The organism is Achromobacter sp. NPDC058515 (genome assembly GCF_042721735.1).
Classification (GTDB): Bacteria; Pseudomonadota; Gammaproteobacteria; order Burkholderiales; family Burkholderiaceae_B; genus Achromobacter.
Map to the genome: position 1 here is coordinate 156,174 of NZ_JBHXNI010000012.1, position 48,561 is coordinate 204,734.

At 64.6% G+C, this 48,561-nt stretch carries 45 protein-coding genes and 2 tRNA genes; 24 read left to right on the forward strand and 23 right to left on the reverse strand.

All coding sequences use genetic code 11. The features are described from left to right. Window positions 1-267: 267 nt before the first annotated feature. The 5 genes from ACFWP0_RS20655 to ACFWP0_RS20675 all read left to right on the forward strand — a co-directional run bounded on the left by ACFWP0_RS20655 (window position 268) and on the right by ACFWP0_RS20675 (window position 5,113). Window positions 268-2,187 (forward strand): FimV family protein, encoded by a 1,920-nt coding sequence (locus tag ACFWP0_RS20655; protein ID WP_377845155.1) that lies wholly within the window; start codon window positions 268-270, stop codon window positions 2,185-2,187. A gap of 3 nt (window positions 2,188-2,190) precedes the next feature. Then, on the forward strand, window positions 2,191-3,000 hold the full coding sequence (gene truA, locus ACFWP0_RS20660; RefSeq protein WP_377845156.1) for a tRNA pseudouridine(38-40) synthase TruA: 810 nt from the start codon (window positions 2,191-2,193) through the stop codon (window positions 2,998-3,000). Between the two features lie 54 nt (window positions 3,001-3,054). Beyond that, a complete protein-coding gene (locus ACFWP0_RS20665; RefSeq protein WP_377845158.1) occupies window positions 3,055-4,152 on the forward strand; it encodes a TRAP transporter substrate-binding protein in 1,098 nt (365 codons plus the stop codon). Window positions 4,153-4,217: 65 nt separating this feature from the next. Next, window positions 4,218-4,883 (forward strand): phosphoribosylanthranilate isomerase, encoded by a 666-nt coding sequence (locus ACFWP0_RS20670; protein WP_377845160.1) that lies wholly within the window; start codon window positions 4,218-4,220, stop codon window positions 4,881-4,883. Between the two features lie 153 nt (window positions 4,884-5,036). Further along, window positions 5,037-5,113: transfer RNA gene (locus ACFWP0_RS20675), tRNA-Val, on the forward strand. 222 nt (window positions 5,114-5,335) lie between these two features. Here ACFWP0_RS20675 and ACFWP0_RS20680 read toward each other — a convergent pair. Next, on the reverse strand, window positions 5,336-5,938 hold the full coding sequence (locus ACFWP0_RS20680) for a type VI secretion system-associated protein TagO (protein ID WP_377845162.1): 603 nt from the start codon (window positions 5,936-5,938) through the stop codon (window positions 5,336-5,338). A 311-nt stretch (window positions 5,939-6,249) separates the two neighbouring features. On the opposite strand from ACFWP0_RS20680, the gene ACFWP0_RS20685 reads away from it, so the two are divergent. Both ACFWP0_RS20685 and ACFWP0_RS20690 read left to right on the forward strand, forming a co-directional pair. Next, on the forward strand, window positions 6,250-6,963 hold the full coding sequence (locus tag ACFWP0_RS20685; protein ID WP_377845163.1) for a hypothetical protein: 714 nt from the start codon (window positions 6,250-6,252) through the stop codon (window positions 6,961-6,963). A gap of 65 nt (window positions 6,964-7,028) precedes the next feature. Continuing rightward, a complete protein-coding gene (locus ACFWP0_RS20690) occupies window positions 7,029-7,436 on the forward strand; it encodes a YbaN family protein (RefSeq protein ID WP_377845165.1) in 408 nt (135 codons plus the stop codon). Between the two features lie 25 nt (window positions 7,437-7,461). Here ACFWP0_RS20690 and ACFWP0_RS20695 read toward each other — a convergent pair whose 3' ends face one another. Genes ACFWP0_RS20695 through ACFWP0_RS20710 form a run of 4 tightly spaced genes read right to left on the reverse strand, consistent with a single transcriptional unit; the run spans window position 7,462 to window position 12,229 of the window. Then, on the reverse strand, window positions 7,462-9,246 hold the full coding sequence (locus ACFWP0_RS20695) for an IlvD/Edd family dehydratase (protein ID WP_377845167.1): 1,785 nt from the start codon (window positions 9,244-9,246) through the stop codon (window positions 7,462-7,464). A 57-nt stretch (window positions 9,247-9,303) separates the two neighbouring features. Continuing rightward, the gene (locus tag ACFWP0_RS20700) at window positions 9,304-10,320 is read right to left on the reverse strand and encodes a TRAP transporter substrate-binding protein (RefSeq protein ID WP_377845169.1); all 1,017 of its coding nucleotides are present in this window, start codon (window positions 10,318-10,320) and stop codon (window positions 9,304-9,306) included. A gap of 27 nt (window positions 10,321-10,347) precedes the next feature. After that, on the reverse strand, window positions 10,348-11,628 hold the full coding sequence (locus tag ACFWP0_RS20705) for a TRAP transporter large permease (RefSeq protein ID WP_377845171.1): 1,281 nt from the start codon (window positions 11,626-11,628) through the stop codon (window positions 10,348-10,350). Window positions 11,629-11,671: 43 nt separating this feature from the next. After that, complete coding sequence (locus ACFWP0_RS20710; RefSeq protein ID WP_377845172.1) at window positions 11,672-12,229, reverse strand: TRAP transporter small permease; 558 nt, start codon at window positions 12,227-12,229, stop codon at window positions 11,672-11,674. 134 nt (window positions 12,230-12,363) lie between these two features. Between ACFWP0_RS20710 and ACFWP0_RS20715 the strand changes: the two genes are divergently transcribed. Then, a complete protein-coding gene (locus ACFWP0_RS20715) occupies window positions 12,364-13,389 on the forward strand; it encodes a LacI family DNA-binding transcriptional regulator (protein ID WP_377845174.1) in 1,026 nt (341 codons plus the stop codon). Between the two features lie 22 nt (window positions 13,390-13,411). Here the strand turns inward: ACFWP0_RS20715 and ACFWP0_RS20720 are convergent, their stop codons facing one another. The 11 genes from ACFWP0_RS20720 to ACFWP0_RS20770 all read right to left on the reverse strand — a co-directional run bounded on the left by ACFWP0_RS20720 (window position 13,412) and on the right by ACFWP0_RS20770 (window position 25,374). Next, a complete protein-coding gene (locus ACFWP0_RS20720; protein WP_377845175.1) occupies window positions 13,412-14,302 on the reverse strand; it encodes a DMT family transporter in 891 nt (296 codons plus the stop codon). A 15-nt stretch (window positions 14,303-14,317) separates the two neighbouring features. Next, window positions 14,318-15,382: a histone deacetylase family protein gene (locus tag ACFWP0_RS20725; protein ID WP_377845177.1), complete on the reverse strand. Its 1,065-nt coding sequence runs from the start codon at window positions 15,380-15,382 to the stop codon at window positions 14,318-14,320. Window positions 15,383-15,398: 16 nt separating this feature from the next. Next, window positions 15,399-15,689 carry a cupin domain-containing protein gene (locus ACFWP0_RS20730; protein WP_377845178.1) on the reverse strand — a complete coding sequence of 97 codons (291 nt, stop codon included), beginning with the start codon at window positions 15,687-15,689 and terminating at the stop codon, window positions 15,399-15,401. Between the two features lie 40 nt (window positions 15,690-15,729). Further along, entirely contained in the window at window positions 15,730-17,361 is a 1,632-nt protein-coding gene (locus ACFWP0_RS20735; RefSeq protein ID WP_377845180.1) for an ABC transporter ATP-binding protein, read from the reverse strand. 9 nt (window positions 17,362-17,370) lie between these two features. After that, a complete protein-coding gene (locus ACFWP0_RS20740) occupies window positions 17,371-18,210 on the reverse strand; it encodes an ABC transporter permease (RefSeq protein WP_377845182.1) in 840 nt (279 codons plus the stop codon). Then, window positions 18,207-19,214, reverse strand: a complete 1,008-nt coding sequence (locus ACFWP0_RS20745) for an ABC transporter permease (protein ID WP_377845184.1) — start codon at window positions 19,212-19,214, stop codon at window positions 18,207-18,209. The genes ACFWP0_RS20740 and ACFWP0_RS20745 overlap by 4 nt, the downstream gene beginning before the upstream one ends. Window positions 19,215-19,315: 101 nt before the next feature. Then, window positions 19,316-20,890: an ABC transporter substrate-binding protein gene (locus ACFWP0_RS20750; protein WP_377845185.1), complete on the reverse strand. Its 1,575-nt coding sequence runs from the start codon at window positions 20,888-20,890 to the stop codon at window positions 19,316-19,318. Window positions 20,891-21,291: 401 nt separating this feature from the next. Continuing rightward, window positions 21,292-22,791 carry an aldehyde dehydrogenase gene (locus ACFWP0_RS20755; RefSeq protein WP_377845187.1) on the reverse strand — a complete coding sequence of 500 codons (1,500 nt, stop codon included), beginning with the start codon at window positions 22,789-22,791 and terminating at the stop codon, window positions 21,292-21,294. Between the two features lie 24 nt (window positions 22,792-22,815). Next, window positions 22,816-24,060 carry a Zn-dependent hydrolase gene (locus ACFWP0_RS20760; protein WP_377845189.1) on the reverse strand — a complete coding sequence of 415 codons (1,245 nt, stop codon included), beginning with the start codon at window positions 24,058-24,060 and terminating at the stop codon, window positions 22,816-22,818. Between the two features lie 71 nt (window positions 24,061-24,131). After that, entirely contained in the window at window positions 24,132-24,872 is a 741-nt protein-coding gene (locus tag ACFWP0_RS20765) for a FadR/GntR family transcriptional regulator (protein ID WP_377845190.1), read from the reverse strand. A 235-nt stretch (window positions 24,873-25,107) separates the two neighbouring features. Beyond that, window positions 25,108-25,374 carry a hypothetical protein gene (locus tag ACFWP0_RS20770; protein ID WP_377845192.1) on the reverse strand — a complete coding sequence of 89 codons (267 nt, stop codon included), beginning with the start codon at window positions 25,372-25,374 and terminating at the stop codon, window positions 25,108-25,110. Window positions 25,375-25,544: 170 nt separating this feature from the next. Between ACFWP0_RS20770 and hemN the strand changes: the two genes are divergently transcribed. Further along, window positions 25,545-26,975, forward strand: coding sequence for an oxygen-independent coproporphyrinogen III oxidase (hemN, locus tag ACFWP0_RS20775; RefSeq protein WP_377845193.1), 1,431 nt, complete (start codon window positions 25,545-25,547; stop codon window positions 26,973-26,975). 39 nt (window positions 26,976-27,014) lie between these two features. Here hemN and ACFWP0_RS20780 read toward each other — a convergent pair whose 3' ends face one another. After that, a complete protein-coding gene (locus ACFWP0_RS20780; RefSeq protein WP_377845195.1) occupies window positions 27,015-27,758 on the reverse strand; it encodes a response regulator in 744 nt (247 codons plus the stop codon). 539 nt (window positions 27,759-28,297) lie between these two features. Here ACFWP0_RS20780 and thrS point away from each other — a divergent pair. From thrS to ptsP, 6 genes are all read left to right on the forward strand, one after another. Then, window positions 28,298-30,250 (forward strand): threonine--tRNA ligase, encoded by a 1,953-nt coding sequence (thrS, locus tag ACFWP0_RS20785; RefSeq protein ID WP_377845196.1) that lies wholly within the window; start codon window positions 28,298-28,300, stop codon window positions 30,248-30,250. Window positions 30,251-30,270: 20 nt separating this feature from the next. Beyond that, on the forward strand, window positions 30,271-30,825 hold the full coding sequence (gene infC, locus ACFWP0_RS20790) for a translation initiation factor IF-3 (protein ID WP_081534364.1): 555 nt from the start codon (window positions 30,271-30,273) through the stop codon (window positions 30,823-30,825). Window positions 30,826-30,981: 156 nt separating this feature from the next. Continuing rightward, window positions 30,982-31,953, forward strand: coding sequence for a glutathione synthase (gshB, locus tag ACFWP0_RS20795; protein WP_377845198.1), 972 nt, complete (start codon window positions 30,982-30,984; stop codon window positions 31,951-31,953). A gap of 18 nt (window positions 31,954-31,971) precedes the next feature. Further along, complete coding sequence (locus ACFWP0_RS20800; RefSeq protein WP_377845199.1) at window positions 31,972-32,373, forward strand: PTS sugar transporter subunit IIA; 402 nt, start codon at window positions 31,972-31,974, stop codon at window positions 32,371-32,373. Window positions 32,374-32,481: 108 nt separating this feature from the next. Further along, window positions 32,482-32,751 (forward strand): HPr family phosphocarrier protein, encoded by a 270-nt coding sequence (locus ACFWP0_RS20805; RefSeq protein WP_006387993.1) that lies wholly within the window; start codon window positions 32,482-32,484, stop codon window positions 32,749-32,751. Beyond that, a complete protein-coding gene (ptsP, locus tag ACFWP0_RS20810; RefSeq protein WP_377845202.1) occupies window positions 32,687-34,564 on the forward strand; it encodes a phosphoenolpyruvate--protein phosphotransferase in 1,878 nt (625 codons plus the stop codon). The genes ACFWP0_RS20805 and ptsP overlap by 65 nt, the downstream gene beginning before the upstream one ends. Before the next feature lie 100 nt (window positions 34,565-34,664). On the opposite strand, the gene amt is transcribed toward ptsP, so the two are convergent. Next, the gene (gene amt, locus ACFWP0_RS20815) at window positions 34,665-35,903 is read right to left on the reverse strand and encodes an ammonium transporter (protein WP_377845203.1); all 1,239 of its coding nucleotides are present in this window, start codon (window positions 35,901-35,903) and stop codon (window positions 34,665-34,667) included. A gap of 28 nt (window positions 35,904-35,931) precedes the next feature. Further along, window positions 35,932-36,270, reverse strand: a complete 339-nt coding sequence (locus ACFWP0_RS20820; RefSeq protein WP_006218735.1) for a P-II family nitrogen regulator — start codon at window positions 36,268-36,270, stop codon at window positions 35,932-35,934. Window positions 36,271-36,988: 718 nt separating this feature from the next. Between ACFWP0_RS20820 and ACFWP0_RS20825 the strand changes: the two genes are divergently transcribed. The 9 genes from ACFWP0_RS20825 to ACFWP0_RS20865 all read left to right on the forward strand — a co-directional run bounded on the left by ACFWP0_RS20825 (window position 36,989) and on the right by ACFWP0_RS20865 (window position 44,489). Then, the gene (locus ACFWP0_RS20825; RefSeq protein WP_377845205.1) at window positions 36,989-37,240 is read left to right on the forward strand and encodes an accessory factor UbiK family protein; all 252 of its coding nucleotides are present in this window, start codon (window positions 36,989-36,991) and stop codon (window positions 37,238-37,240) included. Between the two features lie 126 nt (window positions 37,241-37,366). After that, window positions 37,367-38,896: a YifB family Mg chelatase-like AAA ATPase gene (locus tag ACFWP0_RS20830; protein ID WP_377845207.1), complete on the forward strand. Its 1,530-nt coding sequence runs from the start codon at window positions 37,367-37,369 to the stop codon at window positions 38,894-38,896. Window positions 38,897-39,241: 345 nt separating this feature from the next. Beyond that, the gene (rpmI, locus tag ACFWP0_RS20835) at window positions 39,242-39,439 is read left to right on the forward strand and encodes a 50S ribosomal protein L35 (protein ID WP_006218740.1); all 198 of its coding nucleotides are present in this window, start codon (window positions 39,242-39,244) and stop codon (window positions 39,437-39,439) included. 17 nt (window positions 39,440-39,456) lie between these two features. Continuing rightward, window positions 39,457-39,816 (forward strand): 50S ribosomal protein L20, encoded by a 360-nt coding sequence (gene rplT / locus ACFWP0_RS20840; RefSeq protein WP_006218741.1) that lies wholly within the window; start codon window positions 39,457-39,459, stop codon window positions 39,814-39,816. 77 nt (window positions 39,817-39,893) lie between these two features. After that, window positions 39,894-40,916: a phenylalanine--tRNA ligase subunit alpha gene (pheS, locus tag ACFWP0_RS20845; RefSeq protein ID WP_377845209.1), complete on the forward strand. Its 1,023-nt coding sequence runs from the start codon at window positions 39,894-39,896 to the stop codon at window positions 40,914-40,916. Between the two features lie 13 nt (window positions 40,917-40,929). Next, on the forward strand, window positions 40,930-43,347 hold the full coding sequence (gene pheT / locus ACFWP0_RS20850; protein ID WP_377845210.1) for a phenylalanine--tRNA ligase subunit beta: 2,418 nt from the start codon (window positions 40,930-40,932) through the stop codon (window positions 43,345-43,347). A 3-nt stretch (window positions 43,348-43,350) separates the two neighbouring features. Then, complete coding sequence (locus tag ACFWP0_RS20855; protein ID WP_377845212.1) at window positions 43,351-43,689, forward strand: integration host factor subunit alpha; 339 nt, start codon at window positions 43,351-43,353, stop codon at window positions 43,687-43,689. A gap of 58 nt (window positions 43,690-43,747) precedes the next feature. Beyond that, a complete protein-coding gene (locus ACFWP0_RS20860; RefSeq protein WP_377845213.1) occupies window positions 43,748-44,182 on the forward strand; it encodes a MerR family transcriptional regulator in 435 nt (144 codons plus the stop codon). A gap of 230 nt (window positions 44,183-44,412) precedes the next feature. Then, window positions 44,413-44,489, forward strand: a tRNA-Pro gene (locus ACFWP0_RS20865). 273 nt (window positions 44,490-44,762) lie between these two features. On the opposite strand, the gene ACFWP0_RS20870 is transcribed toward ACFWP0_RS20865, so the two are convergent. The 4 genes from ACFWP0_RS20870 to ACFWP0_RS20885 all read right to left on the reverse strand — a co-directional run bounded on the left by ACFWP0_RS20870 (window position 44,763) and on the right by ACFWP0_RS20885 (window position 47,773). Continuing rightward, window positions 44,763-45,476: a Crp/Fnr family transcriptional regulator gene (locus tag ACFWP0_RS20870; RefSeq protein ID WP_377845215.1), complete on the reverse strand. Its 714-nt coding sequence runs from the start codon at window positions 45,474-45,476 to the stop codon at window positions 44,763-44,765. A 156-nt stretch (window positions 45,477-45,632) separates the two neighbouring features. After that, window positions 45,633-46,943, reverse strand: a complete 1,311-nt coding sequence (locus tag ACFWP0_RS20875) for an MFS transporter (RefSeq protein ID WP_377845217.1) — start codon at window positions 46,941-46,943, stop codon at window positions 45,633-45,635. A gap of 101 nt (window positions 46,944-47,044) precedes the next feature. Continuing rightward, window positions 47,045-47,341 carry a hypothetical protein gene (locus tag ACFWP0_RS20880; protein WP_377845219.1) on the reverse strand — a complete coding sequence of 99 codons (297 nt, stop codon included), beginning with the start codon at window positions 47,339-47,341 and terminating at the stop codon, window positions 47,045-47,047. A gap of 267 nt (window positions 47,342-47,608) precedes the next feature. Beyond that, complete coding sequence (locus tag ACFWP0_RS20885) at window positions 47,609-47,773, reverse strand: Tn3 family transposase (protein WP_377845221.1); 165 nt, start codon at window positions 47,771-47,773, stop codon at window positions 47,609-47,611. Between the last annotated feature and the right edge of the window lie 788 nt (window positions 47,774-48,561).

Genomic DNA, 48,561 nt, shown 5'->3' on the forward strand with positions numbered 1-48,561 from the left:
GAAGCGTTATGCCGTTTCGGGCGGCGTGCTTCGCCGCGCGATCTTGCGGAACTGTCTGGCATGGGCACGTTGGGGTGCCTTTGTCGTTTAGGCAGCGCTGGGGTTGGCTGGCGAATGTGCCCGCCAGCCAACGCCCACGCCCCTTTCAGGTTTGTGAAATGCGCTTGATCCATTACACTTTTCGGGTGAATTGAGGCCTGTTCCCGCTGAAATTGGCGTGAATCGGCTCTAGCCCGTAATTCGACTACAAGAACGGAATTCCAGCTTATGACCCAGCGTTCGCGCCAAGTGAAGCATGCCCGCCGTTTGAAAGCCCTGCAGTGGGCAATTGCGCTGGCGATAGGCTCAAGCGTTTGCGGTTCGGCGCTGGCCATGCGCGTGGGACATTCGCGCGTCGTTTCCGTGCCGGGCGCGCCGCTGCAGGCTGTCGTGGGCCTGCAGGAACTGACGGCGGACGAGATCGCGTCGCTGAAAGTCTCCGTGGCGGATGAAGCCGCCTGGCAGCGCGCCGGAGTAAAGCCGCCCGCGCCCTTGGCCAGCATGGTGGTCCGTGTGGAAGACGGCATGGACGCCACGCGCAAGAATCTGCGCATCCGTTCCACGCAGCCGCCCGCAAGCGGCGCGGTGGACCTGTTGCTGGACATCAGTTCCAGCTCCGGACAACGGCAGGTGCAGGTCAGCATCCTGGTGCCGCTGCGCGGCACGGGCGCCGACGTGACGCCGTCCGCCGTGGGCGCGCCCGCTCGCCGGGCAGGCACGACGGGAACGGTCACCGTGAAGTCCGGCGACTACCTGTTCGCCATTGCCCAGCGCAACGCCGTGCCCAACGCATCGGTCTATCAGATGCTGGTGGCCCTGTGGCGGGAAAATCCCGAAGCGTTCATCCAGAACAACATGAATCTGGTGCGCACCGGGCAGAAGCTCAAGATACCGGATGCGGCCACCGTGCGCGCCGTGGACCCGGCCGAAGCGCGCCGCATCTTCAACGAACACAACGAAGCCTATGCCAAGTACCGCGCCCGGGCCGGCGCGGCGGCGGGGGCGAACCCGTCGGTGGTCAAGGGCCAGGACGCCGCATCGGGCACAGTCGCCCCGCCGGGCGGCAACGGCGTGGCCACCGCGTCGCCGCCGCAGGACCGGGTGCGCCTGTCCGCCGGCCAGGCGCAGGACGGCACGTCCGCGCAAGCCGATGCGCAGGCGGACGCCCGGACCTCCAGCGAGCGCGCCTTGGCGGACGCGCAGGGGCGCGTGAGCCAGCTCCAAAGCAATGTCGAGGAATTGAACAAGGCGGTGGCCCAGCAAGGCGCCGCCGCCGGATCGGGCACACCGGGCGCCGCAGGAGCGCCGGGCACTTCGGGGGCTGCAGGTGCTCCGGGTACGGCAGGCGCTCCGGGTGCGGCAGGTACGCCGGGTACAGCAGGCACTTCGGGCGCGGCAGGTACGCCGGGTGCAGCAGGCACTTCGGGCGCGGCAGGTACTCCGGGTGCTGCAGGCACTTCGGGCGCGGCAGGTACGCCGGGCGCGGCAGGCACGCCGGGTGCAGCAGGCACGCCGGGCGCGGCAGGTACGCCGGGCGCGGCAGGTACGCCGGGCGCGGCAGGTACGCCGGGCGCGGCAGGCACGCCGGGCGCGGCAGGTACGCCGGGTACGGCAGGCACTCCGGGCGCGGCAGGCACTCCGGGTGCGGCAGGTACGCCGGGTACAGCAGGCACTCCGGGCGCTGCAGGCGCTTCGGGCGCTGCCGGCACTCCGGGCGCTGCCGGCACTCCGGGTACGACAGGTACACCTGGTGCTGCGGGTACTCCGGGCGCAGCCGGCACTCCAGGCACGGCAGGCGCCCCGGGTGCTGCCGGAACGTCAGGCGCGACAGGCGCTTCCACGCCCGCCGCGACGGACAAGGCCGCCGGCACGCCGCCGGACAAGAACATCACGTCAGGCATGCCCAGCTGGCTTGCCGACAACTTGCTCGTGATCGTCACCGCCGTGCTGGCGCTGATCGCGTTCGCCATCGCCTGGCTGCTGCGCAGGGCCGGCACCCGGCGCGGGGACGATGACGAGGAAACCTACGCCTACAACGAGCCAGCGCTGGACACGGCGGCGCTGAACCGCAAGCTCGACACCATCAATCTCGACCTGGACGAACCGCCCACGGACGAACCGCGCCGGGTCGGCGGCCCACGGGTTTGAAGCATGTCTAGAGTTGCATTGGGGCTGGCGTATGACGGCTCCGCCTGGCAGGGTTGGCAGACACAGCCGCATCGGCAAACGGTGCAGGACACGCTGGAGTCCGCCTTGGGCAGTTTTTGTGGCGTCGCGGGCCCGGTGCCCACGATTTGCGCCGGCCGTACCGATACGGGCGTGCATGGCGCGATGCAGGTGGTGCATCTGGACACGGCGCTGGACCGGCGGATGGAGTCCTGGGTGCGGGGCGTCAACGCGTTCCTGCCGTCCAGCATCTCCGTGCAATGGGCGCAGCAGGTGTCCGACGAATTCCATGCGCGCTTTTCCGCCCGCGCGCGCACCTATGTATATTTGCTGTGGCGCGGCCGGGTGCGTCCGGCGCTGTGGGCGGGGCGGGCCGGCTGGTGTTTCCAGCCGCTGGACGTGGATGCCATGCGCGCGGCCGCGCAGGCCCTGGTCGGCGAACATGACTTCTCCAGCTTCCGTTCCTCGCAGTGCCAGGCCAAGCATCCGGTGCGCCACATGCATCGCCTGGATATCGAGGAGCGCGGCCCGTTCCTGGTGTTCACGCTGAAAGCGAATGCCTTCCTGCATCACATGGTGCGCAACATCATGGGCGCGCTATTGCAGATCGGGCAGGGCAGGGAGTCGGTGGACTGGATGGCGCAGCTTCTGTCGTGGCGCGACCGCAAGCTCGGCGCGCCCACGTTTTCGCCGGACGGCCTGTACCTGTCGTCGATTGATTATCCCGAATCGTTTGGCTTGGAAGAGCTCGACGGCGGTTCCTTGTTGCTGTCGCCATTTACTCAATCCTATTAGGAAAGCCGTCGCGCAGACTGCGGCGCCTTTCCGTGCCCCATGGAGGCCCTTGCCATGCAACGCCGCGCGTTTTTGAAGCAGACCGCCTTGGGCGCCGCAGCGGGCGGCGCTGCGTTGGCGGCCCCGGTTTTCGCGCAGGAAGCCCCTAACGTTGGATGGCGGCTGGCATCCAGTTTCCCGAATGAGTCGCCCACGCTGTTTGCGGGCGCCGAAGACGTCGCGCGCTATGTGGCCGAGGCGACGGACGGGCGTTTCAGCATCGAGATCTTTCCCGCCGGCGACCTGGTGCAGCCCGGCCAGGTGCTGGAAGCCGTGCAGCACCGCATCGTCGATTGCGGCCATACGGTATCGACCCGCTATTTCGACACCGACCCCGCTCTGTGCTTCGACGCGGGCGTGCCTTTTGGCCTGAACACCCGCCAGATGAACGCCTGGATGAGCCAGGGCGAAGGCCTGGCGCTCACGCGCGTCCTGTTCGACAAATACAACATCCTGAACTTGCCCTGCGGCTACACGGGCGCCCCGATGGGCGGCTGGTTCCGTGGCGAGGTCAAGACGGCGGATGATTTCCGCGGCCTCAAGGTCAAGGCCGGCGGCTTTGCCCGCCACGTGCTGTCGCGCCTGGGCGCCACGCCCGTCGAGGTGCCTGCGGCCGAGACGTACGCGGCGCTGGAACAGGGCATCGTGGACGCCGTCGCCTGGATCGGGCCCTATGACGACGAGCGCCTGGCGCTCTACAAGGTGGCGCGGAACTATTACTTTCCGGGGTGGTGGGCGGGCACCTTGCAGCTGTCGCTGTACGTGAACCAGGATGCCTACGACGAACTGCCCAAGTCCTATCAATCCGTCCTGGCGCTGGCCTGCAGCATGGCCACGAGCAACATGATCGCCAAGTACGACGCCGGCAATCCGGACGCGCTGCGCCGCCTGGTGTCGCACGGCGCGCAATTGAAGGCCTTTTCCAAGCCGATCCTGCAGGCCTGCCACGAGGCGTCCCTTGCCGCCTATAAGGAACTGAGCGCCAAGGATCCGATGTTCAAGAAGCTCTACGACAGCATGGCTGCGTTCCGGGACAAGCAGGTTCCGTGGTTCCGCGTGGCCGAGGGCAGCTACGACAATCTGGTGGCCACGCTGGGCCAGACGGGCGGGTAGAGGCGGGCGCGCGCCAGATATACTGGTTCATCAGGTCGCGCTGGGCGACATAAGTGAAGAGTGCCATGCGTACACGCATCAAGATTTGCGGATTGACCCGCGAGCAGGATATCGACGCCGCCGTCTCGGCCGGCGTGGATGCGATCGGTTTTGTCTTCTATCCCAAGAGCAGGCGTTGCCTGACGCCGACGCGCGCCGCGCAGCTGCGGCGCAGGGTGCCGGCGTTCGTCGACGTCGTCGCGCTGTTCGTGAATCCCGAGCAGGAAGAGGTGCAGGCAGTGCTGGATGAGGTAGGCCCGGAGCTGCTGCAATTCCATGGCGACGAGACCCCGCTGGACTGCGCGCGCTACGGGCACCGCTACCTGCGCGCCTTCCGAGCCGGCGCGCCCGGCCTGGAAACCGCTGAAAACCTGGCTTCCGCCTGCCGCGCGTACGGCGAAGCCGCGGGCTGGCTGTTCGACAGCTACAGCGCCGGCTATGGCGGCAGCGGACACGGTTTCGACTACGCCTTGCTGGATGAAGTCAGGGCGGATCCCATGTCCCGCCCCTTGATCCTGTCGGGCGGATTGAACGCCGAAAATGTGGGCCAGGCCGTGCAGTTGGTCCGGCCCTGGGCGGTCGATGTGAGCAGCGGCGTTGAGGTCGAGCAAGGAATAAAAAGTTCTGATAGAATCTCGTTCTTCGTTGCTGCGGCACATGACGCAGACACGAAATTGAAGGCGAAGGAATAGTGATTGCAGTGAAAACTGCAGAGTGCGGAAGTCGTTAGGCGGCGCTTTAAAAGCGAAGCCAGCAAACACTTCGGAACGCAATGAATGACGCAAAAAATCTTCCAAGACGATTTGCACAGTTCAAAAAAGCACTATATAATTCTTCTTCTTTGCAGGCGGTTAGCTCAGCTGGTTAGAGCGCCACGTTGACATCGTGGAGGTCGTTGGTTCGATTCCAATACCGCCTACCAAATTCCTGCAAAGTGGTGCCTCGCACCGCCTTAAAAGCCGCGTAAGTCTTAGACTTCGCGGCTTTTTGCTTTGGGCGCCGCCAAATGTGCAAAACGGCGCAAAACTCTGTGCAACGCGGCGAAAAACGGCGCCAAGAGATGCCACGCACTCGCCGAGATAATCCGGCATTGCATTAACCGGCGATGCTCTTCATGCCGCGCGCAGCTACCATTTACACGCAGCTACCATTTACACGCCGCGCGAATATCGCGAAGCGCGACATCTGCCCCGCTGGTGTCGAAAGTCGCCGTGATGGGGCTTTCGTTGTAGGGAGTCAGATTCGCTACGAATGTCTGGCTTTCCACCATTTGCTTGAGCAGCGCAACTGGCGACTTGGGAAAGAAGGCTGCCTGTTTGTCGGTCGACAGGCTCCAGTGGGCGGATTGAGCCTCCGCCTTGTCGACCCGATAAATGGTCTTGATCGAGTCTGATCCGAGAAAGCTGCTCCAGTTTATATACAGCTCGGTTTTGTTGTCGCGGCATCTTGCCGCCAGCATGATGGGATCCCCGTATTTTCCGCTGCCTGAGTCCGCTACCAGCATTGCGTAGTGGATCTCTCTGTCATTAAGCGGGTCCACATTCCTGGATGTTTTCCACTTTCCTGATCCCGAAGCCGTGGTGTTCCGGGTGGCAGGGGCAAGATTGCTCCTGGCTGCGAGCTGGTCGAAGCAGACGAGCCGGCTTACCGTGCTGGACATGGCGGCGCATGTGGCAATGTCATTATCTTCGACCGCATGCGCCAGAAGCGGCGTGCACAGGCCAGCGAGCAGAATGACGTTTCTCATTTGTTTACCGACGCTCCATTCGTTACCGGATCACGGGGAAAATTCACTGAGTTTCTGATCGCTGCAGATTAATGGAGCGGGGCTGGGCTTGGAATCAGACCCGTCTCAATGACATGCCGGAGTGGCTCTGATCGCCGCGGTGTATCGGTGGTCGCGCCCCTGAATCACACCACGGCGGTGGACGTCGCGATTTGACGAACGCGCCTTCAGATCAGACCCGCCCAGGCAGGCGGGCTTTTTATGGGCGACGCGCAGAATTCGCGCTACGGTATATTCCGGCCTTGTCTCCCCATATTTCAAAGACGCCGCCCATGCACGCAATCCTCAAGGCCCTTGTCCTGACCCAGCTGCTGTGGCTGGCCGGCTGCGCCGTCAAGGCGCCGGCGCCATCCCAGGCGCGGGCCGATGAGGCGCCGATGTATGGCGGCGTTGATCGGTCCGCCGCAGCCCAACTGAGGGCCAGCGACGAAAAGCTGGCGGCCGAGGCCGTTGCGGCCTTCGGTTCCGCGGTCAAGGCATCGCAGGCCTGGGTGGAGCAGGGCTACCGCTACTATCGGGCCGACCAGCTGGGCATGGCCATGCGGCGCTTCAATCAGGCGTGGCTGCTGAACCCCGACAATCCCGAGGTGTACGCAGGGTTTGCGGCGGTTTTGCACGATCAGCGCAAGTTTTGCCAGGCGATGAGCATGATGGACCGGGCGGTCAGCCTGAACCCGCCGTCGTTTCAGGGCATCTACGCCGACGCCGGCCGGATTGCGGCGCGTTGCGCGGCGGAAGACAAGACCTTGCCGCCCGAAGCGCGGGTAGCGGCGACGGCGCGTTCGGACGAGTGGTATCGCAAGGGCGAAGCCGTCGAGCCGGACAAGGGCTATCTCTACGCCTCCTGGGCGACCGCCTACTATTGGCGGGGCCAATACGGCGAGGCCTGGGCCATGGTGTTCAAGGCGCGCGCCGCCGGCGGCACGCCCAGCTCGAAGTTCGTGGAGATGCTGCGCGCCAAGATGCCGGAGCCGGCGTCCCCCTGAGCCGCCCCATGGGTCATCGCCTGCCGCCGACTTGACCGGGCATTTGCGATATCCTGCTGACCATCATGATGAGAGCACTTTGGCTATGCCTGGGTTGCCTGATGCTGGCATTGGGCGTCATAGGCGCGTTCCTGCCGGTGATGCCGACGACGATTTTTCTGATCCTGGCGGCGGCCTGCTTTTCCCGCTCTTCGCCGCGGCTGGAGAAATGGCTGCTCGACAGCCCGACCTACGGTCCCTCGCTGCGCGCCTGGCGCGAGCAGGGGGCGGTGTCGCGCAAGGGCAAGGCCTATGCCTGCGCGGGGATGACCGTGGGCTACCTGATATTTTTCTGGAGCGCGCATCCCTCGTTGCCGCTGAGCATCGGCGTGGGCGTCTTCTTTCTGGCCAGCGCGGCCTACGTCCTCAGCCGTCCGAGCCCGCGTCCTCCTGCGGCATCCGGGGATCCGGGCGAGGGATCTTCCAGCGAGTAGGCCGCCGCGCCGCCATCAGCGGCGCTCAATGCGAATGCCGCGGATCCCCGCGAGTTTCCACCACCCTCAGGTACAGCGTTGCCGGCTCCAGGCAGCCGCCGGTCGACAACTGGCCGACCAGTTGCCGGTACAGCTCCTGCCAGGGCGTCTGCGAGGCCGGCGCCTCATAGGGAGGATCCTGCCTGCGCCTTTCCATTTCAGCTTCGTCCACCAGCGCGATGACCGACCGCTGGTTCAGGTCGACGCGGATCTTGTCGCCGGTGCGCAGCAGCGCCAAGCCGCCTCCCACCGCGGCTTCTGGCGACATGTTCAGGATCGACGGGCTGGCCGACGTGCCGCTCTGGCGGCCATCGCCCAGGCAGGGCAGGGAGTCGATGCCGCGCTTGATCAGGTGGGAGGGGGGCGCCATGTTGACCACCTCGGCGCTGCCGGGATAGCCCACGGTGCCGGCGCCCCGGATCACGAGAATGCAGTGCTCGTCGATGTTGAGGGCAGGGTCTTCGATGCGCGCGTGATAGTCCTCGGGGCCTTCGAACACGATTGCGCGCGCTTCAAAGGCGTTTTCGGAGCCGGGCTCGGACAGATAGGCGCGGCGGAATGCCTCTCCCACGACCGACATCTTGATGATGGCGCTGTCGAAGAAGTTGCCCGACAGCACGATGAAGCCGGCGCGGTGCTTGAGCGGCGCATCGCAGCTGCGGATCACGTCCATGTTGTGGGTCTTGGAGGCGGCGGCGATGTCGCCGATGGTCTTGCCGGATACCGTCGGGCAATCGGGGTGCAGCCGGCCGGCCGCCAGCAGTTCATGCAGCACGGCCGGGACGCCGCCCGCGCGGTGAAAGCCTTCGCCCAGGTATTCGCCCGCCGGCACACAATTGACCAGCAGGGGCACGTCTTCCCCCAGCCGCTGCCAGTCGTCCAGGCTCAGGTCGATGCCGGCGTGGCGGGCCATGGCGATCAGGTGGGGCGGACAGTTGCTGGAAGCGCCCAGCGCCGAGGCCACGACGATGGCGTTCTCGAACGCCTGCCGGGTCAGGATATGGGAGGGGCGCAGGTCTTCGCGCACCATGTCGCAGATGCGCATGCCGGTGGCATAGGCCATCTGGCCGCGCTCGCGGTAGGGCGCGGGGATGCTGGCGCAGGTCGGCAGCGACATGCCCAGCGCTTCGGCCAGCGAATTCATCGACAGGGCCGTGCCCATGGTGTTGCAGTGGCCGATCGAGGGCGACGACGCGGTGGCCAGGGTCATGAAGCCTTCGTAATCCAGCTTGCCGGCGGCCATCAGGTTGCGCGCGTGCCAGATGACGGTGCCCGACCCCACGCGCTGGCCCTCATGCCAGCCGTCCAGCATCGGCCCGCCGGACAGGACGATGGCCGGGATGTCCACGGTGGCCGCGGCCATCAGGCAGGCGGGGGTGGTCTTGTCGCAGCCGGTGGTCAGGACCACGCCGTCCAGCGGATAGCCGTGCAGGATTTCCACCAGTCCCAGATAGGCAAGGTTGCGGTCCAGCGCGGCGGTGGGCCGCCGGCCCTGTTCGGCCAGCGGATGCACCGGGAATTCCATCGGTATGCCGCCCGCGTCCCGGATGCCCGCCTTGATGCGTTCGGCCAGCGCCAGGTGATGGCGGTTGCAGGGCGCCAGGTCGCTGCCGGTCTGGGCGATGCCGATGATAGGCCGCCCCGACTGCAGCTCCTGCCGCGTCAGGCCGTAGTTGAGATAGCGCTCGACGTAGATCGCCGTCATGTCGGCGTGCGAGGGGTCGTCGAACCATTTCTGGCTGCGCAGTTTGCGGGGAGGTATCTGGGACATGGCTGTCTCGCTTGCGTCGGTTGCTTACCGGCCCGGAGCGGGTCCGGGCCGCCAGGGCTAATTGCGCGCCTTCTGGATTTCGTCGTTGAGCTGCTTCACCAGTTCGGGGCCAAGCTCCTGCGTGTACTTGTCCACGACGGGCTGGACCTTCTGCCGCATGCGGGCGACTTCCTCGGGGGACACGGTGTTGATCTTCATGCCGTTCTGCTCAAGCGTGCCCATGGCCTTCTTGGAATCGGCGCGGCTGTCCTGCCGTTCGAAGTCCCGCGACGCGGCCGCCGCCTGGCGGATCAGCTTCTGTTCCTCGGGCGACAGGGTGTCCCACCACTTCTTGGAGGCCAGCACCACCCACGGCGTATAGACGTGGCGCGTGATGGTCAGGTAGGGCTGCACTTCGTAGAACTTGCTGCTCTGGATAGTGGTGATGGGGTTCTCCTGGCCGTCCACGGTGCGCGTTTCCAGCGCGGTGAAGAGTTCGGAGAACGGCATGGGGACGGCATTGGCGCCCAGGGTGTTGAAGACGCCCAGCGCGATCTGGTTCTGCATGACGCGCAGCTTGATGCCCTGCAGGTCTTCGGCGCGCGTGATCGGGCGCTTGGAGTTGGTCATGTTGCGAAAGCCGTTTTCCCAATAGACCAGGCCGACCAGCCCCTTGGCTTCCAGCTTCTTCAGCAGGTCCTGGCCAAGCTGTCCATCCAGCACGGCGTCGGCCTCTTTTTCGCTGTTAAAGAGGAAGGGCAGGTCGAACACGCCGAATTCCTTGACCATGCCGGCCAGCGGCGCGGTGGAGCCGACCATCATTTCCTGCGCGCCGCCGACCAGCGCGCTCTGCATCTGTTCGTCGGACCCCAGGTTGGCCGATCCGAAGGTTCTCATCTTGAGCTTGCCGCCGCTGACTTTCTCCAGTTCCTGGGCCAGGAAGCGGGCCGCGCGGCCCTGGACGCTTTCTTCGTTCAGGCCGTAGCCGAAACGGATCATGCGCGGCTTGACGTCCGCGGCCGCGGCCACGCCGGCGACGGCGCAGGACAGCACCGTCGCCAGGACAAGTATGCGGGTCTTGAAGTGCTTGATCATGGTGTTCTCCTTGGGGGTTTAGTGCCGCTAGTGCATCCAGCGTGCGGGTACGGTGATCAGTTCGGGAAAGATCACCAGCAGGACCAGCAGCAGCGTGTAGGCAACGACATAGCGCCACACCCCTCTGCAGATGGTTTCCATATTGATGCGGGCCACGCCGCAAACCACGTTGAGCACCGTGCCCACGGGGGGCGTCAGCAGCCCGACGCTGCCGACCATGACGAACATGACGCCGAAGTACACCGGGTCGATGCCGGCCTTCGTGACGACAGGCATGAGCACGGGCCCCAGGATCAGGATGGTGGGCGTCAGGTCCATGACCGTTCCCACCAGCGTCAGCAGGATCAGCAGCGCGAACATCAGCATCTTGGGCTGGTCCATCACCGGCTCGAGCAGCGCGATCAGGTCCTGCGGCATGTCGGCAAGCGTGATCATGTAGGACGAGACCATGGCGGCCGCCACCAGGAACATGACGACGGCGGTGGTGCGCGCGGCGTTGATGAAGAGCGGCGCCAGGTCGCGCAGGCCGATCTCGCGGTAGACGAACAGGCTGACCAGCAGCGCATAGACGGCGGCGACGACGGCCGCCTCGGTGGGGGTGAAGATGCCGCCGCGCAGGCCGCCGATGATGATGACGGGCAGCATCAGGGCCCAGAGCGAGCCGCGCAGCGCCTTCAGCCGGTTGCGCCAGGGCTCGCGCGGCGACGGCGCGATGCTGCCGTGCTTGCGGGCCACCCAGGCCCACACGGCGACCAGCGTCAGCCCCATCATCAGGCCCGGCGCGATGCCCGCGAAGAAAAGCTTGGTGATCGATACGTTGGTGGCGACCCCGAAGATGATGAACGAGATCGACGGCGGAATGATGGGGGCGATGATGCCGCCCGCCGCGATCAGCCCCGAGGCCTGGCCGGCGTCGTAGCCCTTGTCGCGCAGCATGGGGATCAGCAGCGAACCCAGCGCGGCGGCATCGGCCACGGCGGAGCCGGACAGGGAGGCCAGCAGCACGCTGGCGAAGATGGCCACATAGCCCAGACCGCCCTGGATATGGCCCACGAAGGTGTTGGCCAGGTGGACGATGCGCCGCGAAATGCCGCCGGCGTTCATCAGTTCGCCGGCCAGCATGAACAGCGGCACCGCCATCAGCGTGAAACTGTTGGCGCCCGACAGCATGTTCTGCGCCAGCAGCTGGGTGTCGTAGAAGTCCAGCTGGAACATCATGACGATTGCGCTGATGAGCAGCGCAAACGCGATCGGCATGCCCAGGGCGATCAGCCCCAGCAGCACGAGCAGGAAAACGGTCAGGATCATCGCGGGTGTCCGGGCGGGTGGAGGAGGTGGGGGCGGGGCCGGTTCAGACCAGGGGGTCTTCGGGGCTGGATTCCGCCGGCAACGGGCCGCCCGCGAGAACGCGGACCAGGTCGATGAGCGTCAGGATGCCCATGGCGATCGCGGCGTAGAGTCCGGCCGCGTTGAACACGGCCAGGGACATGGCGGTCACGGGCAGCACGGTGTCCAGCCCGATGACGGTCTGGACCCAGCTGCCTTCGGCCATCAGCCACAACACCCACAGGATCAACAGCTGGCAGAAGATGTGCGACACCCGGCGGGCGGCCGGGCCGAAGCGTTCCACCATCATGGTGACGCCGATGTGCTGGTGCTCGCGCATTGCGATCACCGACCCCAGGAAGATCATCCAGACGAACGCGAGCCGGGACACTTCATCGGATGCGTTGATGCCGGAATTGAACAGGTAGCGCAGCGCCACGTTGCCGAACAGCAGCACGACCATGACGACCAGGCAGACGACCATCAGCCAGGTCTGCAGCGCAAAGCACCAGTCGGCGGCGCGGGCCAGCCGCGAATGGCCGGGCCGCGAATGGCCGGGCCGCCCCGATGGGGAAGCTTGCATGTTTGTCTCCTATCCGTTTCCCGGAATTTTTTTAGGGCTTATGCTGCCGAAGATGTTAGCGCTAACATTTTGGGTTTGGCAACCCCCCGTTTTTTGCGTCAGACTACGCGCTTCCCACTCGATCGCGAGGGCCAATGTCCGTCCGTAAACCCCGAAGCTCGCGCGCCGGGCGCGTCACCATGCAGGAGGTCGCGCGCCGCGTGGGCGTCAGCGCGATCACGGTATCGCGCGCCCTGCGCACGCCGGACAAGGTGGGGCAGGAACTGCGCCTGCGCATCGCGCGGGTATGCCAGGAACTGGGCTATGTGCCCAACCATGCCGCCAGCGCGCTGGCCTCCGCGCGCTCGCAGACCATCGTGGTGCTGATTCCGTCGCTGAGCAACGTGGTGTTCGTGGACATCATCACTGGCATCAAGGAGGTCCTGGACCGTCACGGGTATCACATGCTGATCGGGGTTACCGGCTATTCGCCGGATGAGGAAGAGGCCCTGTTGCGCAAGTATTTGCAGCATGCGCCCGATGGACTGGTGCTGACAGGCATCGATCACAATCCGGGCGTCTGGGCGCTGCTGCGCGCGCAGGCCATTCCCACCGTGCACACAATCGAGACGCTGGACGGCGGCGAGGACATGAGCGTCGGCTTTTCGCAATTCGATTCCGGCTACGCCGCCGGCCGTCACCTGGTGGAGCGCGGCTACCGCCGCATCGGCATCGTGGGGGCGCAGCTGGACCCGCGTTCGCTGCGCCGCTGCGAAGGCTGCCGCCAGGCGCTGCGCGACGCGGGCCTGTATGACCAGGCGCTGGAGATCATGACGCCGGAAAAATCGTCGATCAGCCTGGGCGCGTCCCTGATGGAGGATCTGCACGTCAGGCATCCCGATTGCGATGCGGTTTTCTTCTGCAACGACGACCTGGCCCAGGGCGCCGTGTTCCAGTGCGGCCGCGCTGGCGTGGACGTGCCCGGGCAGATGGCCATCATCGGTTTCCACGATCTGGCCGGCACGGCCTGGACCACGCCGCCGCTGTCCACCATCGCGACGCCCCGCTACCAGATCGGCTTGTCCGCCGCCGAGTTGCTGATGCGGCATCTTGCGGGGGACGCGGTGGCCGAACGCCACGTGGATCTGGGTTTCACCCTGGTGCAGCGCGAAACCAGCTGAGCGCCGGCCGCCTTGCCCGGCGTCACGCCGCGCGCCGCAGCGCCAGGAATACGCCCGACGCCATGATCAGGCCGATGCCCGCCAGCGCCAGCGCGTCGGGCGGGCGCTGGAACCAGAAGGTGCTGAAGCCCACGGCCAGCAGCAGCTGGAAGTAGTTCAAGGGCGCCAGGGTAGCGGCGGATACGCGCTGGAAGGCGGCGATCAGCAGGATCTGCGCCAGGCCGCTGCAGGCGCCCAGGCTGATGATGATGACGGTATCGGCCAGGCCGGGCCACGGATCCGGCAGAAAGAACGGAGCCGGCAGGGCGGTGACGATCAGGCAGATGAAGGCCGTGTACGCATACTGGACCGGACCGGGCACCTTGCCCGACAGCTTGCGCGTCAGCACCTGGAAGATCGCGTAGCTGACGGCCGACACGGCCATCAGCAGCGTGCCCAGCCCCGGCAGGTCGGAACCCGGCCGCACGATCAGCAGCATGCCGGCAAAGCCGGTCGCCACCGCCGCCCATTGCGCGGGGCGCACGCGCTCGCCCAGCATCCACGGAGACAGCGCCACCATGATCAGCGGGGCCGTGAAGTAGATCGCCGTGGCCTCGGACAAGGGCATCCAGATCAGCGCTGTCATGAAGCAGGTGGCCACCGTGGCCAGCATGACGCCGCGCAGCACCAGCAGGGGTTTTTCCGGCGCGTCCCGCAGCCGCAGGCCGCGGCCGTGGCGCCACAGCATCGCCACCGCCAGCGTCACCACCGCCAGATAGCGCATGACGTTCAGGAAGGGCGCCGGGTAGCGTTCCAGCATCTGCTTGGCCCCGGCATCGAAGGTGGCAAAGGCCACCAGCGCCGCGAAAAACAGCAGGATGCCCGCCTGGCGCGTGGCGGACTGGGCGGGCAGCGAGGCGGGCACGGCGCTCATGGGGCGGGGTTTCCTTCAGGCGCCGGCATGGCCCACGCCTTGAAGGAACGCGTCGAGCGCCGGTCCGATCGCCTGGACCATATAGCCGCCCTCCTGCACCACCACAGTGGGGACGCCCAGGCTGGCGATGCGCGCGCCGATGTCGCGGTAGGCGCCGATGTCCAGCCTCAGCACGCTGATGGGATCGTCCTTGTAGGTGTCAAAGCCCAGGGCCAGCACAAGCGCCTGGGGCGCATAGGCGGTCAGCGCGGCCAGGGCCGTGTCCAGCGCCTGCAGGAAGGCGTCGTTGCCGGACCCGTGGGGCAGCGGCAGGTTCAGGTTGCAGCCTTCGCCCGCGCCATGTCCCCGCTCGTGCGCGTACCCCGTGTAGAAGGGGTAATAGCCGCTGGGGTCGGCGTGCAGCGACACGGTCATCACGTCCGCGCGCTGATAGAAGATGTTCTGCGTGCCGTCGCCGTGATGCGCGTCCACGTCCAGCACCGCGACCCTGGACCACGTCTGCAGCAGCCGGCTCGCCGCGGCGGCGCTGCTGTTCAGGTAGCAGAAGCCGCCGGCCCGGTCGCGATGCGCATGATGGCCGGAAGGCCGGCACAGCGCATAGGCCAGGCCCTGCGTGCCGGCGACATGGTCCGCGGCGGCGACGGCGCTGTGGGTGGACCGCAGCGCCGAGCGCCAGGTCTGCGGCCCGATCGGGCAGGACAGGTCGCTCAGGTAGTAGCCGGTCTGCGCCACGATCGAAGGCGACGGGCAGGGCCCGCGGCCGGCCAGTTCGACCCGGCCGTTGTAGTAGGGCGAAAGATTGGGCAGCACTTCCGGGCCGGGATCCACGCCGGGCGCCTTCATGGCCTGCCAGCGCGCATAGGCGGTCTCCAGATAGTCCAGGTAGTCCTGGCTGTGGATGTGCTCCAGCGGCTTGCGGCCATAGTCGGCGGGCGCTTCCACCTTGATGCCTCTGGCGGCCAGGGCCCCCTGCAGGCTTTCCGCGCGCGAGGGCAGGTCGGTGGGGGCGCTGATGCGTCCCAGCCGCATGAATTGCTGCGGGGAATGCAGCAACTGTTCTTCCGAGAAAAACGCCTTCATGGATGTCCTCGCTGGGCTATGCGCGTTTGAGCTCGATCTCGACGAACACGAATTCGGTGTCGCTCGGGTTGATGACATTGTGCTCGACGCCGACCGGGCGGTAGTAGGCCACGCCGGTGGTGAGCTGGCTGGTCACCTCGCCGTCGGGGGTATCAAGCAGCAGGGGGCCGGTGGTTTGCGGCACTACCACGTAGTTCATGCCGTGGCGGTGCCAGCCCGTTTCCCCGCCGGGCGGAAAGCGCCACTCGGTGACGGTGACCATGTCATTGTCGATCTGCACGGTAGGGATGGCGGCGGGGCGTTGCATGCGGTTCTCTCCTTGGTTCGATGATGGGGGACGGCGCGGTTCAGGCTGCTTGCGCCTTGGTCGGGTCCCAGTGCTGGCCCGGCACGGCGGCGATCAGCTGCCGCGTATAGGCATGCTGGGGATTGTCGAAGATCTGCGCGGGCGAGCCGTACTCGACCACCTTGCCCCGGTGCATGACCAGCACCGAATTGCAGATCTGCGCCGCCACGCGCAGGTCGTGGGTGATGAACACCAGCGCGATCTTCAGGCGCTGCTGCAGATCATGCAGCAATTGCAGCACCTGCGCCTGCACCGAAACGTCCAGCGCCGACACCGATTCGTCGGCCACCAGCACCTTGGGCTCGAGCGCCAGCGCGCGGGCGATGCCGATGCGCTGGCGCTGCCCGCCGGAGAACTGGTTGGGATAGCGGTCGAAGGCGGACGGGTCCAGCCCCACCAGCGACAGCAATTCGCGCACGCGCGCCTCGGCCTGGGCGCGGGCAACGCCATTGGCCACGGGGCCGTCGCTGATGATGCGGCCCACGGTGTGCCGGGGATTGAGCGACGCGAACGGATCCTGGAAGATCATCTGGATGTCGTGGCGCATGGGGCGGAAGCGCGATTCGGACAGGGTGGCGATGTCCTGGCCGTTAAATAGCAGCTGGCCGCCATTGATGCCCACCAGCTTGAGCAGGCATTTGCCGATGGTGGACTTGCCCGAGCCGGATTCGCCCACGATGCCCAGCGTCTCGCCGCGGCGCACGGAAAAGCTCACGCCGTCCACCGCATGCACCTCGCGCTTGCCGCCGAGCCAGCCATGCCCGATCACGTAGGTCTTCTTCAGGTCCTTCACTTCCAGGACCGGCCGGTCGTCCCCGGCGGCGACTCGCTCCTCTCCCCGGCGATGCGGCACCGCCGCGATCAGGCGCTGGGTATAGGGATGGCGGGGGCGGTTGAGCACCTCGTCCGCCGGACCTTGTTCCACCAGGATGCCTTTCTCCATGACGGCGACGCGGTGGGCGATTTCCGCCACCACGCCGAAGTCGTGCGTGACGAACATCACGCCCATGCCTTTCTCTTTCTGGATGCGGGCGATCAGCGCCAGGATCTGCGCCTGGGTGGTGACGTCCAGCGCGGTGGTGGGCTCGTCGGCGATCAGCAGCGCGGGCTCCAGCGCCAGCGCCATCGCGATCATCACGCGCTGGCGCTGGCCGCCCGACAGGCGGAAGGGGTAGACGTGGTAGAGCGTGGCCGGGTCGGGCAGCCCGACGAAGGCCAGCAGCTCGAGCGTGCGCTTCATGCGGTCGGCGCCGGGATAGGCGTTGTGCACGCGCATGACTTCGCTGATCTGCTCGCCCACCGTCATCAGCGGATTCAGGGCCGACAGCGGCTCCTGGAAGATCATCGCCATGTCCTTGCCGCGCATGGCCTGCAGGGTGGGCTCGTCCTGCTGGAGCAGGTCCAGGCCGCGAAAGAGTATGCGGCCTTGCTGCGGCGTCAGGTAGTCGGGCAGCAGGCCCATGATGGCGTTCGCGCTCATGGACTTGCCGGAGCCGGATTCGCCCACGATGCACAGGATCTCGCCTGCGCGGATGTCGTACGACACGTCCTGAACCGCGTAGGGCCGGTCGCCTCCCTTGGGCAGCGCGATGCTGAGGTTCTGAATGGATAGCAGGGGCGGGGTGTCTTTCATGTCGGCCTCCTATTCGCCGCGCTTGCGCAGTTGCGGGTTGAGGGCGTCGTTCAGGCCTTCGCCGATCAGGTTGATGGCCAGCACGGTCAGCAGAATGGCCACGCCCGGCCACACGCTCATCCACCAGGCTTCGCGGATCATGGTGCGCGCCGCGCCGATCATGAAGCCCCAGCTCATCAGGTTGCGGTCGCCCAGCCCCAGGAAGGACAGGGACGATTCCGTCAGGATGGCGGTCGCCACCATGAAGGAGGCCGACACGATGATGGGCGACATGGCGTTGGGCAGGATCTGCGTGCCGACGATGCGGGCCGGCGTCTGGCCGATGACGATGGCCGCCTGCACGAACTCGCGCTGCTTGAGCGTCATGAATTCCGACCGCACCAGGCGCGCCGCCGGCGGCCAGGACACAACGGCAATCGCGCCCATGATCGAATACACCGAGGGGCTAAGGATGGCGACCAGCACCACGGCCATGGCCAGCTGCGGGATGGTCTGGAAGAACTCGGTGAAGCGCATCAGCGCGTCGTCGACCCGGCCGCCGCAATAGCCCGCCACCGAGCCGACCAGGATGCCGAACAGCAGCGCCACGGCGGTGGACAGCAGGCCCACCATCAGCGACACCCGCGCGCCCCAGACCAGGCCGGCCGTGATGTCGCGGCCCAGCATGTCGGTGCCGAAGGGGTAGTCGGCGTTGGTGAAGGGCGGGATCAGCGGATCGGCCACCATCATCCAAGGGGATTCTTCGTACAGCAGCGGGGCGGCCAGGGCCACGACGACCACGATCAGCATGATGGCCAGGCCGGCCACCGCCCCGTAGTTGCGCATGTAGCGCTGTGCGAATGACTTCATGCGGAGGCTCCTTGCTGCGCGCCCGCGCCGATGCGCGGATCGATCAGGCGGTACAGCACGTCGGTGAGCAGGTTGAAGACCACCACCATGATCGAGGTGACCAGGAAGATCCCCAGCAGCAACTGGTAGTCGCGCTGCAGCAGGGCGTCGAACATCAGCCGGCCGATGCCCGGCCAGGCAAAGACGGTTTCCGTCAGCACCGCGCCGCCGGCCATCTGGCCAAGCTGGATGCCGGCGAACGTGATGACGGGCAGCAGCGCATTGCGCAGCACGTGGGCGCGGATCACGCGGCCGGGGCTCACGCCCTTGGCGCGAGCCGTCTTCACGAAGTCCATCCCGATCACTTCCAGCATCGACGCGCGCGTCAGCCGCACGTACACGGCCATGAAGAAGCAGCCCAGGGTGACGGTGGGCAGGATCAGGTGCTGGGCGATATCGCCCGCGCGCGCCCAGCCGGTCAGCGCCGCGCCTACGGTTTCCATGCCGAAGGCGGGCAGCCACCCCAGCACCACCGAGAACAGCAGGATGCCCATCAGCGACAGCCAGAAGAGCGGTGTGGCGTAAAGCAGCAAGGCGCCCGTCATGACCGAGCTGTCGATCCAGCGGCGCTTGTTGCGGTAGCGCGCCTTGGCGGCCACGACGCCCAGGAAGACGCCCAGCACGATGGAAAACACGAAGGCGCAGGACATCAGCAGGAACGTGGCCGGCAGGCGCTCCACGATCAGGTCCAGCACGGGGACATGGTTGCGGTAGGAAAAGCCCAGGTCCAGCTGGACCACGCCCTTCAGGTACAGCATCAGCTGCGTCAGGATGGGCTTGTCCAGGCCGAAGGCCACGCGCAGCTGTTCCACGTAGGCGGCGTCGCCCGCGCCCGCCTGGCCCGCCAGCACGGCGGCGGGGTCGCCGGGCGCCAGGCGGATCAGAAAGAAATTGATGATCACCACGCCCAGCACGACCACCAGGGCCTTGCCGACGCGGGAAAGGAGGAAAGACAGGAATTTCATGCTCTGGGTCCTCTCAGGACGGGCGCGGACGACGCAAGCATGTCCGTCGCGCGGCCAGGATCAGCCGCCGCGGGAACATCCGCGGCGGCGTCTTGCGGCGCTTACTTCTCGATGTAGACGTCGTCGAAAGACTCGTTCAGGCCGATGGCGGTCTTGACCAGGTTCTTCACGTTGGCGCGATACAGCGTGGGGAACTCCATGTCCACCAGGAACCCGTTGGCCACGTCGTTGACCAGGGTCGTCTGCAGCTTGGTGTACAGCTCCTGGCGCTTGGCCGGATCCACTTCGGACGCGGCGGCTTCCCACTGCTTGTCGGTCTCGGGGTTGCTATAGCCCTGCACGTTGGCGAAAGGCGAGCCCTTGACGATGTTCGACGAGATATACAGCCGCTGCACGCCCAGCGCGGGGTCGCCGTACTGGTAGGTGAAGTTGGTCGTCAGGTCGAAGTCCCAGTTGCCGGTGCGGCTGGCCCAGCCGCCCGCGTCGGTGGATTCCAGGTTGACCTTGAAGCCCAGCTGTTCCAGCGCCTGCTTGGTGTATTCGCCCAGGCGGTCCCAGGTGGAGCCATAGGGAAAGCTCAGCTGGCGGATCGTGTAGTCCTCGGGCTTGACGCCCGATTCCTTGATCAGCGCGCGCGCCTTCTTCATGTCGAACGGCATGGCCGGCATGTTCTTGTCGTAGAACATCTCGGTGGTCACGAAGGGGCTGGTCGACACCTTGCCCAGGCCGAAGAAGATGTTGTTGACCACCATGTTGCGGTTCATGGCCGCCATGACGGCCTGGCGCACCTTCAGGTTGTCGAAGGGCGGCTTGCGCATGTTGAAGATCAGGTAGGCCTGCGGCGAGAACATCTCCCAGCCTGCGGTGGTGTACTCCACCTTGGGCAGGGCGCGCAGGCGCTTGATGTCGACGTTGTCCACGTCGCCGCCGCGCAGCACGTCCACGCTGCCGCGCTCGAACGCCACGGCGCGCGAGGCCGAGTCGGGGATCACGTTGAACACCAGTTCGTCCAGGTACGGCATGCCCGGCTTCCAGTAGTCGGGGTTGCGCGTGAGCTTGATGTACTCGCCGCGCTTCCATTCCTTGAACATGAAGGGCCCGGTGCCGACCGGCTTCTGGTTGGCCGGGTTGGTCATGTAGTCGGTGCCGGCGTAGATATGCTTGGGCATCATGGGCGCAAAGCCGGGTTCGAACATCAGCATGAAGGCCGGGAACGGCGACTTCAGCTTGATGACCACTGTCTTGGCGTCGGGCGCCTGCACCGAGTCGACAAACTTGTTCAGGATGACGCGGGCGCGCGCATGGGTCTTGGGCAGCATGTCCGCCAGCGAGAACACCACGTCTTCGGAGGTGAAGGGCTTGCCGTCATGCCACTTGACGTTGTCCTGCAAATGGAAGGTGTAGGTCAGGCCGTCCGCGGCAGCTTCCCAGGACTTGGCCAGGCCGGGCTGCGGCTTGAGGTCGGTCGAGTAGGTCAGCAGGCTTTCGTAGATCTTGCCCGCGACGAACTGCGTCGGGCCTTGCTGGTTGATGGCCGTGACGATCACGGGCGGTTCGGGCTGAACGATCATGTTCAGCGTGCCGCCCTTGGTCTGGGCCAGGGCTTGGGTGGCGGGCAGCGCGGCCGCAAGGACCAATGCGCCGATGCTGAGGGAGAACCATTTTTTCGATTTCACTGCGAGCCTCCGGGCTGGAAAGGGTCTGACAGGCGGCCGCTTGTGCGCGGCGGATGCCGTGCATAAATAAGCAAACCTTGTGCCACCTGTATTTCTCGGGGGTACTGCGGGTGGAGCAGCTGCAACAATGCTTCGTCTAGGTGCTGGGTAGGGCGCCGCGCACCAATGCGGCGAAATCAGCGGTGCATGGGGCGCCTGCCTGTCCGGCGGGCCGCGGGCCGGCAAGTGCCAGGAGGGCATTTGGCTGGGACGAACGCCGGCCGCGCCCGGGCCGGCTGCGGCTCCGGGGCGTCGATGGCGGCGGCAATGCGTTGAGTGTCCGGCTGCAAGTTTTTCCCCTTTGCATTTTTTTGGACCATTCACACGGTGCTGGCTACGGCATGGGCGAACGAGCTGGGCGGCTACACGGTAATGTCGATCCAGGTGGTTTTCAGGTCGCTGTACTTGTCCAGCGCGTGCAGCGATTTGTCGCGCCCGAAACCGGATTGCTTGACTCCGCCGAACGGCACGGTGATGTCGCCGGCGGCATAGGTGTTGACCCAGACCAGGCCCGCGCGCAGCCGGCGCGACAGGCGATGCGCGCGCCCCAGGTTGGCGGTCCATAAGCCGGCGCCCAGGCCGTACGAGGAATCATTGGCCAGCGCGATGGCTTCGTCTTCCGTGTGAAAGCGCTGCGCCGCCAGCACGGGGCCGAAGATCTCTTCGCGCACCAGCGCGCTGCCGGCATCCACGCAGTCGAAGATGGTGGGTTCGATGTAGAAGCCGCCGGAGTCGGCGCGGACCTGGCGGCCGCCGATGCGCAGGGTCGCGCCCTGGCTTGCGCCGGCTTCGATGCGCGCCATGACCGAACGCGTCTGCCGTTCGTCCACCATGGCGCCTAGCGTGGTGTCGGGGTCCAGCGGGTTGCCCGGCTGCATGGCGGCGGCATGTCCGGCCACCTTCTCCATGAACGTGTCATAGATGGAGTCGTGCACGTACAGGCGCGATCCCGCGATGCAGACCTCTCCCTGGTTCGAGAAGATGGCCAGCGCCGCGATCAGCGCGGCGCGGTCCAGGTCGGGGCAGTCTTCGAAAATGATGTGGGGCGATTTGCCGCCGCACTCCAGCCAGACGCGCTTCAGATTGGATTCGCCCGAGTAGCCCATGAAGCGCTTGCCGGTGGCCGTGGACCCGGTGAAGGCCAGGCAGTCCACATCGGGGTGCACGCCCAGCGCGCGGCCAGCGACGGGGCCGGCGCCGGGCACCACGTTGAACACGCCTGCGGGAATGCCGGCGGCCTCTGCCAGCGCGGCCAGGCGCAGGGCGCTCAACGAGGATTGCTCGGCCGGCTTCAGGATGACGCTGTTGCCGGCAGCCAGCGCGGGCGCCACTTTCCAGGCCGCCATGAGGAGGGGATAGTTCCAGGGGACCACGGCCGCCACTACGCCCACCGGCTCGCGTGTGACGGTGGCGAGCACGCCCGGGCCGGCAGGCGCGATCTCGTCGTAGAGCTTGTCGATGGCCTCTCCGTACCAGGCATAGGTCTGGACGGTTTCGGGCAGGTCGAACGCCAGCGCGTCGCGGATGGGCTTGCCCATGTCCAGCGTTTCGATCAGCGCCAATTCCTCGGTGTGCTCGGAAATCAGCTCGGCCAGCCGCAGCATGCGGGCCTTGCGCTCGCGCGGCGCCAGCGCGGACCAGACGCCGCTTTCAAAGGCGCGCCGGGCGGCGGCGACGGCGCGGTCGACATCGGCCTGGCCGCAGGCGGCCACGTCGGCGAGCTTGCGGCCGTCGATCGGGCTGGTGGCGGGGAAGGTGGCGCCGTCCGCGGCGTCGGCGTAGGCGCCGTCGATATAGGCCTGGCCGCGCAGCGCGAGCGATTCCGCCTTTTGCTGCCAGTATTCAAGAGTGTGCAATGACATGGCGATGACCTTGGGTTGGGGGCGCTAGCGCGCGCCGTTGGCCCGCGCCGTCATGGCGTCGAGCAATACGTTGCAGCCGGCTTCCAGGTGCTCGGGCTGCGCGTCTTCGATTTCGTTGTGGCTGATGCCGTCCTTGCAGGGGACGAAGATCATGGCGGTGGGCGCGACCGCGGCCATGTACACGGCGTCGTGTCCGGCGCCGGTGACAATGTTCATGGCGGGCAGGCCGCGGCTGGCCGCGCCCTTGCGCACCTTGTCCACCAGGTCGGTGTCGAACGGCGTCGGACGGAAGTACTGCACGTCCTTCACTTCGACCTGCACGCCATGCGCGACCGCGATGTCGTCGCAGACGCGGCGCCACTCCTGGTCCATGCGGGTCAGCGTCGCTTCGTCCTCGTGGCGCAGGTCGGTGGTGAAGCGGACCTGGCCCGGGATGACGTTGCGCGAGCCCGGGTAGGCGTGGATTTCGCCCACCGTCCCGCGCCCGTGAGGCTGGTGGGAATTGGCGATGTTCACCACCGCCTGCAGCAGGAAGCTGGCGGCGAACAGGGCGTCGCGGCGGATGGGCATGGGGGTGGGGCCGGCATGCATTTCCATGCCGGTCACCGTGATGTCGTACCAGCGCAGGCCGAGCGAACCGGTCACCACCCCGATGGTCTTCTCCTCGTGCTCCAGGATCGGGCCCTGCTCGATGTGCGCTTCGAAGTAAGCGTCTACCGGCCGCCCGCCCACCGGGTCCGCGCCCGCGTAGCCGATGGCGGCCAGCTCGTCGCGCACACTGATTCCTTGCGCGTCGCGCGCGCTCAGCGCGGTCTCCAGCGGGAATTTTCCGGCGAATACGCCCGATCCCATCATGACCGGCACAAAGCGCGATCCTTCTTCGTTGGTCCAGATGGCCACTTCCAGCGGGGCCTCGGTCTGCACGCCCGCATCGTTGAGCGTGCGCATGACTTCAAGCCCCGCCAGCACGCCATAGCAGCCGTCGAACTTCCCGCCCGTGGGCTGGGTGTCGATGTGGCTGCCTGTCATGACGGGGGGCAGGTCGTTGTTGCGGCCGGCGCGCCGGGCGAAGATGTTGCCCACCTGGTCCACCCGCAGCGTCATGCCGGCCTCGCGCATCCAGCCCGTGACCAGGTCGCGGCCCTGGCCATCCAGCGCGGTCAGTGCAAGGCGGCAGTTGCCGCCTTTGGGAGTGGCGCCGATCTGCGCCAGGTCCATCAGGGATTGCCACAGCCGGTTGCCGTTGATGGACAGGGTAGGGGAAGTCATGGGACGCCTCGGGGTTTGGTGGTTGGATCGGGTGTATGGATGGACGCCGCGGGCCGCGGATGTCGACGGGATCAGGTATCCGGGCGGATGCCGTGATCGTCGCCGAAGTCTTCGCGCAGCCGCGCCAGGATGCCGAGCAGGTGCGCGTGCATGGCATGGCGCGCGCGGATCGGATCGCGCGCCAGGATGGCGGTCAGGATGCGCTGGTGCTCGGCGTGGGCCGCGGCCCACACCTTGGTGTCGACGAAGTAGTCCTGCATGCGGCTGTACACCGAGCTGGATTGGGTCAGGTTCCACAAATGCGCCACCGTGGCCGCCAGCGCCGCGTTGCCGCAGGCCGCGGCGATGGCGCTGTGGAATTCGCGGTCATGCCGGCCAGGAGCATCCGTCAGGGACATGCCTTCGTGCGCCTCGCGGATCGCCGCAAGCTGGGCGGGAGTGGCCTGTTGCGCGGCCATGCCGGCGCACTCAGGCTCGATCATCAAGCGGGCTTCCAGCAGGTCGAAGGGGCCGATGTCGTCCTGCCCGTGCGCCGGGCTTGCGGGCGCGCCGAATGCGCTTGCGAACGCGGCGCCTTCCTTGGCGGCGACGAATACGCCGGTGCCGACGCGCACTTCGACATAGCCTTCGATCTCCAGCGCAATCAAGGCCTCGCGGATCGACGCGCGGCTGACCTGCAGTTGCTCGGCCAGTTCTCTTTCAGAGGGCAGCCGCCGTCCGCGGGGGAAGTCGCCCGCCCTGATCCTGCCGGCGATCTGGTCGGCGATCATGCGGTACAGGCGGGTGACGGCAACGGCTTGAAAGGTGCTCATCGGCGGCGGGCAATACGATTTATGGCCTAGTGGTCAGGCCACCAATATAGGCATCTTGGCATTGAAATAGAAGGGAAATCAGGGAGATTCAGGGAAAACGATGAGAGGGATTTCACCTCTTTCCGTCTGGTGGTCAGGCCAGTTAGGCGATGGCGATCCACGAAGAGAATGCCCGTCCGCAGCTTGCGCCGTGCGGTGCGCCCCGGACGCCGGCAGCGGGCGTCCGGGGCGGGGCTTACTGCGCGTCGTCGTCCGGTTCGGGCGTTTGCGTAAAGGCGCGCACCAGGCGAGCGATGCCGTCCAGTTCATCGTGTGCGCCGGCCACCCATTCCGGCTTCTCGAACGGACTGTCCGAGGGGGCTTTGTCGAGGTTTGCCTTCAGGTCGTCGAGAAGCTCCAGCGCCATGTCCGTGGCCTGGGGGCTGCTGCGGGTGGATAGGGCGATGGCGATGGCCAGCGCTTGGCGCAAGGCCAGCAGGCGGCCGTCCAGTTCAGTGTCCATGGATGATTCCTTGTTTTTCTTCATGAATGCACGCATTTTAAGGGCCGGAGCCACGGTCCGTCGCGGCGCCTTCCGATGCCTCAGCCTCGCCCCGCAGGCAGGCCTGCTAAGCGCGCAGGGTTTGCGCAAGATCAAGGTGGGCGGGCCGGCACGGGCGAATAATTCAGGGTATGCAAGCCGCCCTACGCCCACTCTCTCCAGAATCGCCGGCGCCCGCCGCCGCCGAGCCGTTTTTCCCTCCCCAGTTGTTGGCCAGGCTGGACAAGAATGGGCCGCGGTACACCTCGTACCCCACGGCGGACCGATACCACGGCGGTTTCGGCGAGCAGGACTACCGGCTGGCGCTGCAACAGCGGCGCGCGGCGAGTCCGGCGGAGCCGCTGTCGCTCTACGTCCACATTCCCTTTTGCGAGTCGGTCTGCTACTACTGCGCCTGTAACAAGGTAGTGACCCGCCATCATGGCCGCGCCGCCCGCTACCTGGACGCCTTGGCGAGCGAAATCGCTCTGCACGTGCGGGAATTGGGGCAGGGCGTGCCGGTATCGCAACTGCATTTCGGCGGGGGCACCCCGACTTTCCTGTCCGACGAGGAACTCGCCCGCCTCATGGGAGACCTGCGCGCCGCCTTCCGCTTCGAGCCGGACGCCGAACTATCCATCGAAGTGGACCCGCGCACGGCGACGCCCGAGCGCCTGGCCTACCTGCATCAATTGGGCTTTAACCGCCTGAGCTTTGGCGTGCAGGATTTCGACAAGCGGGTGCAGGTGGCGGTGCATCGCGTGCAGTCCTTCGAGGATGTGCGCGCGCTGATGCAAAGCGCCAGGTCGCTGGGCTATGCATCGATCAACATGGACCTGATCTACGGCCTGCCCTTGCAGACCACGGAATCCTTTGCCCGCACGATCGAGCAGGTCATCGCGCTGCGGCCCGACCGCATCGCCCTGTATGCGTACGCGCACCTTCCCGAACGGTTCAAGCCCCAGCGGCGCATCAGCGAGGCGGATTTGCCCGACCGCGCCACGCGCGTGGGCCTGCTCAGCGGGGCCATCGACGGCTTCCTGAAGCAGGGCTATACCTACATCGGCATGGATCATTTCGCGTTGAACAGCGACGCGCTCGCCATTGCCAAGCAGCGCGGCGAATTGCATCGCAATTTCCAGGGCTACAGCACCCAGCCCGACCGCGACCTGGTCGCGCTTGGCGTCTCCGCCATCGGCCGCATCGGCAACACCTACGGCCAGAACGCCAAGGTGCTCGACGAGTACTACGCCGCCATCGAGGGCGGGCGGTTCGCCGTCGAGAGGGGGCTGGCGCTGAATCCCGACGATCTGGTCCGGCGTGAAGTCATCATGGACATCATGTGCCAGGGACGCGTGGATTTTGCCCGGATTGAGGCGCGCCATGGCCTGCGCTTTGGCGACTACTTCAGCCGCGAGCTCTCCCAGATGGCGAACCTGGCCGAACTGGGCCTGGTCAACCTCAGCCCGGAGGCGGTGCAGGTGACCGGCCTGGGCTGGTATTTCGTGCGGGCGGTCGCCATGGCCTTCGACGGCTATCTGGGCGCCGCGGGCAGCGGCGCCAGCTACTCCCGCATCATCTGATTTCCTGGCTAGGGCAGGGCGCCGCCGGGCGCGGCGCGGTCATTCGGCGAATTTCTCGCGCAGGTACAGCGCCAGCGACAGATCGTCGGACAGTTGCAGTTTGCGCATGGCGCGGCGCTTGTGCGTGCTGACGGTCTTTTTGCTGCGCACGAGCCGGGCCGCGATCTGCGTCACGGAAAGTCCCTGGCTGATGTGGCGCAAGATCTCGACTTCCGAGGCGGTGAGCAGGGCATGCGGGGGCGGTGGCAGCAGGGAGCGGATCTTGCCTTCCTGGACGGACAGGAACGGGGCATTGCCGCTGGTCACCCCGCGGATCATGTCCGGCAACAGGATCATGCCCCACTGCTTGGCCAGATATCCGTTTGCGCCCGCGCGGTATGCGGCGTACTGGGTCTCCAGCCGGTTGCCCGCTGAAAACGTGATGATCGCCATGTTGGGGTGATAGCGGCGCAGGCGGCGCAAGTAATTGACGCCATCCCAGGGTTCCAGCGGCAGGTAGAAATCGATCAGCGCCACTTCGCAGGGGGTGTGCTCCAGCTTTTCGAGCAGCGCCCGGGCCGAGGTCTCGCGGTGAACCAGCTGAAAGCCGGGGCGGCTTTCCAGATAGGCGCCAACCCCCAGCGCCACCACGGGGTGGTCGTCCAGGATGGCGACCCTGATGACCGGGGGCGGGCGCGACAACAGCAGGTGCTGGCGCGCGCCCGCGGCGTGCGCGGAGGCGCCGCCGCGCTGGTGGGGCGAGGGGAGAGACGCCTTGCTGGCTGGCGCTGAAACAGGTTTCATCGTTGCTCCACAAGCGGATGAATGGAACGGGGCGATAGGGATCGCCAGCGGATGGAGCCGCCGCGCACGTCCCGATCAGTCCGAAATTTTCGAGGGCAGATTACGTTTTCGAACGGCTGTGCGGACATGAAATGAGCCAAAATCAGACCATTGCACCCTTGGCCTGACATATAAGGGGGAAAGGCCGGCAGCCGCAACCTGGCTCGGCAATAGCAGCCGGAGTGTGGCGCTTTCACCACGGGAAGAGCGCAAATGGTGCTACAATCGGCAACGATAAGCGCAACCGAGGTTGCGTCACATTGATTCGCGTTCGCCTCGGACGCGTACCAACAGGCTCAAACACCATGTTTTTCCCGCTGGCACGAACTACGACCCGGAACTTTCGCCCTATGTCGCGTTAGTTTTTCGTGCGTCGGGTTTCACCGTGTCAGGTCAGCGGTAGAACTCAGCAAGACAATCAAATGAACGCGGCTCTCAAGCCGCGTTTTTCGTTTCCGTTTTTCGTTTTTTAGTCCCAAAAACCCCAGGAAGCACTCCCGATGGTACAGATCACATTGCCCGATGGTTCGCAGCGCCAATATCCGGGGCCGGTAACGGTCGCCGAAGTGGCGCAATCGATCGGTACGGGCCTGGCGAAGGCCGCCTTGGGCGGCCGCGTGACGGTCGAGGGCGCGGAATCCAAGCTGGTCGACACCAGCTTCCGCATCGAAGGCGATGCCCGCCTGGCGATCGTGACCGCCAAGGACGCGGACGGCCTGGACCTGATCCGCCACTCCACGGCCCACTTGCTGGCCTATGCCGTCAAGGAGCTGTTCCCGGACGCCCAGGTCACCATCGGCCCGGTGATCGACAACGGCTTCTACTACGATTTCTCGTACAAGCGCCCCTTTACGCCCGAGGATCTGGCCGCCATCGAAAAGAAGATGGCCGAACTGGCCAAGAAGGACGAAGTGGTCACCCGCGAAGAGTGGTCGCGCGACGACGCCGTCGAGTTCTTCAAGGGCATCGGCGAAAAGTACAAGGCCGAGATCATCGCCTCGATTCCGTCCAACGAGCCGCTCAGCCTGTACCGTGAAGGCGACTTCATCGACCTGTGCCGCGGGCCGCACGTGCCGTCCACGGGCAAGCTGAAAGTCTTCAAGCTGATGAAGGTGGCGGGCGCCTACTGGCGCGGCGACAGCAAGAACGAGATGCTCCAGCGCATCTACGGCACCGCCTGGGCCACCAAGGAAGAACAGGAAGCCTACCTGCACATGCTGGAAGAGGCCGAGCGCCGCGACCACCGCAAGATCGGCCGCGAACTCGAGCTTTTCCACTTCCAGGACGAGGCCCCCGGCCTGATTTTCTGGCATCCCAAGGGCTGGGCCCTGTGGCAGCAGGTGGAGCAGTACATGCGCTCCGTCTACCGCGAAAACGGCTACCAGGAAGTGAAGGCGCCGCAGATCCTCGACATTTCGCTCTGGAAGAAGACCGGCCATTGGGACAACTACCGTGAAAACATGTTCACGACGGAGTCCGAAAACCGCGTCTACGGCCTGAAGCCCATGAACTGCCCGGGCCATGTGCAGATTTTCAACGCCGGCCTGCATTCCTACCGCGAACTGCCCCTGCGCTACGGCGAATTCGGCCAGTGCCACCGCAATGAGCCCTCGGGGTCGCTGCACGGCATGATGCGGGTGCGCGGTTTCACGCAGGACGACGGCCACATTTTCTGTACCGAAGACCAGCTCCAGGACGAATGCGCCGATTTCACCGCGCTGCTGCAGAAGGTTTACCGCGATTTCGGCTTTACCGAGGTGCTGTACAAGGTCGCCACGCGTCCTGAAAAGCGGATCGGCTCTGACGAAGTCTGGGACACGGCCGAGGCCGCCCTGATGGAAAGCCTGCGCCGCACCGGCTGCGAATTCGAGGTTTCGCCCGGAGAAGGCGCTTTCTACGGCCCCAAGGTGGAGTACACCCTGAAGGACGCTATCGGCCGCCACTGGCAGTGCGGTACGATCCAGGTGGACTTCTCCATGCCCGTGCGCCTGGGCGCCGAGTACGTGGACCAGAACGACCAGCGTCGTCCGCCTGTCATGCTGCACCGCGCGATCCTCGGGTCGCTGGAGCGTTTTATCGGCATGTTGATCGAAAACCACGCCGGCGCCATGCCTCCTTGGCTCGCTCCGGTGCAGGCTGTCGTATGCTGCATTTCCGAACCTTCGGCCGATTATGCGGCTGAAATCACGCAAAGCCTGAAAAAACAAGGCTTTAGAGTAGAGTCCGATTTGCGCGGTGAAAAAATCACTCGTAAAATTCGGGAGCACAGCCTGCAAAAGGTGCCGTACATTCTTGTCGTCGGCGACAAGGAGAAGCAAAACGGCACCGTAGCCGTACGCGGACTGGGTGGACTGGACCTTGGCGCCATCGCATACGACGAGTTCGTCGCGCGACTGTCCGAGGACGTATCCACCCGTCGCGACGTCAATCAACCTGATAGCAGCGCTGCTTAACATTTCTAGGAGCTTTCAACATCGCCACTGAAAAAGCCAATCGCATCAACGGTGAAATCCGCGTCCCCGAGGTGCGCCTGATAGGTCTGGAAGGAGAACAGCTCGGCATCGTCAAGATCGCCGACGCGTTCCGTCTTTCCGAGCAAAGCGACGTGGATCTGGTGGAAATCGCGCCGAACGCCGAGCCGCCGGTCTGCCGTTTGATGGACTACGGTAAGTTCAAGTACCAAGAGCAGAAGCGCCAAGCCGAAGCTCGTTCCAAGCAGAAGGTCATCCAGGTCAAGGAAGTCAAATTCCGTCCGGCCACCGACGAGGGCGACTATCAGGTCAAGCTGCGCAATCTGCGCCGCTTCCTCGAGGAAGGCGACAAGGCCAAGGTGACGCTGCGCTTCCGTGGCCGCGAAATGGCTCACCAGGAACTCGGTATGCGGGTGCTTGAACGTGTGCGCGACGATCTGCTGGAACTTGCCCAGGTCGAAGCCATGCCGAAGCTCGAAGGCCGTCAGATGGTCATGGTGCTGGCGCCGAAGAAGAAGGCCGTGCCCGCTGCGGGCAAACCTGAATCGGCCGCCTGAGCTCCAGCCGTAGCCTCTCCAGGGAGGCTTAGCCGCTTTTACGACCCGCCGTGTCCGTTGCGTGACCGGCGGGTTCGCTTATTGGGCGGCTCTGCGCTACGATGTCACAAAGCCGCCTTCCCGCCAGGGGAGGCGGCGTCCGTTCAGGGTGCCGCGATGCATGTTTTGTTCATTTTGGATCCCTTGCCGCTGCTCAAAGCGTACAAGGATAGTTCTGTCGCCATGATGCGTGCCCTCGTGGCGCGCGGCCATACGCTTAGCGTGGCCATGCAGGGCGACCTCTACATCGAGGGCGGCACGGTCAAGTCCGTGACCACGCCGATCGAGCTGGCGCCTGACGCCGACCTGCACGGCCACGAATGGTGGCGCGAGTCCGCCGCCCGGGATCTGCCGCTGGCCGATTTTGGCGCCGTCGTCATGCGCAAGGATCCGCCGTTCGACATGGAATACGTGTATTCCACGCACTTGCTCGAATACGCCGAGGCGCAAGGCGCCCGCGTGTTCAACAGCGGCGCGGCCATTCGCAACCATCCCGAAAAGCTGGCCATCACCGAAATCAGCGAGTTCACCGCGCCCACGCTGGTGACCCGCAACATGGCCCGCCTGAAGGCTTTCCACGACACGCACCACGACGTGATCGTCAAGCCGCTGGACGGCATGGGCGGCACCGGCGTGTTCCGCCTGCAGCCCAAGGACCCGAATCTGAACGCCATCCTGGAAACGTTGACGGACAATGGCGCGCGCACCATCATGGCGCAGCGCTTCATCCCCGACATCGTCAAGGGCGACAAGCGCATCCTGCTGATCGGCGGCGAGCCGGTGCCGTATTCGCTGGCCCGCATCCCGCTGGCCGGCGAAACCCGCGGCAACCTGGCCGCAGGCGGACGGGGCGTGGCGCAGGAACTGTCGCCGCGAGACCGCGAGATCGCCGAAGCCGTGGCCCCCAAGCTGGCCGCCCGCGGCCTGCTGCTGGTTGGCCTGGATGTCATCGGCGACTACGTCACCGAAGTCAATGTCACCAGCCCCACCTGTTTCGTAGAAATTGCCGAACAGACCGGTTTCGATGTCGCAGGCATGTTCGTCCAGGCGCTTGAAAAAGCCGTGGCGGCAACTGCCGTCGCGGCCTGACCTCTCAGGATTCCTGTCATGACCACGGGTATTGTGATCGTCGTGCATGCGCCCCTGGGCGCGGCGATGCGCGAATGCGCCAGCCACGTCATGGGCAACCTTGACGGCATGCTGGCCATTCACGATATCCAGCCCGAGGATCGTCCCGACGATCTGGCGCCGGACGTCCTGAAAGACATACTCGGCCAGGATCACGGCGGCGGCGTGCTGGTGCTGACGGACCTGATCGGCGCCACGCCCGCCAACATCTCCAAACGCGCCGTCGCGGACGCCCAGGCACAGGGCATACAGTGCTGCGTGCTTGCCGGCCTGAACACCCCGATGCTGCTGCGGGCGTTGACCTACCGCAATCTGCCTTTGGCCGAAACGCGCGAGAAAGCCTTGGCTGGCGGGGTGCAGGGCGTCCTGCGTGTAGACTGACGGGCGGGAATTTGCCCTATTATGTCGGCTATTATTTCAAGCCGAAGAGCGGTCCGACGATTTGCTGCACTCAACACTGCGGCGTTAGCCGCGGTCATAATATTTCCTATGCCTAATACAGACATTGTCATCAGCAATAAACTGGGTTTGCACGCCCGGGCTGCCGCCAAGCTGACGCAGCTTGCGAGCAAGTTTTCCAGCGAAATCTTTATTTCGCGCGGCGCGCAGCGCGTCAACGCCAAGAGCATCATGGGGGTCATGATGCTGGCGGCCGGGCTGGGAGTGACGGTCAAGCTGGAGGCTTCGGGCAGCGATGCCGAGCAGGCCCTTTCCGAAATCGAAACATTGTTCGACAGCAAATTCGGTGAGCAGGAATAGAGTTTCTTCTGAAGCAGCCGGTCCGAGCCCAGCTCGGGCCGGCTCGTCTACGACCCTCATCGACGCTCGCGACGGGGCTGGCTCTGCCAGCCCCGTTGTCTGTCTATATGGCAAGGGCGTCGCCAAGGGATACGCAATCGGACGCGCCGTCGTCATGGGCGCCGCGGCGCTGGAAGTGGCGCACTATCGCATCTCGGCCGAGGATGTGCCCGCTGAGAGCAGCCGGCTGACCGAGGCCCTGGCGTCGGCGCAGCACGAGCTGCTGCAGCTGGCCGACACCTTGCCGGCCGACGCGCCGCGCGAGCTGGGCGCCATGCTCAACGTGCACAGCCTGCTGCTGGGCGATCCGCTGCTTGCCGAGCAGACCCTGGCCCTGATCGCCGAGCGCCACTACAACGCCGAATGGGCGCTGACGACGCAGGGGCAAATCCTGGGGCAGCAGTTCGACGCCATGGAGGACGAGTACCTGCGCGAGCGCGGGGCCGACGTGCGCCAGGTCATCGAACGCGTGCTGCACGTGCTGGCGGGCACCTCGGCGATCCTGCCAGACATGTCCCACATGGGCGGCGACGATGCCCTGGTGGTCGTGGCCCACGACATTTCACCGGCCGACATGCTGCGCCTGCGCGGCGGCCGTTTCGCGGCCTTTGTCACCGACCTGGGCGGCCCGACCTCGCATACCGCGATCGTGGCGCGCAGCATGGGCGTGCCCGCCGTGGTCGCCATGGGGAACGTGCGCGAGCTGGTCCGCGACGGCGACATGCTGATCATCGATGGCGCGGCCGGCGCCGTGGTGGTCAATCCGTCCGACCGCATTCTCCAGGAATACCGCCGCCGGCAAGCCGCCTATGCGGACGAGCGCGCGGAACTGGGCCTGTTGCGCGACGAGCCGTCCATCACGCTGGACGGCATCGACATCGTCCTGCATGCCAACATCGAGCTTCCGGACGAGGCCGCGCTGGCGCTGGCCTCGGGCGCGCACGGCATCGGGCTGTTCCGCAGCGAATTCCTGTTCATGGGGCGCCCGGACCTGCCGGGCGAGGAAGAGCAATACGAGGCGTATGCCTCGGTCGTGAAGGTAATGGCCGGCAGGCCTGTCACGATCCGCACGCTGGACATCGGTTCCGACAAGACGCTGGATGGCGAGGCCACCGTGGCCACCAACCCCGCCTTGGGGCAGCGCGCCATCCGCTATTGCCTCGCCCGTCCGGAAATGTTCGCGACGCAGCTGCGGGCCATCCTGAGGGCCTCGGCCCATGGGCCGGTGCGCTTGCTGATCCCGATGATCGCCCACATGCATGAAGTGGTCGCGACCAAGGCGGCCATCGAGGCCGCCCGGCGCGAGCTGGACGCGCGCGGGCAGGCCTATGCGCCCCACATGGAAGTGGGCGCGATGGTCGAGGTGCCCGCCATCGCGATCGCGATCGAGCCCTTCGTCCAGGCCCTGGATTTCCTGTCCATCGGCACCAATGACCTGATCCAGTACACGCTGGCGATCGACCGGGGCGACCACGATGTGGCTACGCTCTACGATCCCCTGCACCCGGCGGTCCTGCGCCTGGTCGCCAACACGATCAACGCGGGCGAGCGGGCGGGCAAGCCTGTCGCGGTCTGCGGTGAAATGGCGGGCGATTCGCGCATGACCCGGCTGCTGCTGGGCCTGGGCCTGACCGAGTTCTCCATGCACCCGCAGCAATTGCTCGACGTGAAGCGCGAAGTTCGCCGGGCGCATTCCAACGCGCTTCGTATCAAGGTGGCGACGGCGCTGAACCGCGCCTTGCCCGTGGACCTGGACGCGCTGGGCCCGGCCTGATTCGATAGGGCCAGGCAAGAAAAAGGCGCCCGGGTTTATCGCCCGGGCGCCTTTTTCTTGCCTGGCCCGCTGCGCTGAGGCAACGGGCAGGGCACTGCTTTTAGCTGTGATAAGCCGATTCGCCGTGGCTCGTGACGTCCAGGCCTTCGCGCTCCTGGTCTTCCGGAACACGCATGCCGCACAGGGCGTTGGCGATCTTGTAGGCGATCCAGGCAACCACGCCGGACCAGACGATGGTGAGCAGCACGCCTTCGAGCTGGACCCACAGCTGGTGGGCGATCATGCCGGGTTCGGCCAGTCCGGGGCCGCCGAAGACCTGGGCGTTGAACACGCCGGTCAGCAGCGCGCCCACGATACCGCCCACGCCGTGGATGCCGAACACGTCCAGCGCGTCATCCGCGCGCAGCAGGCGCTTCAGGCCGTTCACGCCCCAGACGCAGACCACGCCGGCAACCACGCCGATGATCAGTGCGCCCACGGGGCCAACCAGGCCGGCGGCGGGGGTAATGCCGACCAGGCCGGCGATCGCGCCCGAGGCGGCGCCCAGCATCGAGGGCTTGCCCTTGATGGCCCATTCCGTGAACAGCCAGGCCAGTACGGCGCCCGCGGTGGCGATCATGGTGTTGAAGAAGGCCAGGGTGGCGTTCTCGTTGGCTGCAAGCGCCGAGCCGGCGTTAAAGCCGAACCAGCCCACCCACAGCAGGGCGGCGCCCACGAAGGTCATCGGCAGGTTGTGCGGCTGCATCGCTTCGCGGCCGTAGCCCACGCGCTTGCCGACGACATAGGCGCCGACCAGGCCAGCCACGCCGGCGTTGATGTGCACCACCGTGCCGCCGGCGAAGTCCAGCGCGCCTTGGGCGTTCAGCAGGCCCGGCGCCGTTTCCGACGCGAACCACACCATGTGCGCAATCGGCACGTAGGCGAACGTGAACCAGATCACCGTGAACACCAGGACCGCGGAGAAGCGGGCGCGTTCGGCGAAGCTGCCCACGACCAGCGCGCAGGTGATGCCGGCGAACGTGGCCTGGAAGGAGGCGAACAGCAGCTCGGTCAGCGTGTTCGACATGGCGAACTTGCCGTCAGCCGGCGTGAACATGCCAGAGAAGAAGGCGCGCGACAGGCCGCCGAAGAACGCGTTGCCCTCGGTGAACGCGAGGGAGTAGCCGTAGATGAACCAGAGAACCAGGCCCAGCACGAACGTGCACAGCACTTGCAGCAACACAGACAGCACGTTCTTGCTGCGTACCAGGCCGCCATAGAACATCGCCAGACCGGGTACGGCCATCATCAATACAAGTAAGGTAGAGACGAGCAACCAGGAGATATCTGCTTTATCCATTTTCAGGCTCCATTGAGTCTTTATTTATTTACAGCGCAGCTTCGCCAGCTTCACCCGTTCTGATACGGATAACTTGTTCCAGGGGCGCTGCAAAGATCTTGCCGTCGCCGATCTTCCCGGTACGGGCGGCTTGTTCGATCGCTTCGATGACCTGATCGACAAGGTGGTCGGGTACGGCAGCTTCGACTCGCAGCTTGGGCAGGAAGTCGACGGCGTATTCCGCGCCGCGATAAAGCTCGGTGTGGCCTTTCTGGCGGCCAAATCCTTTTACTTCGGTAACTGTCAGGCCCTGGACGCCGATCCCGGATAGAGCCACCCGCACTTCGTCGAGCTTGAAGGGCTTGATGATGGCGATGATGAGTTTCATGGCATTTCCTCTCATGGTTGCACGTTGGCATCTTCATTCAAGCAAGTTTCATGCCATGTCGGCCGGCACCCGCTGCGAGGGAAAAGGGCGCAGTAATTGTGCGTGCCTGCACCGATATGGTGCGGCATGCACCAAGCATCGGCCTCAATGTGGTGCGTGCAACGAAAAAAGTGAGGAATGCAACGAAATATGTTTCAGGCTTGGGATTTGTAGCGAGTTGATGCTACGGCTGTTGCGGTTTGTATAGGCGCGCGAGCGCGCAGCGGTCCTGGCCATCGCCGCGCCGTGCCGCGCATAGCGTTGCGGGCCGGGCCTGAGGAGCCGGTTGGCGTTTTTTTACGCGCCGCCAGACCGGCGGCCAAGCTGCCCAAATTGGGGTGCGAGCCTGATACGGGGGTTTACACGGATAAGCTTGTTGGCCCGGGTAGGGTGAAGAAGAATCGATACCAGATCTACGCATTCAGGCTCGATCCGCGACAAGCCGCAAGTGGCGGGGCAATGCAGGCAAGTCGTCGGACCGGTTCGCGCTATCGGCAAACCCGCAAGGGGTGCCCTGTAATGATGTTGGTAGGGGGCTGCTGTCATGGCAGCCCGGTTTTCTCCTGTGCTTTGATGGGCGGTCACCGCATGCGGCCCGCCCTTTTTTTTTGCCTGTTTCTCCTGAAACATATCGTCCGACGCACTACACTGGGGGCATCAAGAACACCGTGAGGCCGTTATGAACAATCGCACCCAGTGGATGGAAGACATCCAGAAGAATATCTCCGACCTGATCGCCCGCAGCCCGGCCGCGGATGTGGAACGCAATGTGCGCGCAATGATGACGCAAGCGTTTTCCAAGCTGGATCTGGTCAGCCGCGAAGAGTTCGACGTCCAGGCAGACCTGCTTGCCCGCACCCGCGCACGGGTGGATCAACTGGCTGCCCAGGTGCAGCAACTGGAAACGCGCTTGTCCGCCCTGGACAAATAAGCGCCGCTCTCCGCGCTGCGCGCATCTTCAAGATGGCGTTGCGCGGGATGGTTTTGTCACGGCCGCGTCTGCGGCCGTTTTTCATTTGCCGATACTAGCGGTTCCCGTACCTCTTCGGAGACCGTCTTGACGCTTGCCGTTCTTGCCAGCAGGGCCCTGTGCGGCATGCATGCCCACGCGGTCCGCGTTGAAACGCATCTGGGGTCGGGGCTGCCCAGCTTCAATGTGGTCGGCCTTGCCGACACCGAGGTGCGCGAGAGCCGCGAACGCGTGAGGGCGGCCATCATCAACAGCGGGTTCGAATTTCCGGCGGGCCGCATTACCGTCAACCTGGCGCCGGCCGACATGCCGAAGGAATCGGGCCGCTTCGACCTGCCCATCGCGTTGGGCCTGCTGCTGGCGTCCGGCCAGTTGGCGCCGCCCTCCGATGGCGGCTGCCCCGGGCCGTCCGCGCCGGATCCGGCGCTTGTCCGCCTGGTCCTCGCCGGCGAGCTGTCCTTGACCGGCGCCCTGGTGCCCGTCGCCGCGCCTCTGGTTATCGCGCTGAGCGTCGCCCGCGAAGCGCCCGATGCCACGCTGATCCTGCCCGCCGGCAGCGCCGAGCAGGCGGCCTGGGTGCCGGGCCTGCGGGTGCTGTCGGCGCGCAGCCTGGCCGATGTGGCCGCGCACGCGACCGGCGCCTGCCTGCTGCCGGACGCCGTGCCCAAAGCTTGGCCGGAGGCCGCGCCGATCCCCTGTCTGTCGGACGTGCGGGGGCAGCCCGGGGCGCGGCGGGCGCTGGAGGTGGCCGCGGCAGGCGGCCACAGCTTGCTGATGGTGGGCCCGCCCGGGGCGGGCAAGAGCATGCTGGCGGCCCGCTTGCCGGGCCTGTTGCCGCCCCTGGCGCGCAGCCAGGCGCTGGAGGCCGCGGCCGTGGCGGCGCTGGCCGGCGTGCCCGACGCGCTGATGGGCCAGCCTCCTTTCAGGGCGCCGCATCATTCGGCCTCGGTGGCGGCCCTGGTGGGCGGTGGCGGGCGGCCGCGCCCCGGCGAGATCAGCCTGGCGCATCACGGGGTCCTGTTCCTGGACGAATTGCCGGAATTCAGCCGCCGCACGCTCGAAGCGCTGCGCGAACCGCTGGAGGCGGGCAAGGTGGTCATCGCGCGGGCCCTGCAGGCCGCGCAGTTCCCGGCCAGATTCCAGCTGGTCGCCGCCATGAACCCCTGTCCCTGCGGCTGGCGCGGCCATCCGGCGCGCGCCTGCGCCTGCACGCCCGACCAGGTGGCGCGCTACGTCGGCAAGGTATCCGGCCCCTTGCTGGACCGCATCGACCTGCACGTGGCCCTGCCTCCATCCGATCCCGAATGGATGAGCGCTCCACCGGGCGAGGCGTCGGAGCCGGTACGGGCGCGCGTGATGCGCTGCCGCGAACGTCAGCAGGCCCGGCAGGGCAAGCCCAATGCCGGGCTGGCTGGCGCCGAGCTGGACCGGTTTTGCGTCATGGACCGCGAGGCCCAGACCCTGTTGCTGCAGGCCATGCGCCGCCTGGCGGGATCCGCCCGGGCCATGCATCGGGCTCTGCGAGTGGCCCGAACGATCGCCGACCTCGATGGCGAGGACGTGCTTGCCGCCCGGCATGTCGCCCAGGCGGTGCAGTACCGGCGCCCGGGAGTATGATCCCGGGGCAGAGGGCGCTCGCGGCGCCTCATCCGCTTGCCTCACCTTCGACTCGACAAAGTGCGGGAAATCACCATATAATCAAAGGCTTTCCCGGATCTGGGCTATCTTTTTGCTCTTTTTTGGGGGGGCCTTGCGCGTGACGGCAATGCCGGCGGCGCAGGAGCAGTGCTCAGGCACTACATCTAGGCAGTACCCAGTAATACCCCAGCAATACCCCAGCAATACCCCAAGAAGTGGCAACGGGTTTACAAGTTTTGCCGTCGCGGAGGCTTTCAGCCGCCACGCGTCAAGCACCTGGCGTCATGTAAATCAACAACGAGTGTTTAAGTTTAGGGAATCATCATGCCCAAGATGAAAACCAAGAAAAGCGCCTCGAAGCGCTTTAAGGTTCGCGGCAGCGGCTCCATCAAGCGTGGTCAGGCGTTCAAGCGTCACATCCTGACCAAGAAGACCACCAAGGCCAAGCGTCAATTGCGCGGCTCCACGGCGGTTCATGAATCCAACGTGGCCTCCGTCAAGGCCATGATGCCTTTCGCTTGATCTAAGGGAGATCTACTATGCCTCGCGTCAAACGCGGCGTAACTGCCCGCGCACGTCACAAGAAAGTCATTGCCGCCGCCAAGGGTTACCGTGGCCGCCGCGGTAATGTGTTCCGTATTGCCAAGCAAGCAGTCATGCGCGCTGGCCAATACGCCTACCGCGACCGTCGTAACAAGAAGCGCACGTTCCGCGCTCTGTGGATCACGCGTATCAACGCCGCCGTCCGCGAGCATGGCGTTAGCTACAGCGTGTTCATCGCTGGCCTGAAGAAGGCTTCGATCGAACTCGACCGCAAGGTCCTGGCCGATCTGGCCGTGCGCGACAAGGCCGGCTTTGCCGCCATCGTGCAGCAAGCCAAGGCTGCCTTGGCTGCCTGATCGCGCGCTTTAACTCATCGCGCATCGCTGCAAACGGGGCTGTAATAGCCCCGTTTGCGTTTTGAAGGCTGGATTTCATGACTCGATTGGTTGACGACCTGGTCTCCCAGGCGCAAGAACGGTTCGCTGCGGCTACGGATGCCGCCGCGCTTGAGAACGCAAAGGCTCGCTTCCTGGGCAAGGAAGGCGCACTGACGGTGCTGCTGAAAGGCCTGGGCAAACTCGATCCCGAGCAAAAGCGCGAGGCGGGGGCGCGGATCAATCAGGCCAAGCAAAAGATCGAAGAGCTCCTGAACGATCGCCGCGCCGCCCTGGCGCAGGCTGAACTGGATGCCCGGCTGGCATCCGAAACCATTGACGTTACCCTCCCGGGCCGCGGTCGCGCGCCGGGCGGCATCCATCCGGTGATCCGGACCTGGGAACGCGTGGAAGAGATCTTCCGCTCCATAGGCTTCGATGTGGCCGACGGCCCCGAAGTGGAAAACGACTGGACCAATTTCACCGCTTTGAACAACCCGCTGGATCATCCGGCGCGTTCCATGCAGGACACGTTCTACGTCGACATGAACGACGCCGACGGCCTGCCGCTGCTGCTGCGCACGCACACCAGCCCCATGCAGGTGCGCTACGCCCGCATGAACAAGCCGCCCATCAAGGTCATTGCGCCTGGGCGCACCTATCGCGTCGACAGCGACGCCACGCACTCGCCCATGTTCCACCAGGTGGAAGGGCTCTGGATCGCCGAGGACATCTCCTTTGCGGACCTGAAGGGCGTGTATACCGATTTCCTGCGTTGCTTCTTTGAAAGCGACGATCTCGTCGTGCGTTTCCGTCCGTCTTTCTTCCCGTTCACGGAACCGTCCGCCGAAATCGACATGATGTTCACCTCGGGCCCGAACCGCGGCCGCTGGCTGGAAATCTCCGGCTCCGGCCAGGTGCACCCGCAAGTGGTGCGCAACTTCGGCCTGGATCCCGAGCGCTACATCGGCTTTGCCTTCGGTTCCGGCCTTGAGCGCCTGACCATGTTGCGCTATGGCGTGAACGACCTGCGCCAATTCTACGAAGGCGATTTGCGCTTCCTGCGCCAGTTCAACGAATAACAGACGGCTGATCATGCAATTTCCCGAATCCTGGCTGCGTACGCTGGTCAACCCTCCGATCGCAACCGACGAACTCGCGCACCGGCTCACCATGGCCGGCCTGGAAGTCGAAGACACCGTGCCCGCCGCGCCCGCCTTCACCGGCGTGGTGGTGGGCCATATCGTCGGCATTGCTCCTCACCCTGACGCGGACAAGCTGCGCGTCTGCCAGGTGGACGACGGCTCCGGCGAGCGCCTGCAGATTGTGTGCGGCGCGCCCAACGCCGCCGCCGGCCTGAAGGTGCCGCTGGCCCGCGTGGGTGCGGAACTGCCTGGCGGCATGAAGATCGGCGTCGCCAAGATGCGCGGCGTCCAGTCGTCCGGCATGCTTTGCTCGGCCCGCGAACTGGGCCTGTCGCAAGACCACGCCGGCCTCCTGGAACTGCCGGCCGACATGGTTCCCGGCCAGTCCATCCGCGAAGCGCTGGATCTGGACGACACGCTCTTCACGCTCAAGCTCACGCCCAACCGCGCCGACTGCCTGTCCATCCTGGGCGTGGCCCGCGAAGTCGCAGCCCTGACGGGCGCGCCGCTGTCGGTGCCCACGGCTGTCGCCGTGCCCGTGACCCTGGACGAGCGCCTGCCGGTCAAGATTGAAGCCCCCGATCTGTGCGGCCGTTTTGGCGGCCGCGTGATCCGTGGCGTGAACGCCCGGGCCGCGACGCCCGAATGGATGAAGACGCGCCTGGAGCGCGCCGGCCAACGTTCGCTGTCGGCGCTGGTGGACATCTCCAACTACGTCATGCTCGAACTGGGCCGCCCGTCGCACGTGTTCGACCTGGACAAGATCGGCGGCGGCATCAGCGTGCGCTGGGCGCATGAAGGCGAGACGCTGGAACTGCTGAACGGCCAGACCGTCACGCTGGACCCGAAGGTCGGCGTGGTCGTCGCGGGCGAGCAGGTCGAAAGCCTGGCCGGCATCATGGGCGGCGAAGCCACCTCCGTGACGCTGGATACGCAGAACATCTATCTGGAAGCGGCGTTCTGGTGGCCGCAGGCCATTGCCGGCCGCGCGCGCCGCTACAAGTTCAGCTCGGAAGCCAGCCATCGCTTCGAGCGCGGCGTGGACTACGCCAGCATTCCGGAACACCTTGAATTCATTACGCGCCTGATCGTCGACATCTGCGGCGGCCAGGTGGGTCCCGTCGATGACCAGATCGTCAATCTGCCTCAGCGTCCCGCGGTGCGCATGCGCCTGGCGCGTTGCCATCGCGTGCTGGGCGTGCCGGTCACGCAGGAGCAGGTCGCCAAAATCTTCGGCAGCCTGGGCCTGGAATTCACGGTCGAAGGCGATGACTTCATCGTCAGCCCGCCGTCGTACCGTTTCGACCTGGAGATCGAGGAAGACCTGATCGAGGAAGTGGCTCGCATCTATGGTTTCGAGAGCATTCCCGACGTGCCGCCGATGGCGCGCGCCAAGATGTTCTCGCAGCCCGAGATCCGTCGCGGCGCGCATGCGCTGCGTCGCCTGACCGCCGCGCAGGATTACCAGGAAGTCGTCAACTACAGCTTCGTCGAAGCCGATTGGGAACGCGACTACGCGGGCAACGACACGCCCGTCCGTCTGGTGAACCCGATCGCCAGCCATCTGTCGGTCATGCGTTCCAGCCTGATCGCCGGCCTGGTGGCCAACATCCGCCACAACGCCAACCGCAAGCAGTCGCGCGTGCGCCTGTTCGAGCTGGGGCGCGTGTTCATGCGCGACGACGCGGCGCAAGACGGTCCGCTGGAAGTGGCGGGCGTGCGCCAGCCGATGAGGCTGGCGGGCGCGGCGTGGGGGCCGGCGCTGGAAGAGCAGTGGGGCGTGGCGACGCGCCAGGTGGACTTCTTCGACGTGAAGATGGACGTCGAGGCGCTGTTTGGCGTCCGCGGCCGCCGTCTGCGTTTCGAGACCGCCGCGCATCCCGCGCTGCATCCCGGACGCAGCGCGCGCATCGAACTGGACGGCCGGCAGGTGGGCTGGATCGGCGAGCTGCACCCGCGCTGGGCGCAGCAGGCCGATCTGGCGCAGGCGCCCGTCGTCTTCGAGCTGGACGTGGCCGCGTTGTCGGAAGGCGAACTGCCGCAGGTGCGCGAACTGTCGCGTCAACCCGTGGTGGTGCGCGATCTGGCGCTGTGGGTCGATGCCCACGTGTCCACCCAATCGATGCTGGATACCGTCGCCGCGGCCGTCAAATCGGATGCGCAGCTGGCGGTGGTGCAGGACGCGCGCGTGTTCGACGTGTGGCGCGAGAAGCCCCACGGCGGCCAACCCGTCACCGAGAAAAGTCTTGCTTTCCGTTTCTGGCTACAGGACACTGAAGTCACATTGGACGAAGCACGTGTGGCGGATTGCCTGGCACGCATCAAGGATGCTTTGGTCAGTGCGCACGGCGCGCGCCAGCGTGCTTGAACCATGGGGACTAGTATGCTTGTCGAGCAACGCACCCTGACCAAGGCCGAGCTGGCCGAGCTGCTCTTCGAGCGGGTCGGCCTGAACAAGCGCGAAGCCAAGGACATCGTCGATACGTTCTTCGAGGAGATCCGCGACGCTCTCGCGCGCGGTGATTCCGTCAAGCTCTCGGGCTTTGGCAATTTCCAGGTGCGCGACAAACCGCCGCGCCCTGGCCGCAATCCCAAGACCGGCGAGACCATTCCCATCGCCGCACGCCGCGTGGTCACCTTCCACGCGAGTCAGAAACTCAAGAGCGTAGTCGAGCAGGCGGCGCCTGCCGCACCCGACGCCTCGGAGTGATACGTTTTGTCGGTAATTGTTATCGGCGCCCGACGTATCGCGCGCATAAAATCCGCTTATGACACGTACTGAATCCACCGTTACCCTACCGCCCATTCCCGCCAAGCGCTACTTCACCATTGGTGAGGTCAGCGACCTGTGTGGCGTCAAGCCTCATGTATTGCGGTACTGGGAACAGGAGTTCACGCAGCTCAAGCCCGTGAAGCGTCGCGGCAACCGCCGCTACTATCAGCATCACGAAGTGCTGCTGATCCGCCGCATCCGTTCCCTGTTGTACGAGCAAGGCTTCACGATCAGCGGCGCGCGCAATCGCCTGGGCGATGCGCGCGACGTCCCGCACGATCAGGATGCCGCAGTGCGCCTGTCCGGCGCCGAGATGCAATCCCTGCGCAACGAGTTGAGCAACGTTTCGACGATGCTCGCCGAAGCGCTGGGCAATTCCGTGAACACGCCGGCCGCAGCAAGCGCCGGCCACTCGGGCCCGGCTTTCTGAGTCGAGCGCATCGCGCTTTACTGTTCACGATTCATTGCTTGAAAGCAGTACCTGCGGCGCACGGCCTTGCGGTCATGCGCGCTGCAGCATCGGTACCATGCGCCTCGCGCCGCTTCGCATGCAACTAGTGCGAACGACGAACACGAGGCGCAAAATTTTTTGAGTATTCAGCACTTTTTTTGCGCCAATGCGTGCAAACAATTTTTTGTTCTGCTATACTCTTTTTCTTTCGGGGCGTAGCGCAGCCTGGTAGCGCACTTGCATGGGGTGCAAGGGGTCGCGAGTTCGAATCCCGCCGTCCCGACCATAAATACAGCAGTAAAGAACAAGGGCTTACACGCTTCGGCATGTAGGCCCTTTTTCTTTGCTGGGTAGCCTAAGAAGTTCTTGGCGATCTCAAACAGTTGGGGCGATCTCAAACAGTTTGGGCGCCGCTGGCGTCATAAGCATGGCCAGCACCTATAGTCGTACTGCTGCCCATGTCGCGCAATGGTTCAATGTGGCTAGTGAGCGTGTTTGGGGTCAAGACCCAGCAGCGATCGCATGCCCGCGAAGCGATCAGGCGCGCGCCCCTGTTGGCTCATTGCCGTGCGGTCGCCGGCCTGGCGGCCAGGTAGTTTTCGAGTTTGTCGATATCGTGGACGACGACGAGACGCCCATTTACAGTCACCAAGCCAAGAGCGGTCAATTCCTTGAAATATCTGGACAGGGTCTCCGGGGATAAATTCAAACGAGCAGCGATGATGTTCTTGTTGACCGAAAGTTCGATCTTGGCCGTCCGCAAGCTATTGGGCGGCAACAGCCTGATGAGATAACTTACCAGGCGCGCCGCCGGGGGTTGAAGCGCATAGGCCTCGATATCGCCGACGATGCCCCTTACGCGCTGGGATAAGCTTCCAAGCATTGCCATGGCAAAGTCGCTGTCGGATTTTAATAATGCGGCGATGGCGTCTCGGGGGACATACAGAAACAACGAATCCTCTATGGCATCCACGTTCATGAAGTAGCTTTCGCCATTGAACATGGTGATATCGCCAAAGCATTCGCCGGGACCCATGATCTGAATTGGCCTGTCCGCTCCATGCCACGAAAGCAGCGACATCTTGATACGGCCATAGACGATCGCGTGGAACCCTTCGCAGCGGTCGCCTTGACGAAACAATCGCACTTTGCGGTTTGCGTATATTTTCTTTACGGATTTCGCAAGTGCGTCCAGGTGTTGTTGATGGACCTGCCGGAAAAGCGGGACATTTCGTAGTAGGCTGGTGTCAATTGGATTATGAATGAAGTCCATAGTTCGCGCCTGATCCTCTCTATTCGCGCCTGATCCTCTCTACTTGGAAACGACGATACTTCATTACCGATTCGGCTTTTTTACGATTCGGCAGGTGCGAATTCTCCCAGGCTCTTCGCAAGCAGGCAAAGGCCATCGAGTGATTGAAAGAACCGATTACGCTTTTTGGGTCTGCTTGTAGTCCACCAGCATGATGGTGGCGGCCGCGATCACCCCGGGCACAGCGATAGCGAGGAAATTCTGCCAAAGCGGGAGTTGGATGTTGACGAGCAGGCCAATGATGATCGGAGAGCTCATCGCCCCGATACGCCCGATACCGAGCATGAGGCCGACCCCCATGGAACGGATTTCTTCAGAATAGAACTGAGCTGCATAGGCACTGGTGACGATCTGCGTCCCTATTGTTGCTGCGCCGGCGAATGCGACCACGAGAGACAGCGCATCATCGGACAGGCCGAACCCCATGGCAGATATGACGACCGCCGCCATCAAGTACATCAGCGCCAAGACCACGTTGATACGAAAGCGATCCGCAAGCCATCCCCCGCCAACAGCTCCTGCGATCGCGCCAAGATTGAGAATGAGCACAAAAGTCAAAGCAGAGCCCAGGTTATGACCAGCTTCCTTGAGAAGCGCCGTCAGCCAGGTACTTAAAGCGTAGACCATGAATAGGCTGAGGAAACAGGTTGCCCCGAACATTGCCGTGCTGAAGCCTCTGCCTTCCGTAAAAAGCGTTCTGAACGAAGCCATGCTGGACCGATTAGTGACCGGTATAAGTAGATCATCATCAACTCTTGGCGAATAGGCCGGCGAAATGCGCTTCAAGACCCCTTGCAGCTCCTGGTAACGCCGCTTTCTCTTCAAAAAAGCAGCCGACTCAGGAAGCCCTCTCCAAATCATTGGGATCAAAAGGACCGGTGCTGCGGCGGCAATAAAAACGGACTGCCAGCCATAGGCTTCAATGAAACTCTTGCCTGTTACTGCCGCCAGAATCCCACCAATGGCATATCCACTGAACATGATGGATACGAGCGTGCTACGCAGGCGCAGCGGGGAGTATTCAGTCATGAGCGCGATGACGTTCGGCATCACGCCACCGATACCCAATCCGGCAATGAAGCGAAGTAGGCTGAATGAGAGCGCGTCCTGCGCAAGGCCCGCGGCCGCGGTAAATACGCTGAAAACCGTAACGCAGAAAATAATTGTCCGCCTTCGACCGAACTGCTCAGCCAATGCGCCGAAAACGACATTGCCGAACATCATGCCGAACAGTGCAGAGCTGGCCATCAGGCCGGCCATCGTGCCTCCAATATTCAGTTCGGCCATCATTGTGGGAAGTGCGACGCCGACCACGGCCAGATCGTACCCGTCAAAGATGATTACGAGCCCGCACCAGAATAACAGCGTGCCATGGAAGGACGAGAACCGCGCCTTTCCAATCAGCTCTTTTACGTCAATTTGTCTCACGAACGTTCCTCCCATTTGCGAAAATAAAACGGCGCACTGACTGCTCAATGCGCCGATTCCCCTGGTCGTAACGGGCTTTCGCGGTTCAGCTTAATCCAGACTTACATGTCAAGCCAAAGCGCATCATCGCCACTGGCGAAAACTCCGGCGGGCGCCGTCGGAATTTTCCCCTTTTCCGTATCGGCGACTACCTTGCGTTTCGTGGTTTCGAACTCATTCAGATCTTTCATACGTGAAATCAGAATGACTTCCCCAATGGGACCGCCTGCCCGGATCTTTACCTCGGAGGCAATGCCGTAGTTTTTCTGAATGGCTTCAGCTCGTGCTTTGAAATAAGCCAACGCCTCGGATTGTTTGCCGCTATTCGGGCGGCCAGTACGGGTGTATACAATGCTCATGGTAGTCTCCGATTGAATTTTCGATTTACGTTGGTCTCGGATCGCACGGCTCTCCGAGGTGGTCAACATTTGTGAGCGTACTGGCGCATGCTCTATATTTGAATGGCGGTCCTTGATTGCAATCAAGAAAAATCGGAATATTCGGATAGCGGTGAAAAACAATGAAAATTTGGCCAAATTGGCCGAGGCGCTTGCTACTTGTGCCGGACGCCGCACCCTGGGGCCAGAACAAGATTTGTTCCCGCAGGCACACTAAGCTGGAACGAATCATGAGGTGAACAGTTCTTCGATCGCGAGGGTGGCGTGGTGGTCGAGCATGCCGTCGAGCACATAGACGGCCTCGCGTTCGGCCGTGCGGATCGGCAGGATGCTGAAGTAGCCGTCTTGATCGGAGAAGCCGCTGTAGGATTCTCGTGCCCGGCTTGCTGCCATCGTGGAGATTGGCGCCGCCGCGCCTGCGCGCCATGGCCCGGTGATTGACCGCTCGGGTAGAGGTCTGCCAGATGCGAGTCTGGTAGAAGCCTATCTCGCGACGCCTTATCCTTAGTGCGGAATTCGCCGGGGAAGCAGCATGTCGTAGGGCGCTTTAAATTCGCAAGACAACGCGTGCTGCAGATGATTTCACTCGCTTGCAAGTGCTGGGCCTGTACGTCCTAAACGCCATTGCACCATAAAATTCTGACCTGTCAGATATCTTGCGGCGGTCGAGAGATTTATCGTCACGGCATACAAGTCTTCTGCCAAGAGACCTGCGGTCTCCCAGTGGTTATCGCATCGGTTCTTTTACTTGTCTAGGTATCGTGTTTCAACTCCTCCCTGGCCGTCACGTTCGCGGCGTGCGCCTCACATGGCACACCGCAGCCCGCAAAACGCATCCACGCCGATGCGCGCCTTCAAGAGTATGTAATTTGTCTATTCGCGTATTCAAAATTTGAATTCTGCGCGCGACGAGTTTCTACTCCACAATTACAAGCTACTAAATCAAGCAGACATTTGTGGCCTGGAACATCATCGGCCGCATTCTCTTGCTGTTCATACGCGCCCGGAAGGATTATCGCTGGCACTCCGGTCGCTTAGGATGCGACATGCCCCGATTATCCGATGTGCGTTTTACCTTTACCCCGTCCGCCGCTGGCGTGGACTTCGAGGTGCTCGAGTTCACGCTCGACGAAGCCTTGTCCGAGACATTTCTACTGCGCGTGGAGCTATCGAGCTTTGAT

What these genes read in the sequence shown, in the direction of transcription:
- ACFWP0_RS20655 (WP_377845155.1), top strand. Translation starts at nt 268, where the DNA reads ATGACCCAGCGTTCGCGCCAAGTGAAGCATGCCCGCCGTTTGAAAGCC.
- truA (WP_377845156.1), top strand. Translation starts at nt 2,191, where the DNA reads ATGTCTAGAGTTGCATTGGGGCTGGCGTATGACGGCTCCGCCTGGCAG.
- ACFWP0_RS20665 (WP_377845158.1), top strand. Translation starts at nt 3,055, where the DNA reads ATGCAACGCCGCGCGTTTTTGAAGCAGACCGCCTTGGGCGCCGCAGCG.
- ACFWP0_RS20670 (WP_377845160.1), top strand. Translation starts at nt 4,218, where the DNA reads ATGCGTACACGCATCAAGATTTGCGGATTGACCCGCGAGCAGGATATC.
- ACFWP0_RS20680 (WP_377845162.1), bottom strand. Translation starts at nt 5,938, where the DNA reads ATGAGAAACGTCATTCTGCTCGCTGGCCTGTGCACGCCGCTTCTGGCG.
- ACFWP0_RS20685 (WP_377845163.1), top strand. Translation starts at nt 6,250, where the DNA reads ATGCACGCAATCCTCAAGGCCCTTGTCCTGACCCAGCTGCTGTGGCTG.
- ACFWP0_RS20690 (WP_377845165.1), top strand. Translation starts at nt 7,029, where the DNA reads ATGATGAGAGCACTTTGGCTATGCCTGGGTTGCCTGATGCTGGCATTG.
- ACFWP0_RS20695 (WP_377845167.1), bottom strand. Translation starts at nt 9,246, where the DNA reads ATGTCCCAGATACCTCCCCGCAAACTGCGCAGCCAGAAATGGTTCGAC.
- ACFWP0_RS20700 (WP_377845169.1), bottom strand. Translation starts at nt 10,320, where the DNA reads ATGATCAAGCACTTCAAGACCCGCATACTTGTCCTGGCGACGGTGCTG.
- ACFWP0_RS20705 (WP_377845171.1), bottom strand. Translation starts at nt 11,628, where the DNA reads ATGATCCTGACCGTTTTCCTGCTCGTGCTGCTGGGGCTGATCGCCCTG.
- ACFWP0_RS20710 (WP_377845172.1), bottom strand. Translation starts at nt 12,229, where the DNA reads ATGCAAGCTTCCCCATCGGGGCGGCCCGGCCATTCGCGGCCCGGCCAT.
- ACFWP0_RS20715 (WP_377845174.1), top strand. Translation starts at nt 12,364, where the DNA reads ATGTCCGTCCGTAAACCCCGAAGCTCGCGCGCCGGGCGCGTCACCATG.
- ACFWP0_RS20720 (WP_377845175.1), bottom strand. Translation starts at nt 14,302, where the DNA reads ATGAGCGCCGTGCCCGCCTCGCTGCCCGCCCAGTCCGCCACGCGCCAG.
- ACFWP0_RS20725 (WP_377845177.1), bottom strand. Translation starts at nt 15,382, where the DNA reads ATGAAGGCGTTTTTCTCGGAAGAACAGTTGCTGCATTCCCCGCAGCAA.
- ACFWP0_RS20730 (WP_377845178.1), bottom strand. Translation starts at nt 15,689, where the DNA reads ATGCAACGCCCCGCCGCCATCCCTACCGTGCAGATCGACAATGACATG.
- ACFWP0_RS20735 (WP_377845180.1), bottom strand. Translation starts at nt 17,361, where the DNA reads ATGAAAGACACCCCGCCCCTGCTATCCATTCAGAACCTCAGCATCGCG.
- ACFWP0_RS20740 (WP_377845182.1), bottom strand. Translation starts at nt 18,210, where the DNA reads ATGAAGTCATTCGCACAGCGCTACATGCGCAACTACGGGGCGGTGGCC.
- ACFWP0_RS20745 (WP_377845184.1), bottom strand. Translation starts at nt 19,214, where the DNA reads ATGAAATTCCTGTCTTTCCTCCTTTCCCGCGTCGGCAAGGCCCTGGTG.
- ACFWP0_RS20755 (WP_377845187.1), bottom strand. Translation starts at nt 22,791, where the DNA reads ATGTCATTGCACACTCTTGAATACTGGCAGCAAAAGGCGGAATCGCTC.
- ACFWP0_RS20760 (WP_377845189.1), bottom strand. Translation starts at nt 24,060, where the DNA reads ATGACTTCCCCTACCCTGTCCATCAACGGCAACCGGCTGTGGCAATCC.
- ACFWP0_RS20765 (WP_377845190.1), bottom strand. Translation starts at nt 24,872, where the DNA reads ATGAGCACCTTTCAAGCCGTTGCCGTCACCCGCCTGTACCGCATGATC.
- ACFWP0_RS20770 (WP_377845192.1), bottom strand. Translation starts at nt 25,374, where the DNA reads ATGGACACTGAACTGGACGGCCGCCTGCTGGCCTTGCGCCAAGCGCTG.
- hemN (WP_377845193.1), top strand. Translation starts at nt 25,545, where the DNA reads ATGCAAGCCGCCCTACGCCCACTCTCTCCAGAATCGCCGGCGCCCGCC.
- ACFWP0_RS20780 (WP_377845195.1), bottom strand. Translation starts at nt 27,758, where the DNA reads ATGAAACCTGTTTCAGCGCCAGCCAGCAAGGCGTCTCTCCCCTCGCCC.
- thrS (WP_377845196.1), top strand. Translation starts at nt 28,298, where the DNA reads ATGGTACAGATCACATTGCCCGATGGTTCGCAGCGCCAATATCCGGGG.
- gshB (WP_377845198.1), top strand. Translation starts at nt 30,982, where the DNA reads ATGCATGTTTTGTTCATTTTGGATCCCTTGCCGCTGCTCAAAGCGTAC.
- ACFWP0_RS20800 (WP_377845199.1), top strand. Translation starts at nt 31,972, where the DNA reads ATGACCACGGGTATTGTGATCGTCGTGCATGCGCCCCTGGGCGCGGCG.
- ACFWP0_RS20805 (WP_006387993.1), top strand. Translation starts at nt 32,482, where the DNA reads ATGCCTAATACAGACATTGTCATCAGCAATAAACTGGGTTTGCACGCC.
- ptsP (WP_377845202.1), top strand. Translation starts at nt 32,687, where the DNA reads ATGCCGAGCAGGCCCTTTCCGAAATCGAAACATTGTTCGACAGCAAAT.
- amt (WP_377845203.1), bottom strand. Translation starts at nt 35,903, where the DNA reads ATGGATAAAGCAGATATCTCCTGGTTGCTCGTCTCTACCTTACTTGTA.
- ACFWP0_RS20820 (WP_006218735.1), bottom strand. Translation starts at nt 36,270, where the DNA reads ATGAAACTCATCATCGCCATCATCAAGCCCTTCAAGCTCGACGAAGTG.
- ACFWP0_RS20825 (WP_377845205.1), top strand. Translation starts at nt 36,989, where the DNA reads ATGAACAATCGCACCCAGTGGATGGAAGACATCCAGAAGAATATCTCC.
- rpmI (WP_006218740.1), top strand. Translation starts at nt 39,242, where the DNA reads ATGCCCAAGATGAAAACCAAGAAAAGCGCCTCGAAGCGCTTTAAGGTT.
- rplT (WP_006218741.1), top strand. Translation starts at nt 39,457, where the DNA reads ATGCCTCGCGTCAAACGCGGCGTAACTGCCCGCGCACGTCACAAGAAA.
- pheS (WP_377845209.1), top strand. Translation starts at nt 39,894, where the DNA reads ATGACTCGATTGGTTGACGACCTGGTCTCCCAGGCGCAAGAACGGTTC.
- pheT (WP_377845210.1), top strand. Translation starts at nt 40,930, where the DNA reads ATGCAATTTCCCGAATCCTGGCTGCGTACGCTGGTCAACCCTCCGATC.
- ACFWP0_RS20855 (WP_377845212.1), top strand. Translation starts at nt 43,351, where the DNA reads ATGGGGACTAGTATGCTTGTCGAGCAACGCACCCTGACCAAGGCCGAG.
- ACFWP0_RS20860 (WP_377845213.1), top strand. Translation starts at nt 43,748, where the DNA reads ATGACACGTACTGAATCCACCGTTACCCTACCGCCCATTCCCGCCAAG.
- ACFWP0_RS20870 (WP_377845215.1), bottom strand. Translation starts at nt 45,476, where the DNA reads ATGGACTTCATTCATAATCCAATTGACACCAGCCTACTACGAAATGTC.
- ACFWP0_RS20880 (WP_377845219.1), bottom strand. Translation starts at nt 47,341, where the DNA reads ATGAGCATTGTATACACCCGTACTGGCCGCCCGAATAGCGGCAAACAA.
- ACFWP0_RS20885 (WP_377845221.1), bottom strand. Translation starts at nt 47,773, where the DNA reads ATGGCAGCAAGCCGGGCACGAGAATCCTACAGCGGCTTCTCCGATCAA.